Source organism: Nonomuraea sp. NPDC050227, from assembly GCF_044459705.1.
Lineage (GTDB): Bacteria > Actinomycetota > Actinomycetes > Streptosporangiales > Streptosporangiaceae > Nonomuraea.
In genome coordinates this window covers 112,936-168,936 of sequence record NZ_JBITJF010000015.1, presented here as the reverse complement: position 1 = coordinate 168,936, position 56,001 = coordinate 112,936, and the positions used below count along the sequence as shown (strand labels likewise).

Sequence of the window (56,001 nt, the reverse complement as noted above, 5' to 3'; positions counted from 1 at the left end):
CGGCACCCCGCAGATACGGCACCGCCTCCGAATACCGCCCCAACCCCACAAGCGCCCGCCCAACCGCCCCCACAACGGCCCCACCCACAACGGCCCCACCCGCGACCGCCCTACCGACTCCAGCCCCCTGGGTGCTCCCGTCGCCCACACCGGAGCCGCCCAGGCCCGCGCCGCTCACGCCCGCGCCACCCGCGCCGTTCGCGTCATTCCCGTCGCCGGGGTCGTCAGGTGTCGCGTGGCGTCGTAGCAGGTCGGCGGCCTGGGTTGCGAGGCGGAGGGCGTCGCGGGCGCGTCCGGTCTCGGCCCAGGCGCGTGCCAGCGCTGCCTGGGCGGCGGCGTACGCTTGCACCCGCGCGGCTTGCGGCCCGTCCGGAGTTTGCGGCCCGTCCGCGGCCTGTGGCCTGTCTGCGGTTCGCGGACCGTTCGCGGGCGGCGGTCCGGCGGGGACTTGCGGGTCTTCCGCGACCCCAGGTCCGCCTATGGCCGGGGGGCCTTCCAAGACTCCACGGCCGCCCATGACCTGTGGCCCCTCCAGGACCGCAAGGTCGTCGGCGGATGCGGGGCCGTTCGTGGGGTCCAGGGCGGCGCGGCGTTCGATCAGGGTTCGTTCGGCTCTGGCCACGTCGGGTGGTGGGGTGATCAGGGTGGTCATCCAGGGCTGTTCGGTTTCTCCGGCGGCGGCGGTGGGGTCGGCCGTCGACTCCTGCCAGGCTCGGATCTCCTCCCGGTGTCGCCGGTAGGACGCGTCTTGAGTGCCCAGGGCGTCGTACAGAGCGACTGCCGCCTCCGCATGGGCTCGGGCGTCGGCGGGGCGGTCGAGTTCGGCGAGGCAGAGGGCGAGCAGGTGTCTGGAGCGAGCCCTGACGGCCCTGTGCCGTTCGCCCAGTTCGGCGGCGAGGATCGCGGCGTCCTGGAGCGGGTCGAGCGCGTCGCGGGGGCGCGCGTCGGTCAGCAGCAGTTCGCCCAGGTCGAGGAGCTGGACGGTCAGGGCCGGGCGGTGCTCGTCGGGTTCGAGCGCGACCAGCGCGCGCAGGTTCCGCACCGCCTCGGCGGCGAACCGCTCGGCCTGGTCCAGGTCGTCCAGCTCGCGGTGCAGCCCGGCCAGCAGGCCCGCGGCCTCGGCCAGCATCAGCCGCAGGCCCGGCTCCTCGTCCGCCAGGCCGCGCAGCCGTACGACGGCCTCTGCGGCGGGAGCGACGGCCTCGGCCGCCCTGCCGTGTTCACCGAGCCACCCGGCCAGCAGACACAACCGCTGAGCCAGATCCCTGTCGGTCGGCGCCGCGCCCGCCACGGCGGCGGTGGCCGCGACGGCAAGACAGGCGGCCAACTCGGGCAGCGCCCCCGGCTCGGGGCCGGAGGAGGCGAATGGCGGGACAGGCGCGGGCACCCGCCTGTTGCCGCCTGGCATGACGGGCGGTCCGGCATCGGGTGTGGTGGGCTGTTCGGAGCTGGGTGACGGGGGTTGTGCGGTGGTGGGCGCGGGGGGCTGGGGCGGGGGAGCGAGGGTGGGGCTTGTGGGGGAGGCGTGCGCTGTGAGGACGTCGGTCAGGGCTGCGGCGACCTCGCCGGCACCGCCCGCGGCCGCGAACGCCTCCACCGCCTCGGCCGTCCGCCCCGAGTCCAGCAGCGCGCACGCCAGATTGTGGTACGCCTGCCCGGCCCGTCCCGCGTACCGGGGGTCGTCCTCGGCCAGGATGCGGAACCGGGTGGCCGCCTCCTGGGCGGGCCTGAGCGCGCTGCCGGGCTCGCCCGCGAGCAGCAGGCACGCCCCCAGGACGAACAGCGCCTCCGCCTGCCCGGCCGCCTCCTCGTACGGGGGAGCGGCCGCGAAGATCTCCACGGCCTCGGCGGCGGCCACCACCGCCTCACCCACCCGGCCCACGGCCGACAACCGGGACGACAGCCGGGCCAGCGCCCCCGCCAGCGCGGTCCGCCTGCCGCCTGCACGGAAGTGCCGTACGGCCAGCTCGGCCAGCGTCACCTCAAGGGCCCGCAACCCGAGCGGCGGCCCAGCCCGGGAAGCGCCCCACGAATCCCCTCGGGAATCGATCTGCGCATCCACCTGCGGTTCGAAGGGCAGCGCGGCCACCGCCGCGGTCGTCGCCCGGTCGGCCGGCAGTCGCGTGAGCGCGGCGTTGAGCAGGTCGCCGAGCCGGGTGCCGGGGGTCGCCGCCGCCTCCGCGACCAGCGCCCCGATCCTGGACGTCACCAGCGAACGCAGCGCCCGCCCCACCTCCGCCCGCTCCGCGCCCAGGCGGAGCACGTCGAGCAGGCGTGCCAGGTGCCCGGCCGTCCGCCGCTCGTGGTCGTGCACGGCCAGAACCAGCGCGTCCAGGCCCTCGGTCTCGGCGAGCGCCTGCTCGGCCACCAGGTCCGGCCCGAGCGGGCACAGCCGGTCCACGCCGGGGAAGACGCGTCCCAGCCAGTCGGCGACGACCGCCGCGGCCTGCGGGTCGCCGTGCAGGGCGGGCACGGCCGACAGCAGGCCGGGCAGCTCGGCGGGGGTGGGGGCGGTGAGCGTGAGCAGGGCGACGGACTGCCGGGCGGTGGTCTCGTCCACCTGGGCGCGGCCGGCGGGCCAGACGGTGGCCCACTGGTCGCGTTCGCGGTCGAGGAAGCGGCTGAGCAGCTCCTCGCCGACGGTCACCGTCGCGCGCGTCCGGGTTCCGCTCCGGCCGCCGGGACGGAAGGCGTTCCAGGACGTCCCGGGGCGGGGATCGGGCGCCGTCCGGTAGGGCGGGGCGCCGATCCCGCCGCCGGGCAGGGCGTCCGGGACGGTGGGCGCGGGCAGGACCTCCGTCTCGCCGCCGCGCAGCCGCAGCAGGGCCGCCAGGTGGACGCGGAGCGGCAGGCCGTACTCGGGGTCGTCCAGGCGCGGGGGCGTGGGGAGCGCGGCCCGGCTCGGCGCGAACGCCTTCATCGCCGTGAACGCGTGCTCGGTGCGCTCGTTCAGGGTGAGCGGGTGCTGGTTGAGCTGCACGGTCGTGGTGTTGAGCCGGCGCAGCCAGCCGCCCGCCGCCGTGTCCAGCCGCCGCCACCACTCCGCCTCGCCGGGCTCGCGGGCCAGCAGCAACACCCGTACGCGGGGGTTGTGCCCGTGCTTGGCCAGCCGCCGTACCAGCTCGCCCACCAGCGGAGCGGACGGCTCCGGCGACTCCACGACCACCAGCGAGGGCCGCACCGCCTCCAAAGACACCGCCGCGCGCCCGGACAGGGCGGCGAGCGCGGCGTCCAGGGCCAGGAAACCGGCGTCCCAGCCTGCTTCCCGCAGTTCCTCGCACAGCTCCCCGGCCAGCCGGGTACGGCCCGTGCCGCTCCGCCCGGTCACCACCGCGACCGACAGCGCGGCCGGCTCCCCGGCCCAGGCCCGCAGGGCGGCGAGCTGCCCGTCCCGCCCGGAGTACGGCACCACGGCGTGCCGCGGCAGCAGCAGCCGCCAGTCCGGGCAGTCGGACGGCAACGGCTCCCGCGCCGGCAGCAGCAGCCCGGACAGGATCACCCGCCCGTCACCGGCGGAAACGCTCTCCAGCGGGCCCGGCGCAGCACCGGTCAGCTCGCGGAACCGGTCGTCGCGCAGCAGCACGCCCACGGGCACCGCGTCGAGCCGCCCCCGGGCGTGCCCGGCGGCCGAGGCCGTGACGACGGCGGCGACCTGCCCGGCGGGCTCGGCCAGCAGCGCGGCTCCGGTCAGGCCCGCCCACACCTCCAACGGAGGCGGCGGGCCGGGCACGTCCATGCTGAGCGTCCGCGACGCCGGGCCCGTGGGGGCGGCGGCGGTTCCGGACAGCACCCGGACGTCCCTGAACCCCGACCGCCGCCGCGCCCGCGGGAACCCCATGGCCAGGCACGGCACCCCTTCTCCGGACAAGGCGGCCCACCGAAGGTGCCCGATGCCGGGCACGTCGGCCCAGGGCGGTCCGGGCACCCGCAGCAGCACCGCGCCGTGCCCGCGCCAGACCTGCTCGGCCGCCGCCCACCGGGACGACCACGGCGGGCGCACCTGGCAGGGCGTGTCGGGATCCACCACGAGGGACGCGGTCAGCACGAGGTCCGTGCCGATCACATGGCCGGTCCCGGTCACGCCGACCACGTCGTCGTGACCCGAGTAGACCTCGACGACTCGTTCGAGGCCGAGGCGGTGCGGTGGCGCGTCCATGGGTCCGCCTAGCTGCTACGTCCCGGCTTTTCGTCCCCCGATCGATCTCACTATCGCATTAAGAGCGGGAAATTTCGCGGCTTGTCATGCCTTCTCGGTTGTGAGCCACGCGGCCAGCCCGAGGTAGACCAGGCCGCTGCCCACGTCGAGCCGCCGCCGCGCCCGTACGGACCCGCGCAGCCGTCCGGCCAGCGTGGACGACAGCAGTGCGTACATGCCGTCGCTGGCCATCCCCAGCACCAGCCACAACCCGCCGAGCATCAGGATCTGCGGTCCCACCGGCCCCGCCGACGGGACGGTGAACAGCGGCAGGAAGGTCAGGAAGAACACGGCCGTCTTCGGATTGAGCACGTTGACCACGAACCCCTCCCAGAACAGCCGCCGCCTGGACTGCACCTGCAGCTCGACGACCTCCTCGGACTCCCCGCCGCGCTTCATCAGCTTGCGCAGGCCGAGCCAGAGCAGGTACGCCACGCCCACGTACTTGACGACCGTGAACGCGGTCGCCGAGGCCGCGATCAGCGCGCTGAGGCCGAGGGCCGCCGCGCCGATGTGGACCAGCGAGCCGGCGTGCACGCCCAGCACCGAGACGAACCCGGCGGACCGGCCCTGGGAGACGCTGCGGGTGACGATGTAGAGCACCGCGGGGCCGGGGACCACGAGCAGTCCCAGCGTGGCCGCGCAGAACAGCGCGATATGCGTGATGTCCGGCATGTGCTCATCGTAAGGACGCCGTCAACGGCTTTCGCCGGTGGGCGGCAGGCTCGCGCCGAGCGCTTCGAGCAGGGCGCCGGTGGCCGGCGGGTGCGGCGGATCGCCGTAGACGGCGGCGTACACGTGCCTGGTGGAGCCGGGCACCTGGGCCGCCGCGACGTCGGGGTTGCGGTGGGCGCTGAGCGCCAGGCCGGGCAGCACGGTCAGGCCCATGCCGGCCGCCACGAGCGCCTGCACGGCCACGATGTCGTCGCTGGTGAAGGAGATGCGCGGCTCGAACCCGGCCTTGGCGCAGATGTCGAGCAGGTGGCTGCGGCAGCGGTCGCAGCCGGCGATCCAGGGGGAGCCGGCGTGGTCGGCCAGTTGGCCGCCCGGTTCGGGGGAGACCAGGTAGCTGGGGTCGTCGAGGAGGTGGATCAGGTGCAGGCCGGCGTCCTCGGGGGCGGTGTCGTCGTACCGGAACATGACGGCGACGTCGACGCGGCCGGCGCGCAGCAGCCTGAGGGCCTCGGGCGGCTCGGTCTCGGTGAGCTCCAGCCGCAGCCCGGGATGGGCGGCCGCCAGGCGGCGGACGGCGGACGGGATGAACGTGCCGAGCGCCGACGGGAAGGCGGCCAGCCGCACGCGGCCCTCCCGCAGCCCCACGTGGGCGGCCAGCTCCTCGGCCGTGGCGTCGATCCGGCCGATGATGTCAGCCGCGCGGTCGGCCAGCAGCCGGCCCGCCTCGGTCAGCCGGATGCCGCGCCCCACCCGCTGGACGAGCTTGGCGCCGGTCTCGGCCTCCAGCCGGGCCAGGTGGTGGCTGATGGACGGCTGGGAATAGTGGAGCTCCTTGGCGGCCGCGGTGAGCGACCCCTTGCGGGCCACCGCGACGAGGACGCGGAGCCGGGCGACGTCGAGCATTCATCAATCGTATCTATCAATAGGCCAGAAGACTTCTGTTGGACCTATCGATCGCCATGGGTCACCGTAGAGAGGGAGGACAAATTGCCACATTTTCCCTAGGGGGACACCGTGAACATGGTCGCGACCACCACCAGGCCAGGGCTCGACGTTCTGGTGTCCGGCATCTCCGAGATCGTGGCCAGGAAGCTCGGCGCCCGCGAGACCGCCTTCGCCGTCGCCGACCTGCTGCGCGACCGGCTGCCCGGCATGGACATCCTCACGCCCGAGGAACGCCTCGGCACGCCCGACCGCTATACCTCCCACCTGCTGCACGCCCAGGACGAGTTCTCGATCGTGGCCGTCGTGTGGCGTCCCGGCCAGTACACGGTCATCCACGACCACGTGTCGTGGTGCACGTTCGGCATCCTCAGCGGCATCGAGCACGAGACGCTCTACCGCGACATGGGCGACCACCTGCTGGAGATCGGACGCGCCGACAACCGGCCGGGCGAGGTCAGCGGCTTCGCCCCGCCCGGCGACATCCACATGGTGCTCAACACCAGCGACGAGGTCGGGGTGTCGCTGCACGTGTACGGCGCCGACGTCGGCAAGCTGGGCAGCAGCGTGCGCCGCGTCTACGAGCTGCCGGTGCGCTGAGCCCGCCTCACCTGATGCGGCCGTGGAGCAGCTCGACCAGGGTCTGGTGGGTCTGCTCGATCGGCCGCTCGGGGTAGAGGGCGCGGCGTTCGATGGCGACCGTCAGGACCATGCCGAACAGGGCGGTCGCCGCCGTCTCCACGTCGAGGTCGGCGCGGATCTCGCCACTGGCCGCCGCCCTGCGCAGCACGCCCGCGTACACGCCGAGCGCGCTCTCGCGCAGCCGCGCCACCGCCTCCTGCCAGGCGGTGCGCCACATCTCGGCCAGCAACACCCGGGCGAACGGGCCGTGCTCCTCGAAGAAGCGCAGCTGGCCGAGCACGACCGAGTCGAGGGCGGCCACACCGCTCTCGCCGGTGTCAGCGGCGGCCAGCGCGCCCGCCAGCCGCTCGATCGAGTGCTCCAGCAGCGCGGAGAACAGGCCCTCCTTGCTGCCGAAGTTGTAGAACACGGTGCCCTTGGCCACCCCGGCGCGCTCGGCGATCGCGTCGACCGTGGTGGCCGCGTAGCCCTGCTCGGCGATCAGCTCGACCGCCGCCGTGAACACCTTCGCCCGGGTGTCCTGCCTGCTCACAGCGACAGCTCGGGGTGCAGGCGCTTCATGGACCAGACGCGGCCCCGCTCCACCGCGAGGGTGGTCAGCGCGAGCCCGAGCACGAGGAATGCGGACAGCACGCCGCAAGCCTGCCACACCACGGTCAGATCGCCGCCACTGATCAGCCTGCGCAGCGCCGAGACGACCCAGCTCATCGGCAACCACGGCGAGATCGTCTGGAAGAACCCGGGCGAGGTCTCGATCGGGTACGTCCCCGCCGCCGAGGTGAGCTGGAGCATCAGCAGCGCCAGCCCCACCACCCGGCCGGGCGGCCCGAGCAGCGCGTTGACCGCCTGCACCACCGCCAGGAACGCGGCCGCCGCGAGCAGCAGTAGCCCGATCACCCCGAGCCAGTGGGCCGCCTCCAGGCCGAGCGCGAACCGCAGCACCGCCGCCAGCACGCCGACCTGGGCCGCGCCCAGCGCCACCGCGGGCAGCCAGCCGGCCAGCGCGATGCGCACCGCGCCCTGGGTCCCGGCCAGCCGCCGCTGGTTCAGCGGCTTGAGCACCATGAAGGTGATCATCGCGCCCACCCACAGCGCCAGCGGCAGGAAGAACGGCGCGAAGCCGGTGCCGTAGTTGGGGACCTCGTTGTCGACCGTCTTGGCCAGCCGCACCGGGTCGCTCATCACGTCGGCGCGGGCGGCCCGCTGCTGGGCGTCGTAGTCGGGGATCTTCTCCGCGCCCTCGCCGAGCCCGCCCGCCAGGTCCTTCGAGCCCTTGGCGAGCTGGTCCATGCCCTTGTCCACCTGGCCCGCGCCGTCGTGCAGCCGGCCGACCCCGGTGCGCAGCGTGCTCGCGCCGTCGCTGAGCTTGACCAGCCCGCCGCCGAGCTGTCCGAGGCCGCTGGTCACCTGGGCCGAGCCGTCGTGCAGCTTGGCCGCGCCCTGGTAGAGGGTGCCCGCGCCGGTGCCGGCCTTGGCCAGGCTCGCGTCCACGGTCGCCGCGCCCGCGGCCAGCTTGGCCAGGCCGTCGTCCAGGGCGTTCACCTGGGTCCTGACCTGGTCGACCTTGGGGCCGATCTGCGGGGCCACGGCCGCGATCTTCCTGGCGTTCCTGGCCAGCTCGCGGGCCTGGGCGGACAGGGCGGAGGCGCCGCCCGTGCCGCCGGTGCCCGCCGAGCCGGCCTGCTCGGCGGCGCGTTCGGCGGCGTTCGCCGCGCTGCGCAGCAGGGAGCGCACCTCGGGGTCGGCGTCCGCGCCGAGGCGGTCGAGCGCGGCCTGGGCCTGGGAGGCGGCCTCGCGGGCGCTGCCCGCCGCGCGGGTCGCGCCGGCGCCCGTGCCGGAGCCGTCCGCCAGCCGGTCGGCGGCGTCGGCCACCTGCTCGGCGGCGTCGGCGACCTTCGGGCCCCACTCGTTCAGCACCGGCACGTACTTGTCGGCGAGCTGGTTGACCGCGCGCGTCTGGGTGTGGACCTGGTCGGCCGCCTTCCGGGTGCCCTTCCGCAGCTCGGAGGTGCCCTCGCTGCGGAGCTTGCGCAGGCCGTCGCGCAGCTCGCCGATGGCCTGCTGCGCCTTGCCGATGCCGCCGGTGACCTGGGCCGAGCCGTTCCGCAGTTTGCCGGTGGCGGTGTTGGCGCTGTTCAGGCCGACGGAGAGCTGCTGGGCGCCGTTCTCGGCGGTGCCGAGGCCGGAGTTGAGCCGGGAGACGCCGTCGCCGGCCTTGACCGCGCCGTCGTGCAGCTTGCCGGCGCCGTCGGCGGCCTCGGTGGTGGCGTCGTGGATGTCGCCGATCGAGACGAAGACCTTGTCGAAGTAGTCGTGGATGGCCGTGCGCTCGGCGGCGGCGCGCACCTCGTTGAAGACCGCGTCGGAGATGCTGCCGACGATGTAGCTGCGGCCGGTGTCCACGCGCAGGCCGAGCTGGGCGGGGGTGGGGGTCGTCGTGTCGTCGGACGGCGAGGCCAGGCGGGCGCTGAAGTCGGCGGGCACGGTGAGCGACAGGTAGTAGCTGCCGTCGGCGACCCCGTCGGCCGCCTGCCGGGGCGTGGCCTCGTGCCAGGCGAACGTCCGGCGCTCGCGCAGCTCGTCGGCCAGGTCCTGGCCCGCGTGCAGGGTCTTGCCGTCGACCGTGGCCGGGCGGTCCTCCATGACCAGCGCGACGGGGACCCGGTCGAGGTTGCCCTGGGGGTCCCAGAACGACCACAGGTACAGTCCGGCGTACAGCAGCGGCAGCACGATCACCGCCGCCAGCGCAGCCCGGGTCAACCGGGACCGCAGCATGCCCTTCATCACAGCTCCACGAGGTGGTCGTAGCGGGCGGGCGGGCGCACGCAGCTCGCGACCACGGCCGTGCCGAGGCCGGCGCCGAGGTCGCGCAGGAGGTCCCAGAGCGCTCGCACGCGGTCGTCGGGCAGGCCCGCGTCCACGTTGTCGGCGAGGATCACCGCGGGCTCGTCCAGCAGGGCCAGGGCGACGCCGAGGCGCACCTGCTGCTCGCGGTCCAGCTCGCTCACCGGCGTCGTGTCCGGCGCCGCGAGCCCCGCCCGCTTCAGGACTTCCTGGTACGGCTTGCGCCTGCGCTCGCGCAGGTGCTCCTTGACCGTCAGCGCTCTGTCGAGATCCGTCACACCGTCGACCAGCGCGAGCGCCGCCGCCTTGCGGATGGCCCGCGGCCTGGTGTGCCCGGCGACGGAGAGCGTGCCCGTCGTCGGCTTCATCCGCCCGGCCAGCGTGAGCAGCAGGCTCGTCCGCCCGCTGCCCGCCGGTCCGGCGACCGCCGTGAGCGTCCCGGGGCCCGCCTTCAGCGAGACCGTTGGGTACACCCCCTCGATCGACAAGCCCTCCGCGACGATCACCACAACCCCATCTCTTGAACTGACTGGTCAGTACAAAAGATTACCTCGTGATGCGGTGCGTCACACTGTGAGATACGCCTCGAACCGCTCGGCCAGCTCCTTCGGCCGCGACAGCATGACCATGTGACTGCCCCCGATCTCGTCGGGCATGACACCGAGCCGCTCCCGGACCACCCGCCGCATGAACTCGGGCGGGAAGAACCGGTCGTCCCGGCAGAGCAGGAACCGCGTCGGCACGTCGGGCCACGCCGCGCCCGGCCACGGCTCGACGGACGACTTCTCCGCCTGCGGACGCCCCCGGGACAACTCCTCCTGCGCCAGCTCCTCCGGGACGTCGTGCATGTACTCGGCGATCGTGTCCAGGCCCTCGGCGCCTCGGTAGCCGGTGTTGGCCCACCACTCGCCCGGCGGCTCGCCCGGCACCGGGATCATGGCCGTGACCAGCACGAGCAGCTTGACGGGCAGACGGTCGCAGACCAGCGGGGCGACGAAGCCGCCCCACGAGTGGGCCACCACGACCAGTTCGTCCGCCTCGCCGACGGCCCGCGCCACCGTGTCGGCGTAGTCGGCCAGGCCGGCCGACTCGTCCTCGATCGGCAGGTCGACGGCCACCGTGCGGTGGCCCCGGGCGCGCAGCTCGGCCTCGACCAGATGCCAGTCCCAGGCGGAGCTGCCGCCGCCGTGGATCAGCGCGAACGTCGCCATCCGCCTCACCTCCGCGCCGTCGTGCCGGAAACGCCCCGCGATGCCTCGCTCATGGCTGCTGCTCCCCTCGTCGTGTCCCTGTTCCCGACGCAGTATGGCGAGCGGCTGCGACAGAAAATATCTCGCAACTTTTATTGCGCAATTTTCCTTTCGCATCTAGCGTGAAGGCATGGCAAGCTCCGATCGGCCCCGCGTCCAGGACGTCGGCACGCTCAAGGCGCTGGCGCACCCGCTGCGCATGAAGCTGTACCGCGCGCTCAAGGTCGCCGAGCTCGCGACCGCCTCGCAGCTCGCCGAGCAGGTGGACGAGGCGGTCTCCCTGGTCAGCTACCACCTGCGCAAACTCGCTTCGCACGGCCTCATCGAGGAGACGCGGGGCGGCCGGGGCGACGCCCGGGAGCGCTGGTGGCGGACGTCGGCGGAGAGCTTCTCCACCCGCAACTCCGACTTCCGCGACAGCCCCGAGGGCGTCGTGGTCCACCAGACCCTGTCCCGCCTGCACGCCCGTCAGCTCGCCGAGATGTACGACGGCTACCTCGACGCGCAGTGGGCCTGGAGCGAGGCCTGGCAGGACTCGTCCTTCGGGTCGGAGTTCCTGCTGTCGCTGACCGCGGAGGAGTTGCGCGACCTCAGGCAGGAGATCGACGACGTGGTCGTGAAGTGGACGGCCCGCGGCAGGGCGGCCGGCGAGGCGGGGGACACCGAGGGCCGCGAGAACGTGGCCGTGCACCTGTACGGGTTCCCGTTCACGACGTGAGGAGAGAGCAGGATGAATCCCGACTTATACCTACTTGTCGAGCAAGTGCGCGGGCAAGAGCTGCGCGCCGCCGCCCGGACACCCCGTCGGACAGCCCGGACGCACCCGGGGACGGTCGCCCGCGCCTGGGAACGACGGCTGGGCTGGGCCCTGGTGGAAACCGGCCTCCGCCTGGTCAGCCGCGGCACGACCAACCAGACACCACGCCTGGCGGACCACCACGCCTGACCCGCCCGGCCCAAGCCGCCAAGCCCCCGCCGCTTGAACCGCCGGGCGTTCTAAGCCGGAGCGGTCCCGTTCAACCCCTTCAGGACCGCGCGTTCGACCGGCGTCGGCGCGGTGCCGGTGAGGTCGAGCAGGCCGGTCGGCATCAGCGGCGGCTGGGCCATGAACCGCGGCACGCTGCCGCGATGCGGCTGGGCCGAGTGGATCAGGAACGGGTGGCACAGGAAGACGTCGCCGGGGGAGCCGGTGACGGTGACCTCCCGGCGCCCCTCGCTGAGCGGCACGGCCTCCCCGCACAGCGGGAACCATTCACGCCCTTCGTCCCCGGAATCGGCGAGCAGGGCGGGCACGTCCAGATGTGAGCCGACGCGTACCCGGGTGGGGGCGTCGTCGGGGCCGACCTCGGAGAACAGGAACAGCATGAGGAGGGCCCGGCCGCGCGAGCGCAGGTTCACCCGGTACTCGCCGGCGTCACCGGCGAAGCTCGCCTCCAGGTGCCAGCCGTCGTCCCCGGGCTCCTCGTCGCTGGGGAAACGCAGCGGGAAGGTGCCGAGGCCCATGGGCGCGGTCCACCGCCCGGCGCCCACGAGCTGGTCGTAGGCCTCGTGCAGCGCCTGCGTGTTGGCCGCCGCGCGGAACGGCGGGGTCGCGATCCAGCCCAGCCGCACCACCGGCTGGGTCCAGCTCGACGGGTCGTCGGGGTCGCAACCGCCGGCCGCCCACAGCTCGGCCCGGCACTGCTCGGCGGTCTCCGGGGGAACCGCGCCGGGAAGCCGGACGAACCCGTCCTCGACGAACGACTCGATCTGCTCGTCGGTCAACATGCGCAGCCCCTCCCGGCGATTTCCGCGGAACGTCGTGCAGTCTGACGAACGCCGGCCAGGAAGGGCAACGCAATTTCCGCCCGGGGGGCGAGAGGCGCGGCTCAGACGCCGAGCGCCGACGGCAGGCTCAGCTCCTGCAGGAACAGCGCCTCGGCGGTGGCCACCCGGCGCAGCTCCTCAAGGTCGACCCGCTCGTTGGGGGCGTGGATGGCGGCGTCCTCGTCCTCGGCGCCGAACAGCAGGATCTCGGCCGCCGGGTACTGCTTGAGCAGCGTGTTCACCAGCGGGATCGACCCGCCCGCGCCCACGTCGCGCGGCGGGCGGCCGAACGCGCGCTCCATCGCCCGGTTGAGCGCCGCCCGCGCCTTGCCGCCGGAGTCGGCCTGGAAGCCGGACCCGACGGTGAAGTCGTCGAACGACACCTGCACGCCCCACGGCGCCACCTGGCGCAGGAACTCCACCACGGCGTTGACCGTGGTCTTCGGGTCGCCGGACGGAGGCACCCGGACGGTCACCCGGGCCCGCGCCGCCGGCTGGACCGCGTTCACGGCGCCCGACACGGTCGGCACGTCGAGGCCCGTGACGGTGATGGCGTACGAGGCCCACAGCCGGTCGGCCAGCGAGCCGGAGCCGACCAGCGAGACGCCGTCCGCCACGCCGGCGGTCTTCCTGAACTCCTCCTCCGAGGGCCCCTGGCCGAGGAAGCTGCCGCGCGGCAGGCCGGGCACCCGGATGTCGCCGTTCTCGTCGTGCAGCGCGGTCAGCATGCGCATCAGGGCGGCCAGCGCGTCGGGGGCGGCGCCGCCGAACGAGCCGCTGTGCACGGCCTCGCGCAGCGTTCGCACCTCGATGGTGAAGGCCGCCATGCCGCGCAGCGACGTCGTGACCGCCGGGTCGCCGACGCGCGGGTTGCCGGTGTCGGCGACCACGATGGCGTCGGCCCGCAGCAGCTCGGGGTTGCGCTCGACGAAGGCCTCCAGGCGCTCGCCCGCGTACTCCTCCTGGCCCTCGATGATGACCTTGATGCCCACCGGGAACCGGCCCTGGAAGGCGCGCAGCGCGGCGATGTGGGAGATGATGCCCGACTTGTCGTCGGCGCAGCCGCGGCCGTACAGCTTGCCGTCGATCAGGGTGGGCTCGAACGGCGGCGTGCGCCAGGCGGCCAGGTCGCCGGCGGGCTGCACGTCGTAGTGCGCGTACAGCAGGACGGTGGGCGCGCCGGGAGGGGCCGGGGCCTCGCCGTAGATCGCGGGGAAGCTGCCTTCGACGGCGACCTGCTGGACGTGCGGCAGGCCCGCCGAGCGCACGAGCTCCTCCGTCGCCGCCGCGGCGGCGTAGACCGGCTCCTCCGGGTGCCCGGGGAAGGCCACGGAGGGAATGGAGGCGAGCCGCTTGAGCTCCTCGATGGCTCGGGGCATCGCGGCGGCGACGGCGCTCTCGATCTGGTCAGGAGTCACGGGACGGTCCCCCGGGGGTCGTTCTCGGCAGTTTGGTCTCATTGGATCACAGAAGGTTCCACAGTATGGAAACGGGCATGACCCGCGCGTTAATCTACCTGCGGATTTCGTTGCTGTTACACAACGGTTCTGCGGATCTCGATTTTCTTGCATAGTGCTGCGACCGATTCGCTTGGCAAACCGCAGGTGAAGATGCACACTGTGGGGAGTTCGACACAAGGGAAGATAACCATGACGCAGCCGGAAAACGACGTCCTGAAGGCCGCGCAGGACAACCTGTGGTTGCACTTCACGAGGCACAGCGCCTACCAGGAGAACGAGATCCCGACCATCGTGCGCGGTGAGGGGTCCTATATCTACGACATCCACGGCAAGCGTTACCTCGACGGCCTGGCCGGGCTGTTCGTCGTCCAGGTCGGGCACGGGCGTGGCGAGCTGGCCGAGGCCGCCGCCAAGCAGGCCCAGGAGCTGGCCTTCTTCCCCTTGTGGTCCTACTCGCACCCCAAGGCGGCCGAGCTGGCCGCCCGCCTGGCCGAGCAGGCGCCGGGCGAGCTGAACCGGGTCTTCTTCACCACCGGCGGCGGCGAGGCCGTCGAGACCGCGTGGAAGCTGGCCAAGCAGTACTACAAGCTCGTCGGCAAGCCGCTCAAGCACAAGGTCATCAGCCGCCAGATCGCCTACCACGGCACCCCGCAGGGCGCCCTGTCGATCACCGGCATCCCGGCGTTCAAGCAGATGTTCGAGCCCCTCGTGCCCGGCTCGGTGCGCGTCCCGAACACGAACCACTACCGCGCCGACGAGATCAGTGGCATCCCCGGCATGTCGCCGGAGGAATACGGCATCTGGGCGGCCGACCGCGTGGCCCGCGCCATCGAGATGGAGGGCCCCGACACGGTGGCCGCCGTCTTCGCCGAGCCCGTCCAGAACGCCGGCGGCTGCTTCCCGCCGCCCCCCGGCTACTTCCAGCGCCTGCGCGAGATCTGCGACGAGTACGACGTGCTGCTCGTCTCCGACGAGGTCATCTGCGCCTTCGGCCGCCTCGGCACCATGTTCGGCGGCCAGAAGTTCGACTACGTGCCCGACATCATCACCTGCGCCAAGGGCCTGACCAGCGGCTACTCGCCCATCGGCGCCATGATCGCGCACGAGCGGCTGTTCGAGCCGTTCAAGCAGGGCGACAACATGTTCGCCCACGGCTACACCTTCGGCGGCCACCCCGTGTCGGCCGCCGTGGCCCTCGCCAACCTCGACATCTTCGAGCGCGAGGACCTGCTCGGCCACGTCACCAAGAACGAGCCCCTCTTCCAGGCGACCCTCGACGACCTGCGCGACCTGCCGATCGTCGGCGACGTGCGGGGCTCGGGCTACTTCTGGGGCATCGAGCTGGTCAAGGACAAGGCCACCAAGGAGACGTTCAACGCCGAGGAGTCCGAGCGGTTGCTGCGCGGATTCCTGTCCAAGGCGCTGTTCGACGCCGGACTCTACTGCCGGGCGGACGACCGCGGCGACCCCGTGATCCAGCTCGCGCCCCCGCTGATCGCGGGGCAGAGGGAGTTCGACGAGATCGGATCCATCCTGCGGGGTGTGCTCTCGGAAGCGTGGGCGCGCCTCTAACACCCTCCCCACCCGGTACGACGAAGTGCCGGTCTCCGAAAGGATCCCTACGATGAAGATCGGCGTCCCTGCCGAGGTCAAGAACCACGAATACCGTGTGGCGGTCACCCCCGCCGGTGTTCACGAGCTGGTGCGGAACGGTCACGACGTCACCGTCCAGCGGGGTGCCGGCCTCGGCTCACACATCACCGACGAGGAGTACCTCGCCGCGGGCGCGAAGATCCTCGACAACGCCGACGCCGTTTGGGCCGGGGCGGACATGGTCCTGAAGGTCAAGGAGCCCATCGCCGAGGAGTACCACCGCCTGCGCGAGGGCCTGGTCCTGTTCACCTACCTGCACCTGGCCGCCTCCCGCCCGTGCACCGACGCCCTGCTCGCCGCCAGGACGACCGGCATCGCGTACGAGACCGTGCAGGTGGGCCACACGCTGCCGTTGCTCGCCCCGATGTCGGAGGTCGCGGGCCGGCTCGCGCCGCAGGTGGGCGCCTACAACCTCATGCGCTTCAACGGCGGCCGCGGCGTGCTGCCCGGCGGGGTGCCCGGCGTGGCCCCCGCCAAAGTCGTCGTCATCGGCGGCGGCGTCTCGGGCCTCAACGCGGCGCAGATCGCTGTCGGCATGGGCGCGGACGTGACCGTGCTCGACACCAACATCGACCGGCTCCGCCACATCGACGCCATCTACCAGGGCCGGCTCAAGACCCTCGTGTCCACCTCGTACGCGATCGAGCGCGAGGTGCTGCAGGCCGACCTGGTCATCGGCGCGGTGCTGATCCCCGGCGCCAAGGCCCCGACGCTGGTCTCCAACGACCTGGTCGCGCGGATGAAGCCGGGCTCGGTGCTCGTGGACATCGCCATCGACCAGGGCGGCTGCTTCGAGGACTCGCGGCCGACCACGCACGCCGAGCCGACGTACACGGTGCACAAGTCGATCTTCTACTGCGTGGCCAACATGCCGGGCTCGGTGGCCAACACCTCCACCTACGCCCTGACCAACGCGACGCTCCCGTACGCGGTCAAGCTGGCCAACCTGGGCTGGCGCGACGCGCTGAAGGCCGACCAGGGCCTCGCGGGCGGTCTGAACACCCATGACGGCCTGCTCACCAACGAGCCGGTCGCCCAGGCGCTGGGGCTGCCGTACACGCCGGTCGCCGACGTTCTCTGATGCTCTTCCGGGGGCGCGGCCGGCGGTCGCGCCCCTAACTCACTCCCAGGCGGCGCCGCAGGTCACGGGCGGTGGCGAGGACGTGCTGGATCTCGCCCGTGCCCGGCCACGGCGCGCTGCCGGGGCGCAGCAGCGTGCCGCGCACCGACGCCAGGTGCTCGACCGCGCTGCGGTGCACCCCGCTCCGCTCCACCAGCCAGCCGATCACGTCGGAGTGGTCGTGCAGCGGCCTGGTCACCAGGTCCCAGGTGCCCAGCACCTCCGTCAGGTCGGGCACCGACAGCGGCACGCCGCCCCTGCGGCCGGTGGCCGCGGACGCCAGCTCCGCGCGGGCGGCCAGCTCGGGCTCGGCGGTGCGCGCCCACGCCTGCGGCGGCGGGTCGGCCAGCCACTCCTCGGCCTCGCCCAGCTCGCCGGCGACCGTCAGCAGCCCGCCCAGCTCGACCGCCGCGCCGTGGTGGCCCGCCTGAGCCGCCTGGCGGAACCAGTGGCGGCCGCCGGCCAGGTCGCCGAACTCGGCGATCAGCAGCAGGCCGTAGTTGAAGGCGGACTCGGCGTCGCCGCCCGCCGCCGCCCTGCCGAACCAGTGGCTGGCCGCCGGGGTGTCGCCGAGCTCCACGCAGACGAACCCGGCCATGCGCTGGTCCTCCAGCCGCCCGGCGGCGGCCGCCCGCTCGTACCAGGCGCGGGCCGTACGCAGGTCGCCGCGGGACAGGGCGATGGCGCCGAGCCGGGAGGCGGCGCCCGGGTGCTCGTTCTTGGCGGCCAGCCGGTAGTAGGCCTCGGCGCCCTCCGGGTCGCGGCTGGCGTGCAGGTAGAGGCCCATGCAGTGGGCGGAGTCGGCGTGGCCGCCCCTGGCGGCGTACTCCCACCAGCGCACGGTCTCCTCGTCCTCGCCGGCGGAGTAGGCCAGGAAGCCGAGGTCGTGGGCCGAGGCCATGTCGCCGTCGTCGGCCGCCCTGCGGTGCCACTCGCGGGCCACGCCGGTCTCGCCGGTGTCCTCGCACAGCAGCGCCAGCCGGCGGGCCGCGGCGCGCGACCCGGCCAGGGCCGAGCGTTCGAACCAGGCCCGCGCGGCGCCGGCGTCGCCGCGCTGTTCGAGCAGGAGCGTGGCCAGGTTGGCGGCGGCCTCCGCGTCGCCGGTGGCCGCGGCGGTCTCGTACCAGATGACCGCCTCCTCCAGGCTGCCGTGCTTCTCGTGCCAGACGCCCAGGTTGTACGCGCTGTCGACGTTGCCGCCCGCGGCCGCCAGCTCCCACCAGAGCCGGGCCGCCGCGCGGTCGCCGCGCTGGGCGTAGAGCTTGCCGAGCCGGTGGGCCGCCTGGGCGTCGCCCTGCTGCGCGGCCACCAGCAACTCCGGCTCGTCACCCACCCGTGGCGCCGGAACGGCCGGCGTCGCCACCTCTCCCTGCCACCAGGCCATGGCGACAGAGTGGCACGTGATCATACGATCGCGAACCGTAATCGCCGACAACGGCCCTAGGAGAACCTGATGAACCCCGAATACATCCCCATCCCGCACACGTAACGCAGCGAGCCGGGGCGGTGGGGCGGCAGCCGTACGGTGGCGGGCAGGGCCACGTCGCGCCCGTCGATGGTGACGGTGCCCGTGCAGCCCTGATCGACCAGTTTGAAGATGACCTCGACCGGTACGTTCGCCGGGACGGACACGGCGGCGGGCCGGTAGCCCTCGCGGGTGGCGTAGACCGTGACGGTCCGGGCGGCGGGGCCGGCGGCGGCCGGTGCGGCCTCACCCGTCCAGCCGCCCAGGTTGAGCCCGGCCACGACGGTCCAGAGCCCGGCGGCGACGGCGACGACCCCGGCGAACTTGGCCAGCCGGGTGCGGGAGATCCGCCGCAGCACGTAGCCGAGCAGCGCGAACGCCGGCGCCGTGCCGACCACGAACCCCGCCATGGCCGCCGCGCCCGACAGCGGCGAGCCGCTGGAGACGGCGAGCATCTCCATGCCGATCGTCACCCCGCAGGGCACCAGGACGGTGGCCGCCCCCAGCAGCGGCGCCTGGTACCCGGACGGCCGGACGGGCTCGGCGCACGCGTGCCGCCCGCCGCGCATGAGCCGGATCGCGAACACGATCACGGCGCAGCCGGCCGCGACCAGGAGCACGGCCCGCGCCCGCGGCGGCAGGCCGACCGCCGAGCCGAGCAGCCCGAGCAGCGCTCCCACCAGCGTGTACGCCGCCAGCCGGCCGGCCAGGAACCAGGCCACCAGCGCCGGGTCGCGGCCGGGGCGGTGGCCGACCAGGCCCACGAGCAGCCCGCCCTGGGCGGCCGTGCACGAGGCGGTGCCCGCCACCAGCCCGGCTGCCACGCCCCCGGCGAACAGGGTGACCGCCTCCACGCTCAGCCCTCCCCGGTCGCGCGCGATGCTTTCGGGGGAAACGTAACGCGGCAGGCCGGATGCGGCCAGTGACAGTTCTTGTACCCTTAGTGATGTTTAGGTGGTTGCGCCCTTGAGCACGGACATCTTCTCGAAGAACTCGTCGTCGCCCAGCTCGCCGCGGGCGTACCGCTCGGCCAGGATCTGCTCGGCCGACGCGGTTGGCCGGTCAGGGACGGCCGCCGGGCGACGCCCCCACCAGCCCTTGCGGCGGGCGGTGACGGCGAGCGCGATGAGCGCGACCCAGAACAGGCCCCAGAAGACCGGGAAGACCGGCCAGAGATGCGGATGCATGACTTCCTCCTTCGTCCTGCCTCCAGGGTCCGCCTTCGCGCGGCGCGGCGAATCGCCCCCCGGGAGCCGCCGCCGCTGCGCCCCGGGGAGTGCTCAGGCGGGCCCGGCGTACGCCTGAGGCGGTAGCGCGCCGGCGCGTTTCATCGTCCGAAGGACGGGTGCGCCCAGGGCCGCCGGGCCTCGATGAGGAACCTGGACGAATGGGCGACGAACGGGCCCTCGGCCTCGATGAGCTCGTGCAGCTCGCGCAGCCTGTCGCCGTAGCGGGCGACCGAGAAGCCGGGCACGATCCAGATCACCTTGCGCAGGAAGTAGATCACCGCGCCGATGTCGCGGAACTCCATGCGCAGCCGCTCGGCCCGCAGGTCGACCACCTCCAGCCCGGCCGCCTCCGCCTCCGCCACGGCCTGGCGCGGGTCGCGGGCCGAGCCGTCCTGCGGGCCCATGAAGAACTCGGTCAGCTCGAACACGCTGCGCGGGCCGACCTGCTGCGAGAAGTACGCGCCCCCGGGACGCAGCACCCGGGCGATCTCCGCCCACCAGGTCGCCACCGGATGGCGGCTGACCACGAGGTCGAAGACGCCGTCGCGGAACGGCAGGCGCGGCTCGTCGTCGTCGGCCACCACGTACGCGCCGCGCGGGCGCAGCCGGGCGGCGGCCAGCGCCAGGTTGGGCGGCCACGACTCGGTCGCCACCGTCACCTTCGGCAGCGTGGGCAGCCCGGCCAGGATCTCGCCCCCGCCGGTCTGGACGTCGAGCGCCGCCCGCGCCTCCGCCATCCGCCCGGCCAGCAGGCGGGAGTAGCCCCACGAGGGCCGCTCCTCGGTGGCCCGGCCCTCCAGCCAGGAGAAGTCCCAGCCGGCCACGGACACCGTGTCGGCCTCCTCGACCAGGTCATCGTATGTACGCCGCATCCTTCGACCATGTCAGCGCCCCGGCCGCGGCTTCAACCGGATTTCTCCCGTGTCGCCGATCAGGCGACCCGGGCGCGGACGGCCGCGCGGTCGATCCCGAGCTGGTCGATCAGCCGGGCCACCGGGTCGTGGCGGTCGAGCTCCAGGAGGGCGAGCAGGAGGTGGCGGGGCGCCTGCGGCCTGGTCTTCCGCCGGGTGGCCCCGATGGCGGCGTTGATCACCGCGCGGGCGCTCGACGTGAGCGCGGTGCCGGGGACCGGCGGATGCCGGCGGGGCGTCGCGCGCGGGGCCTGGCCGAGGTCGAGGCCGATCGAGCGCAGCGCCTCGCGGTCGAGCTCGTCGAGCGCGGCGCGCGCCCCGGCCAGGTCGACGCCGAGCGCCCGCGCCGGCTCGGCGGCGGGATCGTGCAGCAGGCCGAGCAGCAGGTGCTCGGTGCCGAGCCGCCGGTCGCCGCGCTGCCTGGCCTCGTCGAGCGCCGCGCTGACGACGGCCGCGAAGGGGCTCTTCTCCTTGCCGAACATGGCGATCCTCACTTTCCGTATCTGGCGTGCACGGACTGCCGCGACATGCCGAGCGCGTCGCCGATCTGTTCCCAGGTCCAGCCCTGCTCCCTGGCCGCCGCCACCGACGCCGCCTCGACCTGCTCGGCCAGCCGGTGCAGCGCGCCCACCGCCCGCAGGCCGAGGGCGGGGTCGTTCGACCTGATGCGTTGAGACAGCTCTTCCATGTCCACGCTGTCAGGCTAGATTGACAGGCGAGATTTTGTCAATCTAGCCTGACAGGCATGGACGACGTGATGATCGTGGGAGCGGGCCCGGTCGGGCTCATGCTCGCGGGCGAGCTGGCGCTGGCCGGCTTACGCCCGATCGTGCTGGACAAACGCCCGGAACCCAGCGAGCTGCCCAAGGCCAACGGGCTCGCCGGGCAGATCGTGGAGCTGCTCGGCCACCGCGGCCTGCTCGGCGTCCTCGCCGAGGGCAGCGGCTTCGCCGACCCCGCCCCGGGGTTCCCGTTCGGGCAGGTGCCGCTGCGCTTCGCCGGGCACGACGACATGCCGCTGCGGCTGCTGCTGATCCAGCAGCCCCGGCTGGAACGGCTGCTGACCGAGCGGGCCGTCCGGCTCGGGGCCGAGATCAGGCGCGGCCACGAGGTCCTCGGGCTGGCCCAGGACGAGGAGGGCGTCACGCTGGAGCTGTCCACCGGCCGGGCCCGCGCCCGGTACGTGGTCGGCTGCGACGGCGGGCACAGCACCGTCCGCGCCCTGGCGGGCATCGGCTTCCCGGGCACCACCGACGACGAGGTGCTGCGGCTCGGCCACTTCGCCCGCGACGAGCAGGGCCCGTTCCAGGCGCCGCGCGTCGAAGGCCTGGAACCCGGCTGGAACCGCACCCCGGCCGGCCGGCTGCTGCTCACCTCGCTGCGGCCCGGCGTGCTCATCGCGGGCGTGCGCGAGCGCGGCACGCTGCCCGGCGGCCCGGTGACCCCGGACGACTTCCGCGCGGCCGTACGCCGGGTGATCGGGCGGGACCTGCCGCTGGGCGAGCCGATCTGGCTGTCCGGCACGGTCGCCCAGGCCAGGCTCGCCGAGCGTTACCGGGCCGGGCGGGTGTTCCTGGCCGGGGACGCCGCCCACCTGTTCCCGGCGGGCGGGTCGGCCCTCAACGTCGGCCTGACGGAGGCGGCCAACCTGGCCTGGAAGCTGGCCGCCGTGCTGCTCGGACGGGTGCCCGCCGGGCTGCTCGACACCTACGAGGAGGAGCGCCGTCCGGTGGCCGCGCGGGCGCTGGCCCAGACCCGCGCCCAGGCGGCGCTGGAACGGGCCCCCGGCGAGGACGGCGACGCCCTGCGCGCGCTGCTCGCCGAGCTGTTCGCCGACGAGCAGCCGCTGCGCCGGCTCGCCGCGCTCCTGCACGGCTCCGACACCCGCTACCCGCCCGCGCCCGGGCTGGAGCACCCGCATCCGCTCGCCGGCCGGTTCCTCCCCGACCTGCCGCTGAGCACGGCGGCGGGGGAGCAGCGGACCGCCGGGCTGCTGCGGGCCGGACGCCCGCTGCTGCTCGACCTCCGCGAAGACCCGGACCCGGTGCTGCCCGAGGGCGGCTGGATCGACGTGGTGCGGGCGCGGTGCGCCGAGCCGCCCGCCGACGTGCTGCTCGTCCGCCCCGACGGGTACGTGGCCTGGGCCGGGACCGGCGGCCTGGCCGAGGCCGCGCGGGCGTGGTTCGGCGCGGGGCCGTCCGCCGTCAGAGCCAGCCCGGCTTGACCAGACCGGACTCGTAGGCGATGACCACGAGCTGGGCGCGGTCGCGGGCGTGCAGCTTCATCATGGCCCGGCTGACGTGCGTCTTGGCCGTGGCCGGCGACATGAACAGCTTGGCGGCGATCTCGTCGTTGGTCATGCCCGTGCCGACCAGGGAGAGCACCTCGCGCTCGCGTTCGGTGAGCTGGTCGAGGCCCTGGGTGGCGACCGGCTCCTTGGCGCGCGAGGCGTACTCGGCGATCAGCCGCCGGGTCACGCTCGGTGACAGCAGCGCCTCGCCCGCCGCCACCACCCGCACGGCCTGGATGAGCTCGGCCGGCTCGGTGTCCTTGACCAGGAAGCCGGACGCGCCGCCGCGCAGCGCCTCGAAGACGTACTCGTCCAGCTCGAAGGTGGTCAGGATGATGATGTGCGGCCCGGGCGGCATCAGGCGGGTGGCGGTCAGGCCGTCGGTGCCGGGCATGCGGATGTCCATCAGCACGACGTCCGGGGCGTGCTCGCCGGCCAGGCGCACCGCCTCCGCGCCGTCGGCCGCCTCGGCCACCACCGTCATGTCGGGCTGGGCGTCCAGCAGGGCCTTGAAGCCCGCCCGGACCAGCGCCTGGTCGTCGGCGAGCAACACCTTGATCACGTTGGGTTCTCCTCGGGTAGGGGCAGACGGGCCTCGACCTGGAAGCCGCCGCCCGACGGGCCGGCGACGAGCGTGCCGCCCAGGGCGGAGGCGCGCTCGCGCATGCCGGGGATGCCGTTGCCGCTGCCTTCCTCCGACAGCACGGCGGGCTTGGTCGCCCCCGTGTCGGCGACCACGATGGCCAGCTCCTCGGCGCCGTACTCCAGGCGCACTGACACCCGCGAGCCGGGCGCGTGGCGGGCGGCGTTGGTGAGCGACTCCTGCACGATCCGATACGCGGCCCGCTCGACCTGCGGCGGCAGCGGCCGCGACCCCACCCGCCGGAGCGAGACCTCCATCCCCGAACGCTGGACGAGGTCGTCGAGCCGGTCGAGCCCGGCCGTCGGGGAGCGCGGGGCGCCCTCGCGCAGCACGTTGAGCACCGAGCGCATCTCGCCCAGCACCTCCTTGGACGCCGTCTTGATCGTGGCCAGGGCCGAGCGGGCCTGCTCGGGGTTGGCGTCGATGAGGTGCAGCGCGGTGCTGGCCTGCACGTGGATGAGCGAGATGTTGTGCGCGAGCACGTCGTGCAGCTCCTGGGCCATGGTCAGGCGCTCCTCGCTGGCCTGCCGCCTGGCCTCCTCCTCCGCGACGCGCTCGCGCTCTGCCTGGCGTTCCCTGACGATCCTGACCAGCTCGGCCACGACCATGAACAGCAGGATGAACGCCAGGATCGCCACGCTGTGGAACAGGTCGCGGTTGCCCACCCACCAGGCGTAACTGAGGAGCGAGGCCACCGTCATGGTGGCCATCGTCCAGGCCATCAGCCGTCTGCCGCCCGTGACCAGGAGGAACAGCAGGACGCCCGGGCTGAGGAAGGCGGGGCCGTAGGCGTAGCCGCCGATGAGGAACAGGTCCATCGCGGCGAGCGCGACGGAGACCGTCAGCAGCGGGAACCGCCTGCGGAAGAGGATGGTCAGCGGCCCGACCAGCAGCAACGCGTACGCGTAGGGGTCGAGCGGCTCCCTCAGGAGGCGCTGCTGGCCCCACGTCGCGCCTTGGGCGATCACCAATTGGGCGACCGCCACGATGAGGGCGAGATAAGGGTCGAAACCGGACTTCCAGCGCACGCCTCCACGCTAGGCCACCGGCGGCGCGCGCGACATCATCCCCTTGTCCGAGGGGGCCCTACCACGACGGGCGTAGCTGGGTCATCGTGGACACCATGCGCCGTGTGATCTTCTCCGCAGCAGCAGTCCTCATCTCACTCCTGCCCGCCGCGCCCGCGTCCGCGGGCCCCCAGCAGAAGGCCCCGGTCGCCGAGGGGTACGGAGGCGCCGTCGCCACCGTCGACCTCGACGCCAGCAAGGCCGCGATCTCCGTGCTGAGACGCGGGGGCAACGCCGTCGACGCGGCCGTGGCCGCCGGAGCCGTGCTCGGGGTCACCGAGCCGTACTCGGCCGGCCTGACCGGCGGCGGCTTCATGGTGTTGTACGACGCCAGGCAGCGCAAGGTCGTCACCATCGACGGCCGCGAGACCGCCCCGCGCGCGATGACCGCGACCAGCTTCGAGGGCATCCCGTTCGACGAGGGCGTCACCAGCGGTCTGTCGGCGGGCGTGCCCGGCACGCTGGCGCACTGGGACCTGGCCCTGCGCCGGTTCGGCACCCTCTCGCTCGGCCAGGCGCTCCAGCCCGCCATCGAGGTGGCCTCCCGCGGCTTCGTCGTGGACCAGACGTTCCACGACCAGACCGCCGCGAACGCCGGCCGCTTCAAGGACATCGCCTCGACGGCCCGGCTCTACCTGCCGAACGGCGCCCCGCCGCCGGTCGGCTCGGTGTTCAAGAACCCGGAGCTGGCGAACACGTACCGGGAACTGGCCCGGCGCGGCCCCGGCTGGCTGTACGGCGGCCGGCTCGGCGCGGAGATCGTGGCCACCGTGAAGAAGCCGCCGGTCACCCCCGGCAGCACCCGCAACGTCAGGCCCGGCCTGATGGAGCTGTCGGACCTGCGGGACTACCGCGCCCTCCTGCGCGAGCCCACCAAGATCTCCTACAACGGCATGGACGTCTACGGCATGGCCCCGCCGTCCTCGGGCGGCTCGACCGTCGGCGAGGCGCTCAACATCCTCGAAGCCCTGCCCAAGGTGGGCCTGCACGAGTACCTGGAGGCGTCCAGGCTGGCCTTCGCCGACCGCAACGCCTACGTCGGCGACATCCCCGGCGTGCCGCTGCGCGAGCTGCTGTCCGACGGGTTCGCCAAGGAGCGCTCCTGCCTGATCGGCGACCGGGCACTGACCAGCCCGGTCGCTCCCGGCAGCCCCGACGGCACGTACGGCGCCTGCGCCACCCCGACCGGCACCGCGACCCCGATCGCGGACGAGGGGCCGGAGACCACGCACCTGGTCGTCGCCGACCGCTGGGGCAACGTGGTCGCCTACAACCTCACCATCGAGTCGACCGGCGGCAACGGCATCGTGGTGCCGGGCCGCGGCGTGCTGCTCAACAACGAGCTGACCGACTTCACCTTCGGCCCCGCCCCCGGCGACCCCAACCTGCCCGGCCCCGGCAAGCGGCCGCGCTCGTCGATGGCGCCCACGCTGGTGTTCGACCACGGCAGGCCGGTGCTGGCCGCGGGCTCGCCGGGCGGCTCGACGATCATCACGACCGTGCTGCAGATCCTGGTCAACCGGTACGAATTCGGCATGAGCCTGCCCGACGCCCTCGCCGCGCCGCGGGCCACGCAGCGCAACACCGCCCAGACGCAGGCCGAGCAGGCGTTCCTCGACAAGTACCGGGCCGAGCTGGAGGCCAAGGGGCACGGCTTCGTGCTGAACCCCGAGATCGGCGCGGCCACGGCGCTGGAACTGCGCGGCCACGGCCTGGTCCAGGCCGTCGCCGAGCCCGTACGGCGGGGCGGCGGCAGCGCCCTGGTCGTCGACCCGCGCTGAGCGCGCACGGCGGCGGCCCCCTCGCGGGCCGCCGCCACTCGCCGGCTTGACCCCGGCATGAGGGAATGTTTGCCCAGGTCACGGGGTTGTAACGGGCATCGCGACGCGCCATGCCGCCGGGCGGGAACCGCCTGCCGCAGCGCATCAGCCGCCGTCGCGGCATCCCGACAGACACCCGTGGGCGGCTGCCGCCTGCCCTCAGGAGGAACCCCGTGAAGCCGAACGTCAAGAAGCTGTACGCGAGCGCCCTGCTGGCCGCCACCGCCGCCGTGTCGGGCCTCGGCCTGACGTCCGCCCCCGCCCACGCCGACGGCCTCACCTACGGCCAGGACGTCTCCCACTACCAGCCGGACCACGACTGGGCCGCCAGCGGCGCCGCGTTCGGCATCGTCAAGGCCACCGAGGGCGCCACCCGCGTGGACGCCTCCTTCGCCCGCCACTGGGCCGACCTGGGCGCGAAGGGCAAGGTGCGGGGCGCCTACCACTACGGGCACCCGTCGAACGACCCGATCGCCGAGGCCGACCACTTCCTGTCCGTGGTCGACCGGCAGCCGGCCGCCAGGGGCGACCTGCTCGCGCTCGACCTGGAGACCGCCGACGGCCGGTCCGTGACCGAGGTCAACGCCTGGGCCAAGAAGTGGCTGGCGCACGTCCAGGCCAGGACCGGCGTCACGCCGCTGTTCTACAGCGGCTGGAACTTCGCCGACGAGTACGGCCACGGCCTCCAGCGGTACCCGCTGTGGGTGGCCCGCTACGGCAAGGGCCCCGGCCAGGTGGCCGCCCCCGCCGACTGGAAGACCTGGACCATCCACCAGTACGCCGACGCGCCGGTGGACCAGAACGTCTCCGCGCTCACCCCCGTCCAGCTCAAGGCGCTGGGCCGCAGGTGACCCGCCGTCCTCAGTAGATGAGCTCGTACGCCTCCGGCCGCACCTTCCGCGTACGGGCCCAGTACTCGAAGGTGAATCCCGGCCAGATCGTCCGGTTCACTCCGTGCTCGTCCAGATACCAGGAGCGGCAGCCGCCCGCGTTCCACACGAGCGGGTCCAGGCGCGCGTGCAGCCGGCGGTTGAAGGCGTCCTGGGCGTCCTTCCTGACGTCCAGCGCCCTGGCCTGGGTCCTGGAGAGCAGGCGCAGGCACTCGATGACGTAACGGACCTGCGACTCGATCATGAAGACGACCGAGTTGTGCCCGAGGCCGGTGTTGGGGCCGAGCAGGAAGAACAGGTTCGGGAAGCCGGCGGTGGTGATGCCGTGGTAGGTCTCGATGCCGTGCTGCCAGGCGTCCTGGATCTTCAGGCCGTTCCGGCCGGTGATGCGCTGGTCCTGGAGGGCCTCCACGACCTTGAAGCCGGTGCCGTAGACGATCACGTCGGCCGGGTGCTCCGCGCCGGTCGTGGTGACGATCGAGCGGGGCCGGATCTCGGCGATGCCGTCGGTGACCAGGGTGACGTCCGGCCTGGTCAGGGCCGGGTAGTAGTCGCTGGAGACGAGCACGCGCTTGCAGCCGATCGTGTAGCCGGGCGTCAGCCTGCGGCGCAGGCCGGGATCGGGCACCTGCGCCGCCAGGTGCTTGAGCGCCAGCACCTCGTGCGCCTTCATCAGGCGCGGGTGCACCGCGAAGCCGAGCGCCCGGCTCTCCAGCGCCCAGTAGATGGCTCCGCGCAGGGCCCGCGCCATGCCGGGCAGGGCCAGGACGCGCCGGGCGGCGGGGGAGAAGGCGAAGTCGGGCTTGGGGTGGATCCACGGCGGCGTGCGCTGGAAGACGGTCAGCTCGCGCACCCGGGGGGCGAGCTGGGGGACGAACTGGACGGCGGACGCGCCGGTGCCGACGACGGCGACGCGCTTGCCGGTCAGGTCGACCGAGTGGTCCCATTCGGCGGAGTGGAAGGAGGGGCCGGCGAAGGATTCCCTCCCCGCAATTTCCGGAAATTTCGGGATGTGGAGGGCGCCGATGCCGGAAACGATCGCGTTCGTCCGCATGGTTGCGCCGTCGTCCGTGGTGACCGTCCAGGTCCGGTGGCCGTCGTCGTACTCCAGGGACGTGACGTGCTTGTTGTAGCGGATGTGGGGGGTCACTCCGTACTTGTCCGCGCACGTGCGCAGGTAGTCCCGGATCTCGGCCTGCGGGGCGAACATCCGCGTCCAGCCGGGGTTCAGCTCGTACGAGTAGGAGTACATGTGCGACGGCACGTCGCACGCGCACCCGGGGTAGGTGTTGTCCCGCCAGGTGCCACCGAGGTCGGCGGCCTTCTCCAGGATCACGAAGTCGTGGTAGCCGGCCTCCTTGAGCTTGATCGCCATGCCGATCCCGGCGAAGCCGGTGCCGATGATCACCAGTCCTGGCTCAGCCACCGAACCTCCTCTCCCAGGAGAAACGCGCCCGGCGCGGCTTGATGTCCCACGTATTGGACATATCGTCCAATGTAGTCAGGCGTCAGCCGCTGGTCCAGTCCCGGACATGAAGCCCGTCACATCGGCCGGCCGGTATGCGCAGTGTGTGCGGAGACGACAAAGACCCGCCACGGCGTCGGGGCGGGTGGGGTGTCCGTATGCGGTTGGGTGCTAGCGGAGCAGCAGGAAGGCGGCGACGCCGATGATCACGATCACCACGGCGACCGCGAGGATCGGCAGCAGCGGCGACTTCTTGGGGGCCGCCGCGGCCTCCTGCTCCTGGCGCTGCGCGAAGGCGCGGAACTGCTGGGTGTTGCCCGCGGGATCGATATGCTGGTCAGACATGGCCAGCAGCCTAGCGCGATGGCATGGTCCATTTGCACCCCTTTGCCACTACCTATAGGCACGGGCTGATGAGGGGACCACTCCCCCCGGCGGATAGCTTTGAGGCATGCTCCGGACCCTGCTCTCACCCCGCGTCGTGGGGCTGCATCTGCTGACGATCGGGGTCCTCGTCGCCTTCATCCTGCTCGGCCGCTGGCAGCTCGGCGTGTTCCAGGACTCCGGCAAGCCGCACGTGGCCGTCGATCCGGCCCCCGTGGGCGTCGCCACGCTGGCCCAGGTGGGCGGGCAGATGGACGGCGAGGCCGTCGGCCGCAGGGTCGTCGCCGAGGGCACGTACGAGGCCGCCCGGCAGCTCCTGGTCGCCGACCGGCGGCCCGACGTCGACGCCCCCGGCGGCAACGTCTCACGCGGCCACGGCTACTGGGTGCTCACCCCGATCAGGCTCGACGACGGCACGCTGATGCCGGTCGTGCGCGGCTGGGCGGCCGAGGCGGACGATCCGGGCGTCGCCGCCGTGCCGCAGGGCCGGGTCACGGTGCACGGGCGGCTGCGGGGCCAGCAGGGCACCGACAGCGTCCAGCGGCGGGCGGAGGGGCTGCCTCCGGGCCAGGTGCAGACCGTGTCCACCGGTGAGCTGATCAACCTGTGGACCGGCCAGAAGCTGCGGACCGGTTTCCTGGTGGCCCAGCCGCCGTCCGGCTCGCTCACGCAGGTGAAGATCCGGCCGCCGGAGGTCGGTGGCACGCTGACCTGGCGTAACCTGGCTTATGCCGCAAACTGGTGGATCTTCGCTGGATTCGCCGTCTTCATGTGGTTCCACTTCGTACGCGACGCCGTACGGGCGGATCGGGACCGCGACAAGTCCCCCGAGATGGTTCTGGAAGGTTAACGGTGGAATCGGCTCTCAAGCCCTTCCGGGTGCTCGCCTACGTGGTCGGCGTCATGCTGCTCATCCTGTGCGTCGCGATGGTGCTGCGCTACGGCTTCGGCGCCGCCGAGCTGTCGAAGATCGTCGCGCCCATCCACGGCGGCCTGTACATGATCTACCTCATCACCGTCATGAACCTGGGCATGAAGGCACGCTGGAGCTGGCCGTACATGCTCGGGGTCATGCTCGGCGGCACGGTCCCGTTCCTGTCGTTCTACGTGGAGCGCAGGGTGCACGGCCGGGTGCGGTCGGAGCTGAGCGCGGCGAGGGCCTGACGACCCCCGCCGCGGCCCGCGGGCCTCAGCCGCCGATCCCGCGCCTGCGGGCCCGCTTGAGCCGCTCGCGCTGCGACGGGTCGAGCATGAGGTAGCCGACCACCGGCGCCGCGACCGCGCCGAGCACCACCAGCAGGGTGATCCAGCCCGGCAAGAAGATCAGCGAGAGCAGAACCGCGGCGCCTGCGCCGATGACGTACTTCTGAACTGGCGACATCCCTGGCTTCCTCCGAACGCGGAGCCCGCGCCCCGCCTCTCCCACATTCTGCGTCGCCCGTCCAACGAGTGGACCCGTGCCTGAGGTTCCATGACGCGATGTATCTCAATTGTTGCGGGACCAGAGGGTGAGGTGGATCGAGCCGTATGTGCGGGTCTGTCCTGGGACAAGCGTTCTTTTGAGGGTGCGGTAGCGCTCGTCGTCGGCGTACTTCGTCCCGATCCTGGGGGAGATGAGCCAGACCCGGTCCACGCCCTTGAGGGCCGTGTCCAGTTCGGCGGCCGTGCGCGGGCCGGGCGCGCCGGGCGCGCGGGTGAGGTCCGTCAGGCGGTCGTACGGGGCGCCGTACACGGCCACGAACAGCCGGAAGCGCTGCGGCACGAACAACACCCGGTCGCCCGGACGTTCCTCCGCGGCCAGCGTGGCGGCCAGCGCGCGCAGGTCGTCGGGACGCGCGGCGGGCTGCCTCATCGCCGCCTGTGCGGGCGACACGAGCACGGCGAACAGCACCAGGACGGCGACCGGCACGGCCCGCCACCGCACCCCGGCCAGGCCGATCCCGGCGAGCACCGCGAGCAGCGGCACCGCGAAGAGCACGTAACGCGGATGGTAGACGGGCTGGACCTGGGAGATCGCGAACGACAGCGCCACCGGCAGCACCGCCCACACCGCCACGGCCGGGGCGCGTACGGCTCCCCACAGCGCGGCGGCGAACAGCACGACCGCGCCCGCCCCCGCGACCTCGCCGGGGAAGGCGGCCAGCTCGGCCCAGCCGGGGGTCCTGAGCCAGAAGACCTGGGCGTCCCGCTGACCGGCGGCCAGGACGAGCAGCGGCACGAGCGCCGCTCCCGCCGCGCCGACCGCCGCCGACGACCGCACGACGGCGGGCATCGGGTTCGCGGTGAGCCGGCGGCGGAGGGCGGGCAGCCAGGCGGTGAGCAGGTGGGCGGGGACGAGCAGCAGGGCGTACAGGTGCAGCCAGCCGAGCAGCGCCACGCTCGCGCCGTAGGCCGCGCAGACCCCCGCGCCGGGACGGTCGAGCAGCTTGACCAGGAGCCACGTGGCCAGCACGGCGACCGCGCTCACCAGGGCGTACGAGCGGGCCTCCTGGGCGTACCGGGCGGCGATGGGGGTGAGGGCGTACAGCAGGCCGGCGTACAGGCCGGCGGGGGTGCCGGCCAGGCGGCGGCCCAGGGCCGCGACCCCGAGCGCGGCGGCCGTGAAGGCGAGCACCGAGGGCAGCCGGACGGCGATCTCCGGCGGCCAGGGAAGCGCGGCGAAGGGCCGCAGGAGCAGGTAGTAGAGGGCGTGGACGGCGTCGAGGTCGGCCAGGAAGCGGCGCAGCTCGCCGAACGGCATGCGCGCGACCAGCGCGCTGACCGACTCGTCCCGCCACAACGACGGCCCCGAGAGCCCCCAGAACCCGGCCGCCGCGGCGACGGCCGCGGGCACGACCGGCCACCACCGGCCGGCGTCCCGCGTGGCGGCGTCGACGGGACGCGGCAGGACGGGCACGCGGGTCATCGGCGCGGGCCCATGACCGCCCGCAGCTCGTGCCGGAGAAGTTCGGGGGCGGGACGGTCGGCCGGATTGCCGGAGAGGAGGCGCACCAGGACGGGAGCCAGCGCCCCGGCCCGCGCCAGCGACGCCCCCGGCGCGGGCGGCACCCCCTCCACGGCCATGAACAGGGTCGCCCCCAGGGACCACAGGTCAGCGGCCGGGCTCGCCACCCCCTCCGGAGCCGTGTACGCCGGGACGGTGCCCGACCGCAGCGGCGCGACCAGCGTGGCCCGCCCCTGGTCGGAGATGAGCACGCCGCTTGGCTGCACCGCCCCGTGCCGCCCGCCCATGGCCTGGAGCTGGTCGAGCAGGGCGAGCCCGATCTCGGCCACCTCGGCGGGCGGGAGCGGTCCAAGGGCGCGGACGACCTGGTCGAGCGGCTGGTCGAGAGCCAGTCTCTCCAGCGTCTCGCGGACCACCTCCACCGGCGGCGACCCGGCGGGATGCAGCATGGCGCGGATCAGCGACCGCAGCGGGTCGGCGCCCTCGGCGGGCACCTGGCCGGGCGGGCGGCCCTCGACGGCGAAGTGCAGCGTGGCCGCCAGCGACCACAGGTCGGCCGAGGGCCGCATGCTGAGGCTCGGCACCCCGAACCCGGTGAGCACCGCCCTCCCGGTGCCGGTCAGCAGCACGTTCCCGGGGCTGACCTGCCCATGGACGATCCCGGCCGCGTGCGCCACGGACAGCGCCGACAACACGCAGACGCCCATCCTGGCCACCTGGACGACGGGCAGCGGCTGCCGCGCGCGTACGGCCTGCTCCAGCGACACCCCCGAGACGAACTCCATGACCAGCCAGGGCACCCGGTCCTCGACCAGCACGCCGAGCACCCGGGCGATCGAGGCGTGCCGCAGCCCCGCGGCCCTGCGCGCCTCGTGCAGCGCGGACTCGCGCAACTCGGGCGGGATGCGCAGCTCCCTGACCGCGACGTCGCGGTGTTCCGTCTCGTCGAAGGCCAGCCGTACGGACCCCGCGCCCAGGGGGTTGAGCAGCCGGTAGCGCCCGGCCAGCTTCCTGGTCTCAGCCATGTCGAGTGCACGATAGCGCTCGCCCGGCCCGCCCGGCCATCACGCGGTCCGGCCGGTCAGCCACGCCTCGTGGGCGTCGTGCAGCCTGCTCCAGAGCCGCTCCTCGTCCTGGTCGGTCAGGTCGTCGAAGGTCAGCGAGAACACGTCGGCCAGCGCCGCGAAGTAGTCGCGCGCCGTGTCCAGGGTGATCGAGTGGCTGCCGGCGCCGACGCGGGTCAGGACGAGTCCGCGCAGCGTGTCCACGCCCGAGGCGTCGCGCCTCTGCACGACGGCGGTGCGCACGAACCCCGACGACGGTGACGTCGACAAATGGCTGTGCATATCAGCGAAAGCGGACATCTCTGTCGGGGTCCGCTCGAAATCCATCCCCACGAACGAACCACTCGGGTCATGGTCGAACCGCCACCCGCCGGGCGCGACCTGCGACGGCCGCAGGACGTACGTGAACGGCCCCTGCCGGTACGCGCCCGCGACCAGCGGCAGCGGCTCGTGCACGCCGTCGCCGAGGCCGAGGTCGGCCAGCCACTCGCCGCCCGGGTTGTCCTGGCTCGGCAGGCCCCGCACGGTCAGCACGAGGTGGTTGCCGGTGACGCCGGGCTCGCTGCCGGGGTTCTGCACGCCGCCGACGTGCCTGGTGACGTCGTAACCGAGGTCCCTGATCAGCTCGGAGAAGGCGCCGTTCAGGTGGTAGCAGTAGCCGCCGCGGCCCCTGATGATGCGCTCGGCGGACTCGACGGGATCGAGGGAGGTGGGGCGGCCGAGCCAGATCTCCAGCGCCTCGTAGGCGACCTTCTCGACGTGCGCCACGTGGAGCGCGCGCAGGCCCTCGGCGCTCGCGGGGGCGTCTATCAGGTGGGACAGGCCCAGACGGCTGAGGTAGCCAGCGGTGTTCACGCGGCAAGTCTGCACCAGATGTGCACAAATTATGGAGTGTCGTCTGCACAGCGCACTTCTAGGCTTTCGTACGTGGCAGAGCAGCGGCGTGTCCTCGTGGTCGAGGACGATGTGACGATCGCACTGGCCGTGCGGAACAGGCTGGCCGCCGAGGGTTTCGACGTCCGGGTGGCGGGCGACGGGCAGGACGCCCTCGTCCAGTACGGGAAGGCGGAGCCCGACCTGGTGATTCTCGACCGGCTGTTGCCCGGTCTGGACGGGCTGGAGGTGTGCCGCAGGATGCAGGCGGCGCGCCCGGTGCCCGTCCTCATGCTGACCGCGCTCGGCGAGGAGACCGACGTGCTGGTCGGGCTGGGGGTGGGGGCCGACGACTACCTGGCCAAGCCGTTCAGCATGCGCGAGCTGGTGGCCAGGATCCACGCGCTGCTGCGCCGGGTCGAGCGGGCCGCCCAGCTTGCCGTCGAGGACACGGTGATCAGGGTGGGCGAGGTGGAGATCGACACGGCCGCGCGCCGGGTGTTCGTGGGCGGGATCGAGGCCCAGCTCACCAGGACCGAGTTCGACCTGCTGCGGCGGCTGGCCGAGCGCCCCGGGCAGGTCTTCGAGCGCGACCGGCTGCTGTCGGACGTGTGGGGCTTCTCCGAGGCCGCCGCGACCAGGACCGTGGACAGCCACGTCCGCGCGCTGCGCCGCAAGCTCGGCTCCGACGTGGTGCGCACCGTCCACGGCGTGGGCTACGCCCTGGTCCGGCAATGAGGCCGCTCGACTTCCTCGGCCGCATCAAGGTCAAGCTGGGCATCGTCATCGTGCTGGCGGTGGGCACCGCGTTCGTGGTGAACGAGGTCGGGCTGAACGCCGGGTTCACCCGGGACGTCCGGATCGTGGTCGCGGTCATCCTCGCTCTGATCATGGTCCAGGTGCTGGCCATGGGCATGACCAAGCCGCTGCGCCAGATGGCCAGGGCCGCCCAGACGATCGCCAAGGGCAGCTACGGCCTGCGGGTCAGCGCCACCTCGCGGGACGAGGTGGGCGAGCTGGCCAGGGCGTTCAACGCGATGGCCGCCGACCTCGGCGAGGTGGACCGGCAGCGGCGCGAGCTCGTCGCGAACGTCAGCCACGAGCTGCGCACCCCCATCACCGGCCTGCGCGCGGTGCTGGAGAACGTCGTGGACGGCGTCTCCGCGCCCGACCCGGTCACCATGAGGACCGCGCTCGCCCAGACCGAACGGCTCGGCCGCCTGGTCGCCCAGCTCCTCGACCTGTCCAGGCTGGACTCCGGCGTCCGGCTGATCGAGCCCGAGGCCGTCGCGCTGGCGCCGCTGGTCGAGCAGGCCGTGCGGGAGGCGTCGCTGGCTCGTGAGGACGTCACGATCGAGGCGTCGGCGCCCGCCGGGCTGGGGGTGCGGGCCGATCCCGACCTGCTGGCGCAGGTGCTGGCGAACCTGCTGGACAACGCCGTACGGCACAGCCCTCCCGGGGGCGTGGTGACGGTGGCGTGCGGCGCGGAGCGGGACGGGGCTCGGCTGGTGGTGGCCGACCAGGGGCCGGGCATCCCGGCGGCGGCCCGGGGGCGGGTGTTCGAACGGTTCTCCCGGCTGGACGCGGGGCGCGCGGCCGACTCCGGGGGCGCGGGGCTGGGGCTGGCGATCGTCAAGGAGGTCGTGGAGCTGCACGGGGGGTCGATCCGCATCGACGAGTGCGCGGGGTGCCGCATGGTCGTCGATCTACCAGGAAGGACGACGATGACGGACACACCGTTCGACACGGGGGCGAACCGGAGCCACAACGACCACCTGAGAGACCCGCTCCCCCCAGCCACCGCCGCCCACGCAGGCGGCGCCGTCCCCACCGCCCCCACCCCGGCGCCCCAGATGGCGGCTGAAGGCACGACGGCGGAGGAGGGCGCGACGGCAGGGGAGGGCGCGGCTGCCTCGGGAACGCCGGTCCGGCCGGCCACGGCCGAGGACGCGCCGCCCGCGCCGGCAATGACGGACCCCGGCCCGCTCCCGGCGTCCGGCACCCCCAGAGGGCTGGACGCACCCGCAGGGTCCGGCGCCCCCAGAGGGCCTGGGGCCACCACAGAGGCTGGGACGCCCATAGAGGGCGGCATCCCCACAGTGGCTGGCCCCACCACAGGGGCTGGCATCTCCGCAGCGTCCACCGCCACAACAGGGATCGGTATGCCCGCGGGGATCGGTGCTGCCGCAGGGGGAGGCATGCCCGCAGGAGGCGGGGCCCATGAGGCAGGCGGTGCGGCGCAGCCCGTGTCGGCGGGGGTGGCTCCGGTGGGGGTTGGAAGCGGGGGGCTGGCCAAAATGGTCGGTGGCGGGGTCCTCGGGGTGATCGTCGGGTTTCTGGGCGGTCTGTTCGCGGCCGTGCTGGTTTCGATGACCGTCGGCGACGGTCTCGCGCTCGTCACCCTCGTCATGGTGACCGCCCTGGGCGGCGCGCTCGGCATGGCGCTGGGCGCGGGCTCAGCGCGCAGAACGGCGGCCTACCAGGCCGCCTACCAGACCGCGACGCACCAGGGTGCCGTCTATCAAGGCGCCGCGCACCAGGAGGCCGCCTATCAGGGGGCCGGGCGGGCAGGGGGCGGGGGTGGGCAGGTGTATGTGCCGCCGCCGCTCTTCCCCAGGCCCGAGCTGCCCGCGCCGCCGCGCTGGCTGCTGCCGGCCGCCGCGGGCGCCGGCGTGTTCGCCGCCGTGGCGCTGCCCGACGCGCAGGTCGGGCTGGGGATCGTGCTCGTCGCCATGGTGCTCGGCGCGGCGGCGCTGCCGGCCGTGCTGCGCAGGACGACCCCGTGGACGCTGGCGTTTGGGATGACGGCGTACTGGCTGATCTCCATGACGGCCGTGCGCGACGCGGACTGGCTGGTCGCGATCCTGCTCATGGCGGGGACCGGGCTGGGCGCGCTGGCGGTGTCCGGGGCGGGGGCGGGCTGGCTGGGCGTGATCAGGGGCGGCATGTCCGTGGTGCTCGCACTCGGCCCGGTGCCGTGGTTCCTCGCCGGGCCGTTGCGGAAGCTGACCGCCAGGCGGCGGATCCTGCCGGTGCTCGCGGGGCTCGGCATCACGGTCGTGCTGGTGCTGGTGTTCGGGCTGCTGTTCGCCTCGGCCGACGCGGTGTTCGCCGCGTACGTCGAGCGCCTGACCAGCACCCCTGCCTGGGCCGACTCGGTGCCTTCGCGGATCTTCGTCTTCGGGTTCGTCGCCGTGCTGCTGGCCGCCACGGTGCTGGTCGCGCTGCGGCCGGTGATCGACCCGGTCGGTCCTGAGCACAAGTTCGGCGTGAGCAGGAGCGTGTGGCTGGTTCCGCTGGTCGCGGTGAACCTGCTGTTCACGGCGTTCGTGGCGGTCCAGATCAGGGTGCTGTTCGGCGGCGACGGCTGGGTGCTGCGGACGGCGGGCCTGACCTACGCCGAGTACGCCAGGCAGGGGTTCTTCCAGCTCGTGGTGGTCAGCGTGTTCGTGCTGGGCATCGTCGCGGTGGCCGGGGGGCTGCTGCGGACCGAGCGCGGCGAGCGCTGGCTGCTGGCCGTCATGCTCGGCGTGTTGTGCGGGCTGACCATGGTGGTGCTGGTCTCGGCCCTGCACCGGATGAGCCTCTACACCGACGCCTACGGCCTGTCGCGGCTGCGGATCTCGGTGCAGGCGACGGTGTGGTGGCTGGGCGCGCTGTTCGCGCTGGTGCTGCTGGCCGGGGCGGTACGCCTGGCGGGCCGCGGCTCCGGCTGGCTGCCGCGCACGATCGTCCTGGTCACCGGGCTCGGCCTGGGGGCGTTCGCGATGGTGAACCCCGATCTGCAGGTCGCGCAGACCCAGGTCGAGGTGCGCGGCGTGACCAACATGGACTCCGACTACCTGGGCGACCTCGGCGCGGAGGCCGTGCCCGCGCTCGACCGGCTGCCCGAGCCGCAGCGCAGTTGCGTGCTGGCCGACGTGGTCCGCGCCAACGGGCTCGACCGTCCCGACCCGTGGAACGGCTGGAACCTCGCCCGCGCGCGGGCCAGGGACCTGCTGGCCGAGCGGCCCGTCGTCCGCTCGGTCACGTGCCCATCGGCGTCCTCGCGCGGCTCTGATTGAATCTTGGTGTGAGGTTCGACGTAGTCATCAGCGGCGGCCGGGTGCTCGACGGCACGGGCGCGCCGCCGTACCGGGCGGATGTGGGCATCGCGGGCGAGGAGGTTGCGGCGGTCGGCAGGCTGGGCGGCGCGCAGGCCGGGACGGTGATCGACGCGACCGGCCGGTTCGTCGCGCCGGGCTTCGTCGACTGCCACGCGCACGGCGACGCGGCCGTGTTCGACCCGGCCGTGCAGCTCGCGGCGTTGCGGCAGGGGGTGACCACGTTCGTCCTGGGACAGGATGGTCTGTCCTTCGCGCCGGGGTCGGCGGAGACCGTCGCCTACGCCTCCCGCTACTTCGCCGCCGTCAACGGCGCCCTGCACGAGGGCCCGCTGAGCGTGGCCGAGCTGCTCGACGGCTACGACCGCGCGGTGGCGCTGAACACGGCCTACCTGCTGCCGCACGGCACGATCCGCTACGACGTCCTCGGGCCCTCGCCGGAATCGGCCTCGCGGGCGGAGCTGGCCGCGATGGTCGAGCGGGTCGAGCGCGGCCTGTCCGAGGGCGCGGTCGGGCTGTCCAGCGGGCTGGAGTACCTGCCGGGCCGCTACGCCGACGCCGCCGAGCTGGCCGCCCTGTGCGCGCCGCTCGGCGGCCTGCCGTACGTCACCCACATGCGGGCCTACGGCGCGAACGCCGGGGTCGGCATGGCGGAGGTCGTGGACATCGCCGGCCGTTCGGGCGCGGCCGTGCACGTCTCGCACCTGCACGGGCCGGCCGACGTGCTGCTGCCGCTGGTCGGCAGGGCCCACGACGACGGCGTCGACCTCACCTTCGACACCTACCCCTACCTGCGCGGCAGCACGATCCTGGCCATGGTGGTGCTGCCGCCGTCCGTGCCGGGCGCCGACACCGGCGCGGCGCTGGAGATGATCGCCGCGCCCGAGCTGGACGACTGGTGGGCGGGGCTCGGCGAGGTCTACCCCCGGCTGACCGTCTCCCACGCGCCCGGCCTGGAATGGGCCGAAGGGCTCGCCCTGCCGGACGCCGCGGAGCGGGCCGGCATGACCCCCGCCGCCTTCTGCCGCCACCTGCTGGTGGCGACGCGGCTGGAGGCGGGGTGCGTCTCCGCGCGTCCCGACGAGGGCCCGGCGGGTGAGGAGTCCGTACGCCGGATCCTGCGCCATCCCTCCCACACCGGCGGCTCCGACGGCATCTACGTGGGCGGTCATCCGCATCCGCGCGGGTTCGGGGCCTTCGCCAGGTTCCTCGGCCGGCACGTCCGCGAGCTGGGCGACTGGACGTGGGAGCAGGCGGTCGTGCACCTGGCCTCCCACCCGGCCCGGCGGTTCGGGCTCGACCGGCGCGGGCTGGTACGCGCCGGACACGTCGCCGACCTGGTGGTGTTCGACCCGCTCACGGTGTCGGACCGGTCGACGTACGCCGATCCGCGCACCCCCGCGCACGGCGTGGACGACGTGCTCGTCTCCGGCGTTCGGGTGCTGACCGGCGGCGAGCTGACCGGCGCCAATCCCGGACGGGCGCTTCGATCACGCTGATCCCGCCTGGGATAAGGTCAGACGCGGATAAAAGGGGGGTGTCGTGCAGGTGATCCTTGGGCAGTCCGTCCTCGACGGCGAGCTCGGCTATCCGCTGATGATCGTGCACCGCGACGCGCTGGAGCACAACGTGGCCACGATGGCGGCCTTCGCCCGCGACCACGGCATGGAGCTGGCTCCGCACGTCAAGACGCACATGTCGCCAGAGATCTCCGCGATGCAGCTCGAAGCGGGCGCCTGGGGGCTGACGGTCGCCACGACCCGGCAGGCCAGGATCGCCCGCGGCTACGGCGGCGACCGGATCATGGTGGCCAACCAGGTCGTCGACACCGCCGGGCTGACCTGGGCCGCCGGCGAGCTCGACCGCGACCCCGCCTTCGAGTTCCTCAGCTTCGTCGACTCCGAGGCCGGGGTGGACATTCTCGCCCGGCACGCCTCGACCCGGCCGTTCCGGGTGCTGGTGGAGCTCGGGCACGCTGGCGGACGAGCCGGCTGCCGCACCCTCGACGAGCTGCTGAGGGTGGCCGCGTACGCGCAGGAGACGCCCGGCGTCGAGCTGGCCGGCGTCGCCGGGTACGAAGGGGCGCTGAAGAGCGCCGACGAGGTGCGGCGGTACCTGGGCGTGCTGCAGGAGGCCGTCGAGCACGTCCGCGTGCGCACCCCGATCCTGACGATCGGCGGCAGCCAGTGGTTCGACGTGATCGGGCGCGAGCTGGTCACCACGCACGCCAGGATCCTGCTGCGCAGCGGTGCGTACGTCACCCACGACGACGGCTACTACCGGGAGCGCACGCCGTTCAACCGGATGGAGGGCGAGCTGCGGCCGGCCCTTGAGGTGTGGGCGCACGTGTTGTCCACGCCCGAGCCGGGTCTCGCGATCGTGGGCATGGGCAAGCGCGACGCGCCCTACGACGAGGGCCTGCCGGTGCCGCGCCGCAGCGGCGTCACGATCACGAAGATGCAGGACCAGCACACCGTCGTCCGGGCCGACGGGCTCAAGCCGGGCGACCTGCTGGCCTTCGGGATCTCACACCCGTGCACCGCGTTCGACAAGTGGCGCGTGCTGCCGTTGGTGGACCGGGATTACCGTGTCGTCGGCACGATTCACACCGATTTCTAGGGAGATTTCGTGAAGAAAGAGCTCAAGACCACCGAGGGCGCCGCGCCGGTCGGGGCGTACTCCCAGGGGCTCGTGGTGGGCGACTTCGTCTTCACCTCCGGCATGGGCCCGCTCGACCCGCACACCGGCGAGATCGTCGGCGACGACGTGGCCGCCCAGACCCACCAGGTCATGAAGAACCTCGGGGCCATCCTCGCCGCCCACGGCCTCGGCTTCGACGACGTCGTCAAGTCGACGGTCCACCTCCAGAACGTGAAGGAGGACTTCGCCGCGTACAACGAGGTGTACAAGAGCTATTTCACCCAGCCGTACCCGGTGCGGACGACGGTGGGCTCGCAGCTCATGAACATCCTGGTGGAGATCGACTTCGTCGCGCACAAGAGCGCGTAAGGTCTGCACGTGGACAGTTCGGTATACGTCTTCGCCGAGGACCTGCACGGTGAGGGCGTCGAGCGGGTGCTCGACAGGATCAGCGCGTACGGCGTGGGCGGGGTCACGGTCGGCGCCGTCCACCACGCCGCGCGCGACGTCACCCCGCACGGACTGTCCCGGCTGACCGTCAGGCACGACGGCGCCCACTTCACCCCGCCCGCCGAGCTGTTCGACGGGCTGCGGCTCGCCCCCGTGCCCGGCCACGTCCACGCCCTCGACGGGCTGCGCGAGGCGTGCGCCGGGCGCGGCCTGAAGCTCCACGGCTGGACGGTCTTCCTGCGCAACGCCACGCTCGGCAACGAGCACCCCGACGTGACCGTGCGCGACTGCTTCGGCGACCGCGGCTCGCTCGTCGACCTGTGCCCGGCCCATCCCGACGTGCGCGCATACTCCGTCGCGCTGGCCAGGGCGGTGGCCCGGCTGGGCGTCGAGAGCGTGGTCGCCGAGGCGCTGCACTTCACGCCGGTCCAGCCGCAGCGCTCGTTCGTGCAGCTCGGCCCCATGGACACGTTCCTGTTCGGGCTCTGCTTCTGCGACTACTGCATGCGCCGGGCCACCGACCTGGGCGTGAACGCCGAGGTGGCGCGCGAGGAGTGCGCGCGGATCGTGGGCGGCGTCTTCGACGGCGACCCGGCCGCGCAGGGCGAGGTGACCAGGGCGGCGCTCACCGCCTACGCCGGGCCCGAGGTGGTGGCGTACGCGCGGGCGCGCTCGGAGACCGTCACCACGCTGGTCTCCGAGGTGTCGTCGGCGGTCGCGGAAGAGGGCTCCAAGCTGGTCTTCATCGACTCCACCGGCGCGGTGAAGGGCTACCGGGACGGCCTGCCGACGCCGGGCCTGGCCGCCCACGACGCCTGGCAGCTCGGCGTGGACCTGGTGGCGCTGGGCGACCTGGTGCCCGCCTTCGGCGTGCTGGCGTACGCGCGGGACGCGGCGCGGGTGGCCGACGACGTGGGCGCGTACCTGCGGTCGGTGGGCAAGGACCGCGAGGTGCGGGCGGTGCTGCGGCCCGGCTACCCCGACAGCGACTCGACCGACCGCCTGGTGGCCAAGGCCAGGGGCGCGAAGGCGGCGGGCGCGCTGGCGGTCGACTTCTACGCCTACGGTCTGGTGCCGCACCCGGTGCTCGACCGCATCCCGGCCGCCCTCGCCGCCGCCGGCTGACCCACCGAGCCCCGAATCAGGCGCCGCCGCTCAGAAGGCGTCGAGCAGGGCCGAGACGGCCTTCTCGGCGAAGCCGCCGGGCAGCGGCAGGCCGCGGAAGACCGTGCGCATCCACACGGCCCCGGCCAGCAGATCCATGATCAGCAACGGGTCGGCGGACGCGCTCAGCTCACCCCGCCGCACCGCGCGCTCGAACACCACGCGTTCCCGCGCGAACCGGTCGGCGAAGAACCGGCGGACGTCGAGCTCGGGATGGCGCACGGCGGCGGCCAGCGCCGCGACCGCGATGTCGCTGCCGGGCGGCTCGGTGAGCAGCCGCCCGACCTGCTCGACCAGCGCCACCAGGTCGCCGCGGAACGACCCGGTGTCCGGCGGCTCGAACGCCAGCACGTCCGACTCGATCATCGCGGCCACCAGCAGCGCCGCCTTGGACGGCCACCACCGGTAGATCGTCGTCTTGTTGACCCCCGAGCGCTCGGCGACCCCCTCGACGGTGAGCCCGTCGTAGCCCTTCTCCGCGACCATCCACAGGGTCGCGTCGAAGATCTCCTGCTGCTTCCTCGGCGCCATAGGTCATTTTCTCCCGGCGAACGCCATGGCCACGCCGAGCCCCAGGTAGACGACGCCGCTGACGTACCGCAGGGCCTTGGCGCCCCTGGTCAGCCGGGTGCCGAGGGTGCCGGCGGTGAGGGCGTACACGACGTCGGAGACGAGCCCCAGGAGCAGCAGCGTCAGGCCGAACACGACGATCTGCAGCGCCGGCGAGCCGGCGCCGGGGTCCACGAAGTGCGGGAGGAACGCCACGAAGAACAGCGCCACCTTGGGGTTGAGCACGTTGACCAGGACCCCTTCGAGGAACACCTTGGCCAGCGGCTGCACGGGCGGCGTCCCGGCCTGCGCGTCCTTGGCGGTGAAGGCGCGCACGCCCAGGTAGACGAGGTAGGCCACGCCGGCCCACTTGACGACCGCGAACAGCGTCGCCGACCGCGAGATCACGTACGAGAGCCCGGCCGCCGCGGCGGCGATGTGCACCAGCGTCCCGGTCTCCACGCCGAGCGCGCTGGCCAGCCCGGCGGCCCTGCCCTGGGCCAGGCCCCGCGCGGTGATGTAGAGGTGGTTGGGGCCGGGGACGAGCACCAGGGCGAGCGAGGCCGTCATGAAGAGCGCGAAAGTCGTCAAGGAGATCACGAAAGAGCAGCGTAGAGCGGGTCCGGTTCGACGATGAGGGCCAATCCCGCGGCGGCCGGGCGGACCAATGGAATGTCACAGGCGCGTGGCACACTTGCTGGCGTGAACGGTCTTCTCGTCGGGCGCTCGGCCGAGCTGTCCAAGCTCGTGCGTGTGCTGGAGTCCGCGGCCGACGGCACGGCCGGGGTCGCGCTCGTCGGCGGCGACGCGGGGATCGGCAAGACGCGCCTGGCCGGTGAGCTGGTCGCCGAGGCGCGCGAGCGCGGCTTCCACGTCATGGTCGGCCAGTGCGCCGAGCTGGGCGACGCGCTGCCCTACCTGCCGCTGGCCGACGCGCTGCGCGGGGCCGAGCCCGGCGTGCGCGAGGCGGTCGCCGCCCATCCCATGCTGGGCCAGCTCCTGCCGGGCCGGGAGAGCGGGGCGCCGTCGGCCGGGCTCACCCAGCAGCGGCTGTTCGGGTCGCTGCTGGGGCTGCTGGCCGACGTCCAGCCGGTGCTGTTCGTGATCGAAGACCTCCACTGGGCCGACCGTTCCACCCGCGACCTGCTGGTCTTCCTCAGCCGCATGCTCCAGAGCGAGCGCGTCTGCGTGGCCGGCACCTACCGCACCGACGACCTCCACCGCCGCCATCCGCTGCGCGCGGTGCTGGCCGAGCTGAAGCGGCTGCCGTCGGTGACGAACGTGGAACTCGGCCCGCTGGAATCCGGCGAAATGTCGGACTATGTCACCACCTTGGGGCAGGTGGACGCGCAGGAGCTCGGGCTCATCGTCTCGCGCGCCGAGGGCAACCCGTTCTACGCCGAAGAGCTGTTCGCGGCCATGTCCGAGGGCGACAGCCTGCCCGACGGGCTGGCCAGCCTGCTGCTGTCGCGGGTCGAGGTGCTGTCCGAGGCCGGGCAGCGGGTGCTGCGCGCCGCCGCGGTGGCCGGCCGCCGGGTGGAGGACGACCTGCTGCGCGAGGTGGCGGGGCTGCCGCTGGCCGAGTTCGAGGAGGCGGTCAGGGAGATCGTCTCGCGCGGCCTGCTCAAGGTGCATGGCCACGGCTACGCCTTCCGCCACGCCCTGCTGCAGGAGGCCGTCTACACCGACCTGCTGCCCGGCGAGCGCACGCGGCTCCATGCCGACTTCGCCCGGCTGCTCACCTCGCCCGCCGAGCTGGCCCACCACCACCTCGCCAGCCACGACCTGGCCGGGGCGCTGGCGGCCTCGGCGCAGGCAGGCCGCGAGGCCGAGCGGCTGGGTGCGCCCGCCGAGGCCCACAACCACTACGACCAGGCGCTCGGCCTGTGGGACCGCGTCGAGGGCGCCGCCGGGCTGGCCGGGGAGAGCCGGGTCGCGCTGGCCTTCCGCAGCGCCGTCGCGGCGGCCGACAGCGGCGACAACCACCGCGCGGTCCACCGGCTGCGCGCGCTGCCCTCGACTTCCGAGGTGGAGGAGCGGCTGGCGTACTACCTCTACGAGACCAACGACCCGCCCGGCGCCATCGCGGCGGCCGAGCGCGCGGTCGAGAGCGCCGAAGACGAGCCGAGCCTCGCCCGTGCCCTCGCCACGCAGGCTCGCACGCTGCTGTGGACGCCGCGCCACCACGAGGTCGAGCCGCTGACCGCGCGCGCCCTGGAGACGGCCCGCGCCTGCGACGCCGTCGACGCCGAGGTGGGCGCGCTGCTCACGCTGGCCAGCTACGTCGAGCAGCGGGGCGACGTCGCCCGCGCCCATTCGCTGGTCGAGAGCGCCTCCGCCCGGGAGACCGGCGACCTGGCGATGGATCTGCGGGCCCGCTTCCACCACGCCCGCATCCTCTACGAGCAGGGCCTGCCGGCCCAGGCCGCCGAGGTCGCCGACGACGGCATCAAGCTGGCCGTCCACACCGGCCTCAACTGGAGCACCTACGGCACCGACCTGCGCTTCCTGCGCCTGCTCATCCACTACGTCGCCGGCGAGTGGGACGCCGCGGAGGCGGTGGCCGCCGGGTTCGGCGCGCGGGTGGGCACGTTGTCGGAGGCCATCCTGTCGTCCTTCGCCCTGTTCATCGAGGTGGGGCGGGGGTTGCCCGCGGTGGAGGCGCGGCTGGGGTGGCTGCGCCCGTTCTGGCACGACCCGCTGGCGACGTACATGTCGCGGGGCATGGCCGCCGAGCACGCCCTGTGGAACGGCGACCCGGCCGCCGCGCTCGACCACGCCCACGCGGCCATGGCCACGCTCGACGAGGGCGAGTCGGGCACGCTGCGGCTGGCCGCCGTCAGCCTGTGGGCGATGGCCGAGCTGGGCACCACCGAGGGGGCCGACGACCTGCTGGCCCGCGCCCGGTTCGCCGCCACGAGAGGGCCGACCGGCGACGGCGGCCACCTCGGCCCCGAGGGCCAGGCGTGGGCGCTGCGCGTGGAGGCCGACTGGCACCGCCTCCACGGGCGGCTCGACGTCGAGCTGTGGCGCGAGGTGGTCGCGGCGTTCGACTTCGGCTTCGTCTACGAGGTGGCCAGGGCGCGCTGGCGGCTGGCCGAGGCGCTGCTCGCGGCCGGTGAGCGCGAGGCGGCGCAGCAGGAGTGGTCCCTCGCCAAGGAGGCGGCCGGCCGGCTGCGGGCCGCGCCGCTGGAGGCCGCGCTGACGGAGTTCGGCAGGCGGGCCAGGTTCGGCGGCGGGCAGGCCGAGGGCGGGCTCACCGCGCGCGAGGTCGAGGTGTTGCGGCTGGTCGCCGAGGGGCTTACCAACAAGGAGATCGCCGGGCGGCTGTTCATCGCGCAGAAGACGGTGAGCGTGCACGTCTCCAACATCCTGGCCAAGCTGGAGGTCTCCACCCGTACGCAGGCGGCCGCCGCGGCCCGCGCGCACGACCTCCTCTGATCGCCTGCTCCGGCTGCCGGGCTGCCGCGCCTGCGCTGCCGGGAATGTCGAGGGCGGACAGGCAGGGGTGAGTCCGTACATCTGGGACGCCACGTGCGGCCATTTGGGGCGATGTTTGCGGTTCGCTTCGTAGCGTCCGAGATCGGGACCTCTCACCGGAGAGCGATGGCGGGCCCGGGCCGGCTCGCGTCGACCCGTCCTGTCGTGACAGGTCGGCCCGATGCGCCGACCCGTCCTGCCTCGAAAAGGAGCAGTCTCATGCCTACTCTCGCCACGTCACTGCCCGCCCTGGCCGCCGCCGGGCTGACCGTCCTGGCTCCGGCCGTCGTCCCGGGGGCCGCGCACGCCGCGGCCGTGATCTCCTGCACCGTGTCCGGCCAGGCACAGTACATTCCCGGGGCGCAGCGGCTGCTGCACCTGGACCGTTCCGTCAGCCGCCGGGAGCCGTGGAACTGCGTCGACCACAGCGGCACGGGCGTCACCGCGGCACGGCTCAGAGCCAGCTTCAACGGCGTGAACCCGAGCTGCGGCGGACGCACCATCACCAGGGGGCGGCCGTCCGGCGAGGGCAACGCCTTCGACCGCGTGTTCGGCGACCGCGACGCCGAGAACCGCAGCCTGTCCAACCGCATCGTCTACAACCGCGAGGGCCGCAGCCTGGCCGACCGCATCATCCACGACCAGGACGAGCGCAACCTGGCCGACCGCGTCGTCTACGACCGCGAGCGCTGGGGGCAGTCCGACGGCGTCATCCGCGACCGCGCCGCCGCCGCCGGGACCGCCGCGCCCGGGGGCACCGGCACGGTCACCATCGACTGGACCATCAAGGGCACCAGGCAGACCAGCAAGGCCAGCGCGCGCATCGTCGAGATCGTGCACGACACGGCCAAGGTGTCGGGGACGATCCAGTCCGGGCCGTTCAGGGGCAGGACGTTCACCGGCCGGTTCGACACGTACCTGCTCGGCGGTTCGGGCACGTGCGCCTCGGGCTCGTCCGGCAGCGTGCTGCACGCGGGCTTCAAGGGGCAGTTCAACGTCGGCTGACCGGCCACCCCACCGGGCGCGACCGGCGCCTGGCCCCGTACGGGCGGCCAGTCCGCCGGTCCCGTCCGGCCGCGCATCTTGGTAAGTTGTCCTGAGGTGTGCCGGGAAGTCTGGTCGGCGATTCTGCCGTCGATCGTGGAGTTCTCCTTGAAGGCTTTCCCGGGTGGTCCGCCGTGACCGTCACCGCGTGGCTGGCGGTCGCCGTCTTCCTCGTCTCGTACACGCTGATCGCCACCGAGAAGGTGCACCGGGTCGCCGCCGCGCTCGGCGGCGCGGGGATCATGCTGGTGCTGCACGCCACCGACGGCGGCGCGGCCTTCTTCGACGAGCACACCGGCATCGACTGGAACGTCATCTTCCTGCTGCTCGGCATGATGGTCATCGTCGGCGTGCTGAAACAGACGGGCGTCTTCGAGTTCCTGGCCATCTGGGCCGCCAAACGGGCCAGGGGGCGCCCGTTCCGGCTCATGGTGCTGCTGATCCTGATCACCGCGGGCGCGTCGGCGCTGCTGGACAACGTGACCACCGTGCTGCTGATCGCGCCGGTGACGTTCCTGGTCTGCGAGCGGCTGGCGCTGCCGGTGGCGCCGTTCCTCATCGCCGAGGCGATGGCCTCCAACATCGGCGGCACCGCCACCCTGGTCGGCGACCCGCCCAACATCATCATCGCCAGCCGCGGCGGGCTGACCTTCAACGACTTCCTCGCGCATCTCGCCCCGCTGATCGTGGTGCTGCTCGTGGTCTTCATCGGGCTGTGCCGGGTGATGTTCCGCCGGTCGTTCCGCTACGACCCCGAGCTGGCGGCCGAGATCATGACGCTCGACGAGCGCGAGGCCATCGCCGACCGCAGGCTGCTGTGGCAGTCGCTGGCCGTGCTCGCGGTGGTGATGGCGGCGTTCGTGCTGCATCCCGTGCTGCACTACGAGCCGTCGGTGGTGGCGCTGCTCGGCGCGGGCGTGCTGGTGGCGCTCACCAAGGTGACCACCGAGGAGGCGATCGCCGAGGTCGAGTGGCCCACGCTGGTGTTCTTCGCGGGGCTGTTCGTCATGGTCGGCGCGCTGGTGGAGACCGGGGTCATCGCCCAGGTCTCCCAGGCCGCCGCGCAGGCCACGCACGGCCGGCTCGGGCTGACCACGATGGTCCTGCTGTGGGCCTCGGCGGGCCTTTCCGCCATCGTCGACAACATCCCGTACGTGGCCACCATGAGCCCGATCGTCGCCGACCTCGTCCAGGCCAACGGCGGGGAGGGGCCGGCGCAGGTGTTGTGGTGGGCCCTGGCGCTCGGCGCCGACCTGGGCGGCAACGCCACCGCCGTGGGCGCGGCGGCGAACGTGGTCATCCTCGGCATCGCCGCCCGCAACGGCACCCCGATCAGCTTCTGGCAGTTCACGAAGTACGGTCTGATCGTCACCGCGACGACGGTCGCGCTGGCGACGCCGTACCTGTGGCTGCGTTACCTGGTGTGACGCAGTTCATGTCACACCCGGGGGCCGCAAAGGCTCTCAAAGGACATGATGCCTGGAATGACGGACGTTTTCGGCGGCCACAGGGAGCTGCTGTTCTCCATCGTCTACAACATGCTCGGCAGCGTCTCCGACACCGAGGACGTGCTCCAGGACACCTGGCTGGCCTGGTCGTCGCGGGACCCGGACGAGATCGGCAACCCGCGCGCCTACCTGGTGCGCATCGCCGTGAACCAGGCGCTCGCGCACCAGTCGGCGCTGCGCCGCCGCCGCGAGACCTACGTCGGGCCGTGGCTGCCCGAACCCCTGGTCACCGCGGCTGACGGGGCGGCCGACGGGGCGGAGGACGTGGTGCGGGGCGAGTCGGTGTCGCTGGCCCTGCTGGTGGTGCTGGAGACGCTGACCCCGCTGGAGCGGGCCGTGTTCGTCCTGCACGAGGTGTTCGCCTTCCAGCACGCCGAGATCGCCGGCATGCTCGGCCGCAGCCCCGCCGCCGTACGCCAGCTCGCGCACCGGGCCCGCGAGCACGTGCAGGCCCGGCGTCCGCGGTACCGGGTGGACGCGCACGTCCAGCAGGAGGTGACCGAGCGGTTCGTGGCGGCGGCGTTCGGCGGCGACCTCGACGCGCTGATGGAGCTGCTGGCGCCGGAGGTGACCCTGTGGGCCGACGGCGGCGGCAAGTCCGTGGTGGGCGGGCCGCGTCCGGTCCGGGGCCGCGACAAGGTGGCCCGGCTGCTCGTCGCGCGCACCGCGCAGCCGATGGAGGGGCTGGACATCCAGTACCGGGAGACCAACGGGGACCCCTCGGCGGTGGTGTTCGTGGATAACGCGCCGTTCGCCGTCATGGTCGTCGATCTGACCTCCGACGGGTCGCAGGTGCGCGACATCTACACGGTCGCGAACCCCGACAAGCTCTCCCGGGTGCGCAAGGAGCCGGGGGCGGACCCGTCCTAGCCGACGGTCTCGGGCACCGGGCTCTCGACGGGCGCGGCGGCGGCGCGGGCACGCAGGCCGAACGCGGTCACCAGCACGGCCGCCACCGCGACGGCCACCGGGACGGCCAGGGCGATCCGCAGAGAGTCCAGGGTCGGCGCGGCGCCGCCGCCGAGCGCGGCCACGTTCACGGCGGTGACCGCCGACAGGCCGAGCGCGGTGCCGAACTGCATCGCGGTGTAGAGCAGGCCGCCGGCCAGGCCCTGCCGGTCCTCCGCCACGCCCTCGGTCGCGGCCATGGTCAGCGGGCCGTAGGTCAGCGAGAAGGCCAGGCCGAGCAGGAGCATGGTGGGCAGCATGGCGGCGTACGTCCAGTCCGGGCCGACCGGCAGGAACAGCGCGTACGCCAGCGCCGACAGTACGATCCCGGCGAACAGCACGCGGGCGTTGCCGAACCTGTTCACCAGGCGCGGCGTGAGCGTGGGGGCCAGCACCGTGTCGACGCCGATCACCAGCATGGCCAGGCCGGTCTGCAGGGTGCTCCAGCCGCGCACCTCCTGCAGGTAGAGCGTGGCCAGGAACTGGAACCCGGCGAACGAGGCCAGGAAGAGCAGCGCGCCGAGGTTGGCCCGGACGAGCGGCCCCGAGCGCAGGATGTCCAGCCGGACCAGCGGGTTGGACGAGCGGCGTTCGATCAGCACGAACAGGGCGAGCAGCAGCAGCCCGGCGGCGAACGTCGCGACGGTGACGCCGGAGCCGTCCGCGGGGGCCTCCAGGCGGACCACGCCGTACACGAGCAGCAACATCGAGCCGGTGATGGTCAACGCCCCGGCCAGGTCGAACGAGCCCCGCACCCGTTCGCCGGAGTCCTTGACCAGCGGGACGGCGGCCAGCAGGATCACCGCCGACAGCACGACGGGGGCGAAGAACACCCAGCGCCAGCCGATCGAGGCCAGCAGGCCGCCGGCGACCAGGCCGAGCGAGAAGCCGCCCGCCGCGGTCCCGGCGTACACGCCGAGCGCCTTGGTGCGCTGCGGGCCCTCGGGGAAGTTGCCGGTGACCAGCGCCAGCCCGGCGGGCGCCATGAACGCGGCGGCGACCCCCGTGACGAACCGGGCGACCAGCAACATCCATCCTTCGGTCGCCAGGCCGCCCAGGCCGGAGAAGAGCAGGAACACCGTCAGCCAGGTCAGGAACATGCGGCGGTGGCCGAGCAGGTCGGCGGCCCGGCCGCCCAGCAGCATGAAGCCGCCGTAACCCAGCACGTACGCGCTGACCACGCCGCTGAGCGTGCCGGTGGACAGGCCGAGATCGGCGCGGATCGACGGCAGCGCCACGTTGAGCATGGCCACGTCGATGCCTTCCAGGAAGACGGCCCCCGCCAGGACGAACAGCGCGCTCCACGCGCGCGCCCCCATGCGGGGGTGGTTCGAGGGAGACATGGTGCATTCCTTCCATAATGGTCGGTTCCTTCTTGTAACCAGCAGCATTTTTGGTCACCATAAGGAGCCATGGAAGACGGAACTTCGATGTCCCTCGGTCACTGCGGGGATACCGACTACGACGTGCTGCAATGGGACCAGCGGGAGGACTGCGAGGTCAGGCAGATCCTCGACCGGATCGCCGACAAGTGGTCGCTCCAGGTGATCGCGCTGCTCGACCGGCGCAGCCTGCGCTTCACCGAGCTGCGCCGCATGATCGACGGCGTGAGCCAGCGCATGCTGACCAGGACCCTGCGTCACCTGGAGCGCGACGGCCTGGTAAGCCGTACCGTCCATCCGACCGTGCCGCCCCGCGTGGACTACGCGCTGACGCCCCTCGGCGGCACGTTGCACGCCACCATCCGCGCCCTGGTCACCTGGACCGAGGAGCACCAGGGCGAGATCGCCACGGCCCGCGCCGCCTACGACGTGCGGATGGCGGCCGAGCAGGCGGCGGCGGCCGAGGAGGAGGCCGGGCGGGAGGCCGTCGCCCGCGGCGTGCTCGCCGGCCTGCGCTGACCGACCTGGTGGAGGCGGGCCGGCCAGGACGGGGTCAGCGCCGGGCGGCGGCGAACTCCCCGATCGTCACCGGACGACGCCCGCCGACGCGCTCGATGCTCTCGGTGACCCGGTAGAGCGGGTGGTCGCCGGAGCCGATGAAGCGGAAGATCGCCCACAGGTGGCTCAGGTGCTCGACGGCGTACGGGTCGCGGTACACCTCGTGCGCCCGCCGCTCCCACTCCTCGGGCGGCAGGTCCGCATAGCGCACGCCGAGGGCGTCGGCGGCCTCGGCGGCCGTCGCCATCTGGCCCGTCACCAGGCACACCGGGTCGGCCGGCGCCGGGTCCAGCAGCAGGCCCGCGCCCACCCGCGCCACGTCGGCGGCGGCGACGAGCGGGATCAGCGTGTCCGGCGGGCCCAGCGGGAGGGCCAGCTCGCCGTACGCGTCCGCCACGACGGCCAGGTTCTCGAAGAAGACCGCCGCGCGCAGGTGCACCGCGCCCACCCCCGCCCAGTCGAAGACCTGCTCCGACAGCCAGTGGCGGCGCATGCGCGGCGTCCCGGCCTCGGGCTGGGCGTCGAGCTGGGAGACCTCGACCACCCGCTCCACCCCCTCCTCCCTGGCCGCCGCCGCGAACGCGCCGGTCGCGTCGAGCAGCCCGGCCGTCACCGGATAGGTGAAGTACGCCCGCCGCACCCCACGCATCGCGGGCCGCACGTCCCTGATCTCGCGCAGGTCGCCGACGACGACGTCCGCGCCGAGCTTGCGCAGCTCGCCGGCGCGCTCGTCGTCGCGGTGCACGAAGGCGCGCACCGGCTGGTCGCGCTGGAGCAGCTGTTCGGCGACCTGCCGGCCGGTGCCGCCCTGGGGGCCGCCGGCCGCGCCCGTGACCAGGATCATCGCCCGCTCCTTCCCGGCAGGGTGAGCCGGAGCAGCCCGAGTGCTTCGAGGTCGCGCAGGAACGGCTCGGCGGGGAACGCCTCGGCCGGGGCGAAGACGCCGGGCCCGGGCCCGTGCCCGCCGGCCAGCCGCACCGCGGCCTCGACCGAGGCCAGCGCGCTGAGCCGCCACAGGTCGCGGCCGGTGATCCGGCCGGCCGCGCCGCCGTCCTCGGTGACGACCTGGACGGCCACGGTGAACTCCGAGCCCGCCCTGGTCTCCGGGTCGGCGGCCTCGCCGGTGAACGCGCCCTCCTCCTCGAAGGTGTGCGCGGTGAGCTGCGCCTCGACCCAGCGGGCCGGCACGTGCCTGGGCACGGTGACGACCTCCGACGACGGGATCGGCGCGATCATCGTCCGCGGTCCGAGCGGCGGCGGGAAGGGGAAGACGGCGTTGCGCGGCTCGACGTACCCGACGTGCTGGGCGCCGTCGCTGAAGGTGATGCGGCGGGTGTCGGCGAACAGCAGCTCGGCGGTCTTGCGCGCGCCGGTGGTCAGCCGCCAGCCGGACACGGCGTACGCGCTGGTCACCCGGTCGATGCCGGTCAGCCCGGCGGACACGGCCGCGGCCAGCAGGTCGCCCATGCCGCCGTAGAAGCTCATGGCCGTGATCATCGTGATGCCCGCGGCCGCGGCGGGCTCGGACATGGTGTCGAACATCCACTTGGTGTGGTGCTGCTCCAGGGCGTGGTCGACGTAGTGGCAGCCGGACGCCGCCGCGGCGCGGGCCACGGGCCGGCCGGTGTCGGTGAAGGGCCCGGCGCAGTGGACCAGCACGCCGGCCTCGGCGGTGAGGGCCCGCAGGGCGTCGGCGTCGTCGAGCGGGGCCTCGTGCACGCGGGCTCCGCCGAGCTCGTCGGAGACGGCCTTGAGGCGGGCGGCGTCGCGGCCGGCCAGGATCACCTCCAGGCCGCGGGCGCGTAATTCCGCCGCCACCAGGCGTCCGGTATGACCACTTGCTCCGTAGACGGCGATGGGTTCTGCGGACACGATCGGCCTCCATGTTCCATACTTCTGGTACGTGATTCGAACATACGTACTAGGAGTATGGAAGTCAATGAGCCGCCGTACCCAGGCAGAACGCACGGACGAGACGACGGCGCGGCTGGTGGGCGCCGCACGCCGGCTGTTCGGCGAGAACGGCTACGCCGACACCTCGATCGACGCCGTCGCCGCCCGCGCGGGGGTGACCAAGGGGGCCGCCTACCACCACTTCGGCGGCAAGCCGGCGCTGTTCAAGGCGGCGTTCACCGGCGAGCTGGCCGAGGTCGCGGCGGCCCTGGAGCACGCCGGGGCCCAGGAGGACGACCCGCTGGCGGCGCTGCGCCGGGGCCTGCGCACCTTCCTGGAGCACTGCCTCGACCCGGGCTTCCGGCAGATCGTGCTGCTCGACGCGCCCTCGGTGCTGGGCTGGGAGACCGCCCGCGAGATCGAGTACGACCACCTGCTGCGCGTCCTGGCCGGCGGCCTGCGCCGGGCCGCCGAGGGCGGCCGGATCGAGGGCGGGAACGCGCCCGCCCGCGCGCAGCTCGTGTTCGGCGCCGTCTGCGAGGGCGGCATGCTGCTGGCCCGCTCCGCCGACCCGGACGCCGACCTGCCGATGATCGCCGCCGAGCTGGACCGGCTGCTGTCGGCGCCGCGGCCGTCAGTGGCCGGTTGAGTGGCCGGTCCGGTGACGGGGCGCGTGGGGCGGCGCGTGGCCCGGCGCCGCCGGAGTGGTCGCGGGGCCGGGCGAGCCGGCGGGGGACTGGGTCGCGTTCTGCTTCACGGGCACGTACACGCGCACGGCCCCGGCGTCGCGGAAGGTGAAGGTCATCGGCACGGTGGCGCCGCGTACGCCGGTGACCGTGCCGAGCGGCTGGTCATTGGCGCCCACGGGCTGGCCGGGCCGGATGTCGGCGGCTGCGGCGGAGAGCTGCACCGAGCCGCCGCCGCCGTCGACGGTGATCCGCTGGAGCTGGTCGGGCTTGTGGCCGTCGTTGATCAGCACGGCGTAGAGGGTCTGCTCGGCGGCGGGCGAGGTCGGGGAGGCCGCCTGGCCGGCGGCGGCCCGAAGGTGGGCGTTGCGCACGTGCATGACGCCCTTGGCGTCGGCGTTCGCGCCGTCGTTCTGCGGCAGGTGCTGCCCGGTGTCGTATCCGGTGTTCGTGCAGCCCGTGACGCCCAGGGCCAGGATCGCGGCACAGATGATGGGACGCTTCACGACGCCCTCCCCGTTCGATACTCGACGTCACCGTTCCGTTACCCGCGATGATGGAGGCGAACCCTTGAGGAAAGGCCGATTTTCCTACCGGAAGTGTGGGAGAATGGAGTATGGGCTTGGACCGGACCCGCTCGCCGAGTGAGCGCGCCGAGACTCCGCTGACCGCCGCGATCATGGCGGGCCGCTGGATCCGCACCGCCGCCGTCGACGACGGCAGAGGCCGCCACTGGCGCGCCAACCCCGACCCCCGTGGCAGGTCGGCCGCCGCCGGCGACTCCGCCTCCCTGTACGCGGGCGCGGCCGGCATCGTGCTGTTCTTCCTGGAACTGGCCGCCGCGACCGGCCACGAGGCGTACCTGGACGACGCCCGCAGAGGCGCCCGCTACCTGGCCGCCACCTGGCGCGAACGCGCCGACCTGACCCTCTACCACGGCCTGACCGGCACGCTCGTCGCGCTGATCGAGGCCGGCTGGGCCTTCGGCGACGGCGTCTTCGAGGAGGAGGCCGTCGCGGTGGCCGACACGATCGTCCGCGCCGCGCGCCCGCTGGACGGCGGCCTCGGCTGGACCCGCGAGCCCGCCCAGCGCGGCGACGGCGGGATCGTGCTCGGGCTGCTCCAGGCCGCCGCCGCGCTCGGCGTGCGCGGCTACGAGGAGACGGCGGTGGCGGCGGGCGAGCGCATCGCCGGGCTCGCCGTGCCCGGCCATCGTTTCGGCGACTGCGCCGACCTGCCGCTCGACGCCGTCACCCCGGGCTTCCTGTCCGGCACGGCGGGCACCGCCTTCCTGCTGGCCAGGCTCTACGGCGTCACGGGCGAGCGGCGTTTCCTGGAGGCGGCCGCCCGTGGCGCGGGCTTCGTGCGCGAGGTGAGCGCGGTGGCGGGCAGGTGCGCCGTCGTCCCGCATCACGTGCCGCAGGGGCGCGAGCTGCACTACCTGGGCTTCTGTTCGGGCTCGGCGGGCGTGGCCCGGATGTTCTACGAGCTGTACCGGGTCACCGGCGACCCCGGCCACCTCGACTGGGTCGAACGGCTCGCGCACGGCGTCGTCGAGAGCGGCGCCCCCCTCCGGCAGACCGACGGCTTCTGGAACGTGGCCTGCCAGTGTTGCGGCGCGGCCGGGCTGCTCGAACTGTTCGTCGGCCTGTGGGCGGCGACCGGCGACGAAGCCCGCCTCGCGCAGGCCCAGGTGCTCGCCGGGCACCTCATCGGGCGCGGCGACAACCACGACGGCCAGGGGTTCCGCTGGTACCAGGCGTACCGGCGGCTGCGGCCGGGCGAGGTGAGCGCGGACACCGGGTACATGGTCGGCGCGGCCGGCATCGGGGCCGCCCTGCTCCACCTCGACGCCGCCATGCAGCCCCGGCAGGCGCGCCGGGTCATCCTGCTGCCGGACAACCCCTTCCCGGCGATCCCGGTGCCACCCGCCAAACTTCGCGATTCATCCCAATAAGGTATTC

51 protein-coding genes (1 of these 51 only partly in view) are annotated in these 56,001 nt (G+C 73.4%); 22 read left to right on the top strand and 29 right to left on the bottom strand.

Going from position 1 to position 56,001, the window contains the following annotated elements:
- The 3 genes from ACIBK9_RS43765 to ACIBK9_RS43755 all read right to left on the bottom strand — a co-directional run.
- On the bottom strand, positions 1 to 4,156 hold the 5' portion of the coding sequence (locus tag ACIBK9_RS43765; protein WP_397164908.1) for a hypothetical protein. The gene continues 2,186 nt to the left of window position 1, outside the view; the window shows 4,156 of its 6,342 coding nt (coding positions 1-4,156); the start codon lies at positions 4,154 to 4,156; its stop codon lies off the left edge, out of view.
- 84 nt (positions 4,157 to 4,240) lie between these two features.
- A complete protein-coding gene (locus ACIBK9_RS43760) occupies positions 4,241 to 4,870 on the bottom strand; it encodes a LysE family translocator (RefSeq protein ID WP_397164906.1) in 630 nt (209 codons plus the stop codon).
- Between the two features lie 21 nt (positions 4,871 to 4,891).
- Positions 4,892 to 5,773, bottom strand: coding sequence for a LysR family transcriptional regulator (locus ACIBK9_RS43755; protein WP_397164905.1), 882 nt, complete (start codon positions 5,771 to 5,773; stop codon positions 4,892 to 4,894).
- Between the two features lie 117 nt (positions 5,774 to 5,890).
- Here ACIBK9_RS43755 and ACIBK9_RS43750 point away from each other — a divergent pair, with 117 nt between their 5' ends.
- Positions 5,891 to 6,412, top strand: a complete 522-nt coding sequence (locus tag ACIBK9_RS43750; protein WP_387669268.1) for a cysteine dioxygenase — start codon at positions 5,891 to 5,893, stop codon at positions 6,410 to 6,412.
- Positions 6,413 to 6,419: 7 nt separating this feature from the next.
- Here the strand turns inward: ACIBK9_RS43750 and ACIBK9_RS43745 are convergent, their stop codons facing one another.
- The 4 genes from ACIBK9_RS43745 to ACIBK9_RS43730 are packed head-to-tail and all read right to left on the bottom strand — an operon-like array spanning position 6,420 to position 10,509.
- Positions 6,420 to 6,986 carry a TetR/AcrR family transcriptional regulator gene (locus ACIBK9_RS43745; protein WP_352349411.1) on the bottom strand — a complete coding sequence of 189 codons (567 nt, stop codon included), beginning with the start codon at positions 6,984 to 6,986 and terminating at the stop codon, positions 6,420 to 6,422.
- Complete coding sequence (locus tag ACIBK9_RS43740; RefSeq protein ID WP_397164903.1) at positions 6,983 to 9,238, bottom strand: YhgE/Pip family protein; 2,256 nt, start codon at positions 9,236 to 9,238, stop codon at positions 6,983 to 6,985. The genes ACIBK9_RS43745 and ACIBK9_RS43740 overlap by 4 nt, the downstream gene beginning before the upstream one ends.
- Positions 9,238 to 9,804: an ATP-binding cassette domain-containing protein gene (locus tag ACIBK9_RS43735; protein WP_397164901.1), complete on the bottom strand. Its 567-nt coding sequence runs from the start codon at positions 9,802 to 9,804 to the stop codon at positions 9,238 to 9,240. The genes ACIBK9_RS43740 and ACIBK9_RS43735 overlap by 1 nt, the downstream gene beginning before the upstream one ends.
- Positions 9,805 to 9,864: 60 nt before the next feature.
- Positions 9,865 to 10,509, bottom strand: coding sequence for an alpha/beta fold hydrolase (locus ACIBK9_RS43730; protein ID WP_397164899.1), 645 nt, complete (start codon positions 10,507 to 10,509; stop codon positions 9,865 to 9,867).
- Positions 10,510 to 10,678: 169 nt separating this feature from the next.
- On the opposite strand from ACIBK9_RS43730, the gene ACIBK9_RS43725 reads away from it, so the two are divergent.
- Positions 10,679 to 11,266 (top strand): helix-turn-helix domain-containing protein, encoded by a 588-nt coding sequence (locus ACIBK9_RS43725; protein WP_397164897.1) that lies wholly within the window; start codon positions 10,679 to 10,681, stop codon positions 11,264 to 11,266.
- 278 nt (positions 11,267 to 11,544) lie between these two features.
- On the opposite strand, the gene ACIBK9_RS43720 is transcribed toward ACIBK9_RS43725, so the two are convergent.
- Both ACIBK9_RS43720 and ACIBK9_RS43715 read right to left on the bottom strand, forming a co-directional pair.
- On the bottom strand, positions 11,545 to 12,315 hold the full coding sequence (locus ACIBK9_RS43720) for a phytanoyl-CoA dioxygenase family protein (RefSeq protein WP_397164895.1): 771 nt from the start codon (positions 12,313 to 12,315) through the stop codon (positions 11,545 to 11,547).
- A 101-nt stretch (positions 12,316 to 12,416) separates the two neighbouring features.
- Entirely contained in the window at positions 12,417 to 13,772 is a 1,356-nt protein-coding gene (locus tag ACIBK9_RS43715; RefSeq protein ID WP_352349425.1) for a dipeptidase, read from the bottom strand.
- Positions 13,773 to 14,003: 231 nt separating this feature from the next.
- Here ACIBK9_RS43715 and ACIBK9_RS43710 point away from each other — a divergent pair, with 231 nt between their 5' ends.
- Both ACIBK9_RS43710 and ald read left to right on the top strand, forming a co-directional pair.
- Positions 14,004 to 15,386, top strand: coding sequence for an aspartate aminotransferase family protein (locus tag ACIBK9_RS43710; RefSeq protein WP_364325551.1), 1,383 nt, complete (start codon positions 14,004 to 14,006; stop codon positions 15,384 to 15,386).
- A gap of 52 nt (positions 15,387 to 15,438) precedes the next feature.
- Positions 15,439 to 16,548 carry an alanine dehydrogenase gene (gene ald, locus ACIBK9_RS43705; RefSeq protein WP_397164893.1) on the top strand — a complete coding sequence of 370 codons (1,110 nt, stop codon included), beginning with the start codon at positions 15,439 to 15,441 and terminating at the stop codon, positions 16,546 to 16,548.
- Positions 16,549 to 16,582: 34 nt separating this feature from the next.
- Here the strand turns inward: ald and ACIBK9_RS43700 are convergent, their stop codons facing one another.
- From ACIBK9_RS43700 to ACIBK9_RS43675, 6 genes are all read right to left on the bottom strand, one after another.
- Positions 16,583 to 17,971, bottom strand: coding sequence for a tetratricopeptide repeat protein (locus ACIBK9_RS43700; protein WP_397164891.1), 1,389 nt, complete (start codon positions 17,969 to 17,971; stop codon positions 16,583 to 16,585).
- A gap of 56 nt (positions 17,972 to 18,027) precedes the next feature.
- Positions 18,028 to 18,906, bottom strand: a complete 879-nt coding sequence (locus ACIBK9_RS43695) for a sulfite exporter TauE/SafE family protein (RefSeq protein ID WP_397164890.1) — start codon at positions 18,904 to 18,906, stop codon at positions 18,028 to 18,030.
- Positions 18,907 to 19,002: 96 nt separating this feature from the next.
- Positions 19,003 to 19,239: an SHOCT domain-containing protein gene (locus ACIBK9_RS43690; protein ID WP_387668614.1), complete on the bottom strand. Its 237-nt coding sequence runs from the start codon at positions 19,237 to 19,239 to the stop codon at positions 19,003 to 19,005.
- A 140-nt stretch (positions 19,240 to 19,379) separates the two neighbouring features.
- Positions 19,380 to 20,153: a class I SAM-dependent methyltransferase gene (locus ACIBK9_RS43685; protein ID WP_397164888.1), complete on the bottom strand. Its 774-nt coding sequence runs from the start codon at positions 20,151 to 20,153 to the stop codon at positions 19,380 to 19,382.
- A gap of 59 nt (positions 20,154 to 20,212) precedes the next feature.
- Positions 20,213 to 20,686: a Clp protease N-terminal domain-containing protein gene (locus ACIBK9_RS43680; protein ID WP_397164886.1), complete on the bottom strand. Its 474-nt coding sequence runs from the start codon at positions 20,684 to 20,686 to the stop codon at positions 20,213 to 20,215.
- A complete protein-coding gene (locus tag ACIBK9_RS43675) occupies positions 20,683 to 20,880 on the bottom strand; it encodes a helix-turn-helix domain-containing protein (RefSeq protein ID WP_352326953.1) in 198 nt (65 codons plus the stop codon). Before ACIBK9_RS43675 ends, ACIBK9_RS43680 begins: the two co-directional genes overlap by 4 nt.
- A 57-nt stretch (positions 20,881 to 20,937) precedes the next feature.
- Here ACIBK9_RS43675 and ACIBK9_RS43670 point away from each other — a divergent pair, with 57 nt between their 5' ends.
- The gene (locus ACIBK9_RS43670; RefSeq protein ID WP_397164884.1) at positions 20,938 to 22,416 is read left to right on the top strand and encodes an FAD-dependent monooxygenase; all 1,479 of its coding nucleotides are present in this window, start codon (positions 20,938 to 20,940) and stop codon (positions 22,414 to 22,416) included.
- On the opposite strand, the gene ACIBK9_RS43665 is transcribed toward ACIBK9_RS43670, so the two are convergent.
- On the bottom strand, positions 22,397 to 23,044 hold the full coding sequence (locus tag ACIBK9_RS43665) for a response regulator transcription factor (protein WP_352349443.1): 648 nt from the start codon (positions 23,042 to 23,044) through the stop codon (positions 22,397 to 22,399). The genes ACIBK9_RS43670 and ACIBK9_RS43665 overlap by 20 nt on opposite strands.
- On the bottom strand, positions 23,041 to 24,153 hold the full coding sequence (locus tag ACIBK9_RS43660; protein WP_397164882.1) for a sensor histidine kinase: 1,113 nt from the start codon (positions 24,151 to 24,153) through the stop codon (positions 23,041 to 23,043). Before ACIBK9_RS43660 ends, ACIBK9_RS43665 begins: the two co-directional genes overlap by 4 nt.
- Before the next feature lie 95 nt (positions 24,154 to 24,248).
- Here ACIBK9_RS43660 and ACIBK9_RS43655 point away from each other — a divergent pair, with 95 nt between their 5' ends.
- On the top strand, positions 24,249 to 25,973 hold the full coding sequence (locus ACIBK9_RS43655) for a gamma-glutamyltransferase family protein (RefSeq protein ID WP_397164880.1): 1,725 nt from the start codon (positions 24,249 to 24,251) through the stop codon (positions 25,971 to 25,973).
- A 212-nt stretch (positions 25,974 to 26,185) separates the two neighbouring features.
- Positions 26,186 to 26,863 carry a glycoside hydrolase family 25 protein gene (locus tag ACIBK9_RS43650; protein WP_397164878.1) on the top strand — a complete coding sequence of 226 codons (678 nt, stop codon included), beginning with the start codon at positions 26,186 to 26,188 and terminating at the stop codon, positions 26,861 to 26,863.
- Positions 26,864 to 26,873: 10 nt separating this feature from the next.
- On the opposite strand, the gene ACIBK9_RS43645 is transcribed toward ACIBK9_RS43650, so the two are convergent.
- Both ACIBK9_RS43645 and ACIBK9_RS43640 read right to left on the bottom strand, forming a co-directional pair.
- Complete coding sequence (locus ACIBK9_RS43645) at positions 26,874 to 28,328, bottom strand: flavin-containing monooxygenase (RefSeq protein WP_397164877.1); 1,455 nt, start codon at positions 28,326 to 28,328, stop codon at positions 26,874 to 26,876.
- 210 nt (positions 28,329 to 28,538) lie between these two features.
- Complete coding sequence (locus ACIBK9_RS43640) at positions 28,539 to 28,712, bottom strand: hypothetical protein (protein WP_357990759.1); 174 nt, start codon at positions 28,710 to 28,712, stop codon at positions 28,539 to 28,541.
- Between the two features lie 106 nt (positions 28,713 to 28,818).
- Between ACIBK9_RS43640 and ACIBK9_RS43635 the strand changes: the two genes are divergently transcribed.
- Together ACIBK9_RS43635 and ACIBK9_RS43630 are read left to right on the top strand one after the other, a co-directional pair.
- Positions 28,819 to 29,601, top strand: a complete 783-nt coding sequence (locus tag ACIBK9_RS43635; protein ID WP_397164875.1) for an SURF1 family protein — start codon at positions 28,819 to 28,821, stop codon at positions 29,599 to 29,601.
- A gap of 2 nt (positions 29,602 to 29,603) precedes the next feature.
- Positions 29,604 to 29,915 (top strand): DUF3817 domain-containing protein, encoded by a 312-nt coding sequence (locus tag ACIBK9_RS43630; protein WP_352349459.1) that lies wholly within the window; start codon positions 29,604 to 29,606, stop codon positions 29,913 to 29,915.
- A 25-nt stretch (positions 29,916 to 29,940) separates the two neighbouring features.
- Here ACIBK9_RS43630 and ACIBK9_RS43625 read toward each other — a convergent pair whose 3' ends face one another.
- The 4 genes from ACIBK9_RS43625 to ACIBK9_RS43610 all read right to left on the bottom strand — a co-directional run bounded on the left by ACIBK9_RS43625 (position 29,941) and on the right by ACIBK9_RS43610 (position 33,614).
- A complete protein-coding gene (locus tag ACIBK9_RS43625) occupies positions 29,941 to 30,132 on the bottom strand; it encodes a hypothetical protein (protein ID WP_352322643.1) in 192 nt (63 codons plus the stop codon).
- Positions 30,133 to 30,237: 105 nt separating this feature from the next.
- Positions 30,238 to 31,656: a glycosyltransferase family 39 protein gene (locus ACIBK9_RS43620; protein WP_397164873.1), complete on the bottom strand. Its 1,419-nt coding sequence runs from the start codon at positions 31,654 to 31,656 to the stop codon at positions 30,238 to 30,240.
- Positions 31,653 to 32,720 (bottom strand): protein kinase, encoded by a 1,068-nt coding sequence (locus tag ACIBK9_RS43615; RefSeq protein ID WP_387668590.1) that lies wholly within the window; start codon positions 32,718 to 32,720, stop codon positions 31,653 to 31,655. Before ACIBK9_RS43615 ends, ACIBK9_RS43620 begins: the two co-directional genes overlap by 4 nt.
- A 39-nt stretch (positions 32,721 to 32,759) precedes the next feature.
- Positions 32,760 to 33,614 carry an arylamine N-acetyltransferase gene (locus ACIBK9_RS43610; RefSeq protein ID WP_397164871.1) on the bottom strand — a complete coding sequence of 285 codons (855 nt, stop codon included), beginning with the start codon at positions 33,612 to 33,614 and terminating at the stop codon, positions 32,760 to 32,762.
- A 72-nt stretch (positions 33,615 to 33,686) separates the two neighbouring features.
- On the opposite strand from ACIBK9_RS43610, the gene ACIBK9_RS43605 reads away from it, so the two are divergent.
- Genes ACIBK9_RS43605 through ACIBK9_RS43580 form a run of 6 tightly spaced genes read left to right on the top strand, consistent with a single transcriptional unit; the run spans position 33,687 to position 41,950 of the window.
- Positions 33,687 to 34,370: a response regulator transcription factor gene (locus tag ACIBK9_RS43605; protein WP_387668586.1), complete on the top strand. Its 684-nt coding sequence runs from the start codon at positions 33,687 to 33,689 to the stop codon at positions 34,368 to 34,370.
- Positions 34,367 to 37,696 carry a DUF4153 domain-containing protein gene (locus ACIBK9_RS43600; protein ID WP_397164869.1) on the top strand — a complete coding sequence of 1,110 codons (3,330 nt, stop codon included), beginning with the start codon at positions 34,367 to 34,369 and terminating at the stop codon, positions 37,694 to 37,696. Before ACIBK9_RS43605 ends, ACIBK9_RS43600 begins: the two co-directional genes overlap by 4 nt.
- Before the next feature lie 8 nt (positions 37,697 to 37,704).
- Positions 37,705 to 39,234: an amidohydrolase family protein gene (locus ACIBK9_RS43595; RefSeq protein WP_397164867.1), complete on the top strand. Its 1,530-nt coding sequence runs from the start codon at positions 37,705 to 37,707 to the stop codon at positions 39,232 to 39,234.
- Positions 39,235 to 39,277: 43 nt separating this feature from the next.
- Positions 39,278 to 40,354, top strand: coding sequence for an alanine racemase (locus ACIBK9_RS43590; protein WP_397164865.1), 1,077 nt, complete (start codon positions 39,278 to 39,280; stop codon positions 40,352 to 40,354).
- Between the two features lie 9 nt (positions 40,355 to 40,363).
- Positions 40,364 to 40,744: a Rid family detoxifying hydrolase gene (locus tag ACIBK9_RS43585; protein ID WP_352349473.1), complete on the top strand. Its 381-nt coding sequence runs from the start codon at positions 40,364 to 40,366 to the stop codon at positions 40,742 to 40,744.
- Between the two features lie 9 nt (positions 40,745 to 40,753).
- Positions 40,754 to 41,950, top strand: coding sequence for a hypothetical protein (locus ACIBK9_RS43580; RefSeq protein ID WP_397164864.1), 1,197 nt, complete (start codon positions 40,754 to 40,756; stop codon positions 41,948 to 41,950).
- Positions 41,951 to 41,980: 30 nt separating this feature from the next.
- Here the strand turns inward: ACIBK9_RS43580 and ACIBK9_RS43575 are convergent, their stop codons facing one another.
- Together ACIBK9_RS43575 and ACIBK9_RS43570 are read right to left on the bottom strand one after the other, a co-directional pair.
- Positions 41,981 to 42,520: a TetR/AcrR family transcriptional regulator gene (locus tag ACIBK9_RS43575; protein WP_397164863.1), complete on the bottom strand. Its 540-nt coding sequence runs from the start codon at positions 42,518 to 42,520 to the stop codon at positions 41,981 to 41,983.
- 3 nt (positions 42,521 to 42,523) lie between these two features.
- Entirely contained in the window at positions 42,524 to 43,138 is a 615-nt protein-coding gene (locus ACIBK9_RS43570) for a LysE family translocator (protein WP_397164861.1), read from the bottom strand.
- A gap of 102 nt (positions 43,139 to 43,240) precedes the next feature.
- Between ACIBK9_RS43570 and ACIBK9_RS43565 the strand changes: the two genes are divergently transcribed.
- The 4 genes from ACIBK9_RS43565 to sigJ all read left to right on the top strand — a co-directional run bounded on the left by ACIBK9_RS43565 (position 43,241) and on the right by sigJ (position 49,440).
- The gene (locus tag ACIBK9_RS43565; RefSeq protein ID WP_397164859.1) at positions 43,241 to 45,979 is read left to right on the top strand and encodes an AAA family ATPase; all 2,739 of its coding nucleotides are present in this window, start codon (positions 43,241 to 43,243) and stop codon (positions 45,977 to 45,979) included.
- Positions 45,980 to 46,237: 258 nt separating this feature from the next.
- Entirely contained in the window at positions 46,238 to 47,023 is a 786-nt protein-coding gene (locus ACIBK9_RS43560; RefSeq protein WP_397164857.1) for a hypothetical protein, read from the top strand.
- Positions 47,024 to 47,196: 173 nt separating this feature from the next.
- Entirely contained in the window at positions 47,197 to 48,489 is a 1,293-nt protein-coding gene (locus tag ACIBK9_RS43555; RefSeq protein ID WP_397164856.1) for an ArsB/NhaD family transporter, read from the top strand.
- A 57-nt stretch (positions 48,490 to 48,546) separates the two neighbouring features.
- A complete protein-coding gene (gene sigJ, locus ACIBK9_RS43550) occupies positions 48,547 to 49,440 on the top strand; it encodes an RNA polymerase sigma factor SigJ (protein WP_397164855.1) in 894 nt (297 codons plus the stop codon).
- On the opposite strand, the gene ACIBK9_RS43545 is transcribed toward sigJ, so the two are convergent.
- On the bottom strand, positions 49,437 to 50,861 hold the full coding sequence (locus ACIBK9_RS43545) for an MFS transporter (protein WP_397164853.1): 1,425 nt from the start codon (positions 50,859 to 50,861) through the stop codon (positions 49,437 to 49,439). The two genes, sigJ and ACIBK9_RS43545, sit on opposite strands and share 4 nt — an antisense overlap.
- 69 nt (positions 50,862 to 50,930) lie before the next feature.
- On the opposite strand from ACIBK9_RS43545, the gene ACIBK9_RS43540 reads away from it, so the two are divergent.
- A complete protein-coding gene (locus tag ACIBK9_RS43540; protein ID WP_358282985.1) occupies positions 50,931 to 51,419 on the top strand; it encodes a helix-turn-helix domain-containing protein in 489 nt (162 codons plus the stop codon).
- A 34-nt stretch (positions 51,420 to 51,453) separates the two neighbouring features.
- On the opposite strand, the gene ACIBK9_RS43535 is transcribed toward ACIBK9_RS43540, so the two are convergent.
- Positions 51,454 to 52,302 (bottom strand): NAD(P)H-binding protein, encoded by an 849-nt coding sequence (locus ACIBK9_RS43535; RefSeq protein WP_397164852.1) that lies wholly within the window; start codon positions 52,300 to 52,302, stop codon positions 51,454 to 51,456.
- Positions 52,299 to 53,330: a saccharopine dehydrogenase NADP-binding domain-containing protein gene (locus ACIBK9_RS43530; RefSeq protein WP_397164850.1), complete on the bottom strand. Its 1,032-nt coding sequence runs from the start codon at positions 53,328 to 53,330 to the stop codon at positions 52,299 to 52,301. The genes ACIBK9_RS43535 and ACIBK9_RS43530 overlap by 4 nt, the downstream gene beginning before the upstream one ends.
- A gap of 67 nt (positions 53,331 to 53,397) precedes the next feature.
- Between ACIBK9_RS43530 and ACIBK9_RS43525 the strand changes: the two genes are divergently transcribed.
- Positions 53,398 to 54,000 carry a TetR/AcrR family transcriptional regulator gene (locus tag ACIBK9_RS43525; protein WP_397164848.1) on the top strand — a complete coding sequence of 201 codons (603 nt, stop codon included), beginning with the start codon at positions 53,398 to 53,400 and terminating at the stop codon, positions 53,998 to 54,000.
- Here the strand turns inward: ACIBK9_RS43525 and ACIBK9_RS43520 are convergent.
- The gene (locus ACIBK9_RS43520; protein ID WP_397164846.1) at positions 53,986 to 54,543 is read right to left on the bottom strand and encodes a hypothetical protein; all 558 of its coding nucleotides are present in this window, start codon (positions 54,541 to 54,543) and stop codon (positions 53,986 to 53,988) included. The two genes, ACIBK9_RS43525 and ACIBK9_RS43520, sit on opposite strands and share 15 nt — an antisense overlap.
- A gap of 110 nt (positions 54,544 to 54,653) precedes the next feature.
- Between ACIBK9_RS43520 and ACIBK9_RS43515 the strand changes: the two genes are divergently transcribed.
- Complete coding sequence (locus tag ACIBK9_RS43515; RefSeq protein ID WP_397164845.1) at positions 54,654 to 55,994, top strand: lanthionine synthetase LanC family protein; 1,341 nt, start codon at positions 54,654 to 54,656, stop codon at positions 55,992 to 55,994.
- Positions 55,995 to 56,001: the final 7 nt, after the last annotated feature.

What these genes read in the sequence shown, in the direction of transcription:
- ACIBK9_RS43760 (WP_397164906.1), bottom strand. Translation starts at nt 4,870, where the DNA reads ATGCCGGACATCACGCATATCGCGCTGTTCTGCGCGGCCACGCTGGGA.
- ACIBK9_RS43755 (WP_397164905.1), bottom strand. Translation starts at nt 5,773, where the DNA reads ATGCTCGACGTCGCCCGGCTCCGCGTCCTCGTCGCGGTGGCCCGCAAG.
- ACIBK9_RS43750 (WP_387669268.1), top strand. Translation starts at nt 5,891, where the DNA reads ATGGTCGCGACCACCACCAGGCCAGGGCTCGACGTTCTGGTGTCCGGC.
- ACIBK9_RS43740 (WP_397164903.1), bottom strand. Translation starts at nt 9,238, where the DNA reads ATGAAGGGCATGCTGCGGTCCCGGTTGACCCGGGCTGCGCTGGCGGCG.
- ACIBK9_RS43730 (WP_397164899.1), bottom strand. Translation starts at nt 10,509, where the DNA reads ATGGCGACGTTCGCGCTGATCCACGGCGGCGGCAGCTCCGCCTGGGAC.
- ACIBK9_RS43725 (WP_397164897.1), top strand. Translation starts at nt 10,679, where the DNA reads ATGGCAAGCTCCGATCGGCCCCGCGTCCAGGACGTCGGCACGCTCAAG.
- ACIBK9_RS43720 (WP_397164895.1), bottom strand. Translation starts at nt 12,315, where the DNA reads ATGTTGACCGACGAGCAGATCGAGTCGTTCGTCGAGGACGGGTTCGTC.
- ACIBK9_RS43710 (WP_364325551.1), top strand. Translation starts at nt 14,004, where the DNA reads ATGACGCAGCCGGAAAACGACGTCCTGAAGGCCGCGCAGGACAACCTG.
- ald (WP_397164893.1), top strand. Translation starts at nt 15,439, where the DNA reads ATGAAGATCGGCGTCCCTGCCGAGGTCAAGAACCACGAATACCGTGTG.
- ACIBK9_RS43700 (WP_397164891.1), bottom strand. Translation starts at nt 17,971, where the DNA reads ATGGCCTGGTGGCAGGGAGAGGTGGCGACGCCGGCCGTTCCGGCGCCA.
- ACIBK9_RS43690 (WP_387668614.1), bottom strand. Translation starts at nt 19,239, where the DNA reads ATGCATCCGCATCTCTGGCCGGTCTTCCCGGTCTTCTGGGGCCTGTTC.
- ACIBK9_RS43685 (WP_397164888.1), bottom strand. Translation starts at nt 20,153, where the DNA reads ATGCGGCGTACATACGATGACCTGGTCGAGGAGGCCGACACGGTGTCC.
- ACIBK9_RS43675 (WP_352326953.1), bottom strand. Translation starts at nt 20,880, where the DNA reads ATGGAAGAGCTGTCTCAACGCATCAGGTCGAACGACCCCGCCCTCGGC.
- ACIBK9_RS43670 (WP_397164884.1), top strand. Translation starts at nt 20,938, where the DNA reads ATGGACGACGTGATGATCGTGGGAGCGGGCCCGGTCGGGCTCATGCTC.
- ACIBK9_RS43655 (WP_397164880.1), top strand. Translation starts at nt 24,249, where the DNA reads ATGCGCCGTGTGATCTTCTCCGCAGCAGCAGTCCTCATCTCACTCCTG.
- ACIBK9_RS43640 (WP_357990759.1), bottom strand. Translation starts at nt 28,712, where the DNA reads ATGTCTGACCAGCATATCGATCCCGCGGGCAACACCCAGCAGTTCCGC.
- ACIBK9_RS43635 (WP_397164875.1), top strand. Translation starts at nt 28,819, where the DNA reads ATGCTCCGGACCCTGCTCTCACCCCGCGTCGTGGGGCTGCATCTGCTG.
- ACIBK9_RS43625 (WP_352322643.1), bottom strand. Translation starts at nt 30,132, where the DNA reads ATGTCGCCAGTTCAGAAGTACGTCATCGGCGCAGGCGCCGCGGTTCTG.
- ACIBK9_RS43620 (WP_397164873.1), bottom strand. Translation starts at nt 31,656, where the DNA reads ATGACCCGCGTGCCCGTCCTGCCGCGTCCCGTCGACGCCGCCACGCGG.
- ACIBK9_RS43615 (WP_387668590.1), bottom strand. Translation starts at nt 32,720, where the DNA reads ATGGCTGAGACCAGGAAGCTGGCCGGGCGCTACCGGCTGCTCAACCCC.
- ACIBK9_RS43600 (WP_397164869.1), top strand. Translation starts at nt 34,367, where the DNA reads ATGAGGCCGCTCGACTTCCTCGGCCGCATCAAGGTCAAGCTGGGCATC.
- ACIBK9_RS43575 (WP_397164863.1), bottom strand. Translation starts at nt 42,520, where the DNA reads ATGGCGCCGAGGAAGCAGCAGGAGATCTTCGACGCGACCCTGTGGATG.
- ACIBK9_RS43560 (WP_397164857.1), top strand. Translation starts at nt 46,238, where the DNA reads ATGCCTACTCTCGCCACGTCACTGCCCGCCCTGGCCGCCGCCGGGCTG.
- sigJ (WP_397164855.1), top strand. Translation starts at nt 48,547, where the DNA reads ATGACGGACGTTTTCGGCGGCCACAGGGAGCTGCTGTTCTCCATCGTC.
- ACIBK9_RS43545 (WP_397164853.1), bottom strand. Translation starts at nt 50,861, where the DNA reads ATGTCTCCCTCGAACCACCCCCGCATGGGGGCGCGCGCGTGGAGCGCG.
- ACIBK9_RS43540 (WP_358282985.1), top strand. Translation starts at nt 50,931, where the DNA reads ATGGAAGACGGAACTTCGATGTCCCTCGGTCACTGCGGGGATACCGAC.
- ACIBK9_RS43535 (WP_397164852.1), bottom strand. Translation starts at nt 52,302, where the DNA reads ATGATCCTGGTCACGGGCGCGGCCGGCGGCCCCCAGGGCGGCACCGGC.
- ACIBK9_RS43525 (WP_397164848.1), top strand. Translation starts at nt 53,398, where the DNA reads ATGAGCCGCCGTACCCAGGCAGAACGCACGGACGAGACGACGGCGCGG.
- ACIBK9_RS43515 (WP_397164845.1), top strand. Translation starts at nt 54,654, where the DNA reads ATGGGCTTGGACCGGACCCGCTCGCCGAGTGAGCGCGCCGAGACTCCG.